This window comes from Candidatus Halobonum tyrrellensis G22 (assembly GCF_000495475.1).
In the GTDB taxonomy this organism is placed as follows: Archaea; Halobacteriota; Halobacteria; order Halobacteriales; family Haloferacaceae; genus Halobonum; species Halobonum tyrrellense.
The window spans coordinates 56,290-111,504 of the sequence record NZ_ASGZ01000028.1 but is presented as its reverse complement, the minus strand read 5'-3'; the positions used below and the strand labels follow the sequence as shown (position 1 = coordinate 111,504).

General features: G+C 71.1%; 59 protein-coding genes (2 of these 59 cut by a window edge). 21 read left to right on the top strand and 38 right to left on the bottom strand.

All coding sequences use genetic code 11. The features are described from left to right. Window positions 1-7: the 3' portion of a hypothetical protein gene (locus K933_RS18340; protein WP_161631412.1), read on the top strand. The gene continues 131 nt to the left of window position 1, outside the view; only the last 7 of its 138 coding nucleotides appear in the window; its start codon lies beyond the left edge, outside the window; its stop codon occupies window positions 5-7. 346 nt (window positions 8-353) lie between these two features. After that, a complete protein-coding gene (locus tag K933_RS08590; RefSeq protein ID WP_023394324.1) occupies window positions 354-584 on the top strand; it encodes a DUF7543 family protein in 231 nt (76 codons plus the stop codon). A 29-nt stretch (window positions 585-613) separates the two neighbouring features. Here K933_RS08590 and K933_RS08585 read toward each other — a convergent pair whose 3' ends face one another. Next, entirely contained in the window at window positions 614-1,507 is an 894-nt protein-coding gene (locus K933_RS08585) for an ABC transporter permease (RefSeq protein WP_023394323.1), read from the bottom strand. Beyond that, window positions 1,504-2,562, bottom strand: a complete 1,059-nt coding sequence (locus K933_RS08580; RefSeq protein WP_152529782.1) for an ABC transporter ATP-binding protein — start codon at window positions 2,560-2,562, stop codon at window positions 1,504-1,506. Before K933_RS08580 ends, K933_RS08585 begins: the two co-directional genes overlap by 4 nt. A 155-nt stretch (window positions 2,563-2,717) precedes the next feature. On the opposite strand from K933_RS08580, the gene K933_RS08575 reads away from it, so the two are divergent. Further along, window positions 2,718-3,488 carry a DUF4396 domain-containing protein gene (locus tag K933_RS08575; protein WP_023394321.1) on the top strand — a complete coding sequence of 257 codons (771 nt, stop codon included), beginning with the start codon at window positions 2,718-2,720 and terminating at the stop codon, window positions 3,486-3,488. 73 nt (window positions 3,489-3,561) lie between these two features. On the opposite strand, the gene K933_RS08570 is transcribed toward K933_RS08575, so the two are convergent. Together K933_RS08570 and K933_RS08565 are read right to left on the bottom strand one after the other, a co-directional pair. Then, window positions 3,562-4,368, bottom strand: coding sequence for a CBS domain-containing protein (locus tag K933_RS08570; RefSeq protein ID WP_023394320.1), 807 nt, complete (start codon window positions 4,366-4,368; stop codon window positions 3,562-3,564). A gap of 86 nt (window positions 4,369-4,454) precedes the next feature. Further along, entirely contained in the window at window positions 4,455-5,918 is a 1,464-nt protein-coding gene (locus K933_RS08565) for a DHH family phosphoesterase (protein ID WP_023394319.1), read from the bottom strand. A gap of 93 nt (window positions 5,919-6,011) precedes the next feature. Here K933_RS08565 and K933_RS08560 point away from each other — a divergent pair, with 93 nt between their 5' ends. Continuing rightward, window positions 6,012-6,206, top strand: coding sequence for a hypothetical protein (locus K933_RS08560; RefSeq protein ID WP_023394318.1), 195 nt, complete (start codon window positions 6,012-6,014; stop codon window positions 6,204-6,206). A 90-nt stretch (window positions 6,207-6,296) separates the two neighbouring features. Here K933_RS08560 and K933_RS08555 read toward each other — a convergent pair whose 3' ends face one another. The 14 genes from K933_RS08555 to K933_RS08490 all read right to left on the bottom strand — a co-directional run bounded on the left by K933_RS08555 (window position 6,297) and on the right by K933_RS08490 (window position 21,498). Then, a complete protein-coding gene (locus tag K933_RS08555; RefSeq protein WP_023394317.1) occupies window positions 6,297-7,805 on the bottom strand; it encodes an NADH-quinone oxidoreductase subunit N in 1,509 nt (502 codons plus the stop codon). Continuing rightward, window positions 7,805-9,331: a complex I subunit 4 family protein gene (locus tag K933_RS08550; RefSeq protein ID WP_023394316.1), complete on the bottom strand. Its 1,527-nt coding sequence runs from the start codon at window positions 9,329-9,331 to the stop codon at window positions 7,805-7,807. The genes K933_RS08555 and K933_RS08550 overlap by 1 nt, the downstream gene beginning before the upstream one ends. Next, complete coding sequence (nuoL, locus tag K933_RS08545) at window positions 9,328-11,394, bottom strand: NADH-quinone oxidoreductase subunit L (RefSeq protein WP_023394315.1); 2,067 nt, start codon at window positions 11,392-11,394, stop codon at window positions 9,328-9,330. Before nuoL ends, K933_RS08550 begins: the two co-directional genes overlap by 4 nt. Window positions 11,395-11,397: 3 nt before the next feature. Beyond that, window positions 11,398-11,700 carry an NADH-quinone oxidoreductase subunit NuoK gene (gene nuoK, locus K933_RS08540; RefSeq protein ID WP_023394314.1) on the bottom strand — a complete coding sequence of 101 codons (303 nt, stop codon included), beginning with the start codon at window positions 11,698-11,700 and terminating at the stop codon, window positions 11,398-11,400. Further along, window positions 11,700-12,326, bottom strand: a complete 627-nt coding sequence (locus K933_RS18695; RefSeq protein ID WP_049947714.1) for a hypothetical protein — start codon at window positions 12,324-12,326, stop codon at window positions 11,700-11,702. Before K933_RS18695 ends, nuoK begins: the two co-directional genes overlap by 1 nt. Before the next feature lie 48 nt (window positions 12,327-12,374). After that, window positions 12,375-12,650: an NADH-quinone oxidoreductase subunit J gene (locus K933_RS08530; RefSeq protein WP_023394312.1), complete on the bottom strand. Its 276-nt coding sequence runs from the start codon at window positions 12,648-12,650 to the stop codon at window positions 12,375-12,377. 223 nt (window positions 12,651-12,873) lie between these two features. Beyond that, window positions 12,874-13,335, bottom strand: coding sequence for a NuoI/complex I 23 kDa subunit family protein (locus K933_RS08525; RefSeq protein WP_023394311.1), 462 nt, complete (start codon window positions 13,333-13,335; stop codon window positions 12,874-12,876). A gap of 6 nt (window positions 13,336-13,341) precedes the next feature. Continuing rightward, a complete protein-coding gene (locus K933_RS08520) occupies window positions 13,342-14,358 on the bottom strand; it encodes a complex I subunit 1/NuoH family protein (protein WP_049947726.1) in 1,017 nt (338 codons plus the stop codon). A 41-nt stretch (window positions 14,359-14,399) separates the two neighbouring features. After that, the gene (locus K933_RS08515) at window positions 14,400-16,073 is read right to left on the bottom strand and encodes an NADH-quinone oxidoreductase subunit D (RefSeq protein WP_023394309.1); all 1,674 of its coding nucleotides are present in this window, start codon (window positions 16,071-16,073) and stop codon (window positions 14,400-14,402) included. Next, a complete protein-coding gene (locus tag K933_RS08510; RefSeq protein WP_023394308.1) occupies window positions 16,070-16,771 on the bottom strand; it encodes an NADH-quinone oxidoreductase subunit B in 702 nt (233 codons plus the stop codon). Before K933_RS08510 ends, K933_RS08515 begins: the two co-directional genes overlap by 4 nt. Beyond that, window positions 16,768-17,184 carry an NADH-quinone oxidoreductase subunit A gene (locus K933_RS08505; RefSeq protein ID WP_023394307.1) on the bottom strand — a complete coding sequence of 139 codons (417 nt, stop codon included), beginning with the start codon at window positions 17,182-17,184 and terminating at the stop codon, window positions 16,768-16,770. Before K933_RS08505 ends, K933_RS08510 begins: the two co-directional genes overlap by 4 nt. A gap of 145 nt (window positions 17,185-17,329) precedes the next feature. After that, window positions 17,330-17,944, bottom strand: coding sequence for a 5-(carboxyamino)imidazole ribonucleotide mutase (gene purE / locus K933_RS08500; RefSeq protein ID WP_023394306.1), 615 nt, complete (start codon window positions 17,942-17,944; stop codon window positions 17,330-17,332). Further along, entirely contained in the window at window positions 17,941-19,206 is a 1,266-nt protein-coding gene (locus tag K933_RS08495; protein WP_049947713.1) for a 5-(carboxyamino)imidazole ribonucleotide synthase, read from the bottom strand. The genes purE and K933_RS08495 overlap by 4 nt, the downstream gene beginning before the upstream one ends. A gap of 84 nt (window positions 19,207-19,290) precedes the next feature. Continuing rightward, the gene (locus tag K933_RS08490) at window positions 19,291-21,498 is read right to left on the bottom strand and encodes a flippase activity-associated protein Agl23 (RefSeq protein ID WP_023394304.1); all 2,208 of its coding nucleotides are present in this window, start codon (window positions 21,496-21,498) and stop codon (window positions 19,291-19,293) included. Window positions 21,499-21,663: 165 nt separating this feature from the next. Here K933_RS08490 and ribH point away from each other — a divergent pair, with 165 nt between their 5' ends. The 4 genes from ribH to K933_RS08470 all read left to right on the top strand — a co-directional run bounded on the left by ribH (window position 21,664) and on the right by K933_RS08470 (window position 26,158). Continuing rightward, on the top strand, window positions 21,664-22,086 hold the full coding sequence (ribH, locus tag K933_RS08485) for a 6,7-dimethyl-8-ribityllumazine synthase (protein ID WP_023394303.1): 423 nt from the start codon (window positions 21,664-21,666) through the stop codon (window positions 22,084-22,086). Then, complete coding sequence (locus K933_RS08480; protein WP_023394302.1) at window positions 22,083-23,273, top strand: pyridoxal phosphate-dependent aminotransferase; 1,191 nt, start codon at window positions 22,083-22,085, stop codon at window positions 23,271-23,273. The genes ribH and K933_RS08480 overlap by 4 nt, the downstream gene beginning before the upstream one ends. Before the next feature lie 124 nt (window positions 23,274-23,397). Next, complete coding sequence (locus tag K933_RS08475) at window positions 23,398-24,084, top strand: DedA family protein (RefSeq protein ID WP_023394301.1); 687 nt, start codon at window positions 23,398-23,400, stop codon at window positions 24,082-24,084. A gap of 121 nt (window positions 24,085-24,205) precedes the next feature. After that, window positions 24,206-26,158: a DEAD/DEAH box helicase gene (locus K933_RS08470; protein WP_023394300.1), complete on the top strand. Its 1,953-nt coding sequence runs from the start codon at window positions 24,206-24,208 to the stop codon at window positions 26,156-26,158. Between the two features lie 80 nt (window positions 26,159-26,238). Here K933_RS08470 and K933_RS08465 read toward each other — a convergent pair whose 3' ends face one another. Further along, window positions 26,239-27,582 (bottom strand): oxidoreductase, encoded by a 1,344-nt coding sequence (locus K933_RS08465; protein ID WP_023394299.1) that lies wholly within the window; start codon window positions 27,580-27,582, stop codon window positions 26,239-26,241. An 85-nt stretch (window positions 27,583-27,667) separates the two neighbouring features. On the opposite strand from K933_RS08465, the gene K933_RS08460 reads away from it, so the two are divergent. Further along, window positions 27,668-27,967 carry a hypothetical protein gene (locus K933_RS08460; protein ID WP_023394298.1) on the top strand — a complete coding sequence of 100 codons (300 nt, stop codon included), beginning with the start codon at window positions 27,668-27,670 and terminating at the stop codon, window positions 27,965-27,967. Window positions 27,968-27,993: 26 nt separating this feature from the next. On the opposite strand, the gene K933_RS18690 is transcribed toward K933_RS08460, so the two are convergent. The 10 genes from K933_RS18690 to K933_RS08410 all read right to left on the bottom strand — a co-directional run bounded on the left by K933_RS18690 (window position 27,994) and on the right by K933_RS08410 (window position 38,694). Continuing rightward, entirely contained in the window at window positions 27,994-28,302 is a 309-nt protein-coding gene (locus tag K933_RS18690; RefSeq protein ID WP_023394297.1) for a hypothetical protein, read from the bottom strand. A gap of 19 nt (window positions 28,303-28,321) precedes the next feature. Continuing rightward, window positions 28,322-30,472: a S9 family peptidase gene (locus tag K933_RS08450; RefSeq protein WP_023394296.1), complete on the bottom strand. Its 2,151-nt coding sequence runs from the start codon at window positions 30,470-30,472 to the stop codon at window positions 28,322-28,324. 156 nt (window positions 30,473-30,628) lie between these two features. Next, window positions 30,629-31,552: a DUF4349 domain-containing protein gene (locus K933_RS08445; RefSeq protein ID WP_049947712.1), complete on the bottom strand. Its 924-nt coding sequence runs from the start codon at window positions 31,550-31,552 to the stop codon at window positions 30,629-30,631. A gap of 89 nt (window positions 31,553-31,641) precedes the next feature. Then, window positions 31,642-31,992: a glyoxalase/bleomycin resistance/dioxygenase family protein gene (locus K933_RS08440; RefSeq protein ID WP_049947711.1), complete on the bottom strand. Its 351-nt coding sequence runs from the start codon at window positions 31,990-31,992 to the stop codon at window positions 31,642-31,644. 249 nt (window positions 31,993-32,241) lie between these two features. Continuing rightward, window positions 32,242-32,895, bottom strand: a complete 654-nt coding sequence (locus K933_RS08435; protein ID WP_023394293.1) for a bifunctional 4-hydroxy-2-oxoglutarate aldolase/2-dehydro-3-deoxy-phosphogluconate aldolase — start codon at window positions 32,893-32,895, stop codon at window positions 32,242-32,244. Window positions 32,896-32,980: 85 nt separating this feature from the next. After that, window positions 32,981-34,264: an FAD-dependent monooxygenase gene (locus K933_RS08430; protein ID WP_023394292.1), complete on the bottom strand. Its 1,284-nt coding sequence runs from the start codon at window positions 34,262-34,264 to the stop codon at window positions 32,981-32,983. Window positions 34,265-34,330: 66 nt separating this feature from the next. Next, window positions 34,331-35,863, bottom strand: a complete 1,533-nt coding sequence (locus K933_RS08425) for an FG-GAP repeat protein (RefSeq protein WP_023394291.1) — start codon at window positions 35,861-35,863, stop codon at window positions 34,331-34,333. Between the two features lie 201 nt (window positions 35,864-36,064). Further along, the gene (locus K933_RS08420) at window positions 36,065-36,841 is read right to left on the bottom strand and encodes an ABC transporter permease (RefSeq protein ID WP_023394290.1); all 777 of its coding nucleotides are present in this window, start codon (window positions 36,839-36,841) and stop codon (window positions 36,065-36,067) included. Beyond that, complete coding sequence (locus K933_RS08415) at window positions 36,838-37,920, bottom strand: ABC transporter ATP-binding protein (RefSeq protein ID WP_023394289.1); 1,083 nt, start codon at window positions 37,918-37,920, stop codon at window positions 36,838-36,840. Before K933_RS08415 ends, K933_RS08420 begins: the two co-directional genes overlap by 4 nt. 54 nt (window positions 37,921-37,974) lie before the next feature. Then, window positions 37,975-38,694 carry a helix-turn-helix domain-containing protein gene (locus K933_RS08410; RefSeq protein WP_023394288.1) on the bottom strand — a complete coding sequence of 240 codons (720 nt, stop codon included), beginning with the start codon at window positions 38,692-38,694 and terminating at the stop codon, window positions 37,975-37,977. Window positions 38,695-39,018: 324 nt separating this feature from the next. Here K933_RS08410 and K933_RS08405 point away from each other — a divergent pair, with 324 nt between their 5' ends. Then, entirely contained in the window at window positions 39,019-40,020 is a 1,002-nt protein-coding gene (locus K933_RS08405) for an aldo/keto reductase (RefSeq protein WP_023394287.1), read from the top strand. 276 nt (window positions 40,021-40,296) lie between these two features. Next, window positions 40,297-41,001 (top strand): class I SAM-dependent methyltransferase, encoded by a 705-nt coding sequence (locus K933_RS08400; protein ID WP_023394286.1) that lies wholly within the window; start codon window positions 40,297-40,299, stop codon window positions 40,999-41,001. A 24-nt stretch (window positions 41,002-41,025) separates the two neighbouring features. Here the strand turns inward: K933_RS08400 and K933_RS08395 are convergent, their stop codons facing one another. The 3 genes from K933_RS08395 to K933_RS08385 all read right to left on the bottom strand — a co-directional run bounded on the left by K933_RS08395 (window position 41,026) and on the right by K933_RS08385 (window position 43,570). Then, window positions 41,026-41,268, bottom strand: a complete 243-nt coding sequence (locus K933_RS08395) for a SelT/SelW/SelH family protein (RefSeq protein ID WP_023394285.1) — start codon at window positions 41,266-41,268, stop codon at window positions 41,026-41,028. Between the two features lie 116 nt (window positions 41,269-41,384). After that, a complete protein-coding gene (locus tag K933_RS08390; RefSeq protein WP_023394284.1) occupies window positions 41,385-42,083 on the bottom strand; it encodes a DUF7546 family protein in 699 nt (232 codons plus the stop codon). A gap of 17 nt (window positions 42,084-42,100) precedes the next feature. Beyond that, window positions 42,101-43,570, bottom strand: a complete 1,470-nt coding sequence (locus K933_RS08385; RefSeq protein WP_394295677.1) for a heme o synthase — start codon at window positions 43,568-43,570, stop codon at window positions 42,101-42,103. Between the two features lie 117 nt (window positions 43,571-43,687). On the opposite strand from K933_RS08385, the gene coxB reads away from it, so the two are divergent. Both coxB and K933_RS18685 read left to right on the top strand, forming a co-directional pair. Then, on the top strand, window positions 43,688-44,539 hold the full coding sequence (coxB, locus tag K933_RS08380) for a cytochrome c oxidase subunit II (RefSeq protein WP_023394282.1): 852 nt from the start codon (window positions 43,688-43,690) through the stop codon (window positions 44,537-44,539). A gap of 84 nt (window positions 44,540-44,623) precedes the next feature. Continuing rightward, window positions 44,624-44,770, top strand: a complete 147-nt coding sequence (locus K933_RS18685) for a hypothetical protein (RefSeq protein ID WP_023394281.1) — start codon at window positions 44,624-44,626, stop codon at window positions 44,768-44,770. 185 nt (window positions 44,771-44,955) lie between these two features. Here the strand turns inward: K933_RS18685 and K933_RS08375 are convergent, their stop codons facing one another. After that, complete coding sequence (locus tag K933_RS08375; protein WP_023394280.1) at window positions 44,956-45,237, bottom strand: amphi-Trp domain-containing protein; 282 nt, start codon at window positions 45,235-45,237, stop codon at window positions 44,956-44,958. 206 nt (window positions 45,238-45,443) lie between these two features. Between K933_RS08375 and K933_RS08370 the strand changes: the two genes are divergently transcribed. Then, window positions 45,444-45,734 (top strand): PadR family transcriptional regulator, encoded by a 291-nt coding sequence (locus K933_RS08370; protein WP_023394279.1) that lies wholly within the window; start codon window positions 45,444-45,446, stop codon window positions 45,732-45,734. 57 nt (window positions 45,735-45,791) lie between these two features. On the opposite strand, the gene K933_RS08365 is transcribed toward K933_RS08370, so the two are convergent. After that, window positions 45,792-46,973: an AI-2E family transporter gene (locus tag K933_RS08365; RefSeq protein ID WP_049947710.1), complete on the bottom strand. Its 1,182-nt coding sequence runs from the start codon at window positions 46,971-46,973 to the stop codon at window positions 45,792-45,794. A gap of 107 nt (window positions 46,974-47,080) precedes the next feature. Between K933_RS08365 and K933_RS08360 the strand changes: the two genes are divergently transcribed. Together K933_RS08360 and K933_RS08355 are read left to right on the top strand one after the other, a co-directional pair. Then, a complete protein-coding gene (locus K933_RS08360) occupies window positions 47,081-48,382 on the top strand; it encodes an MgtC/SapB family protein (RefSeq protein ID WP_080509236.1) in 1,302 nt (433 codons plus the stop codon). Window positions 48,383-48,487: 105 nt separating this feature from the next. After that, entirely contained in the window at window positions 48,488-49,837 is a 1,350-nt protein-coding gene (locus tag K933_RS08355; protein ID WP_023394276.1) for a class-III pyridoxal-phosphate-dependent aminotransferase, read from the top strand. Between the two features lie 51 nt (window positions 49,838-49,888). Here the strand turns inward: K933_RS08355 and K933_RS08350 are convergent, their stop codons facing one another. Together K933_RS08350 and K933_RS08345 are read right to left on the bottom strand one after the other, a co-directional pair. Further along, window positions 49,889-50,257: a hypothetical protein gene (locus K933_RS08350; protein ID WP_152529781.1), complete on the bottom strand. Its 369-nt coding sequence runs from the start codon at window positions 50,255-50,257 to the stop codon at window positions 49,889-49,891. A gap of 216 nt (window positions 50,258-50,473) precedes the next feature. Continuing rightward, window positions 50,474-50,794: a hypothetical protein gene (locus K933_RS08345; RefSeq protein ID WP_023394274.1), complete on the bottom strand. Its 321-nt coding sequence runs from the start codon at window positions 50,792-50,794 to the stop codon at window positions 50,474-50,476. 159 nt (window positions 50,795-50,953) lie between these two features. On the opposite strand from K933_RS08345, the gene K933_RS08340 reads away from it, so the two are divergent. The 3 genes from K933_RS08340 to K933_RS08335 all read left to right on the top strand — a co-directional run bounded on the left by K933_RS08340 (window position 50,954) and on the right by K933_RS08335 (window position 52,752). Then, on the top strand, window positions 50,954-51,877 hold the full coding sequence (locus tag K933_RS08340) for an A/G-specific adenine glycosylase (protein ID WP_023394273.1): 924 nt from the start codon (window positions 50,954-50,956) through the stop codon (window positions 51,875-51,877). 83 nt (window positions 51,878-51,960) lie between these two features. Further along, window positions 51,961-52,107, top strand: a complete 147-nt coding sequence (locus tag K933_RS18680; protein WP_023394272.1) for a DUF7563 family protein — start codon at window positions 51,961-51,963, stop codon at window positions 52,105-52,107. Between the two features lie 99 nt (window positions 52,108-52,206). After that, window positions 52,207-52,752 carry an SHOCT domain-containing protein gene (locus K933_RS08335; protein WP_023394271.1) on the top strand — a complete coding sequence of 182 codons (546 nt, stop codon included), beginning with the start codon at window positions 52,207-52,209 and terminating at the stop codon, window positions 52,750-52,752. Window positions 52,753-52,807: 55 nt separating this feature from the next. On the opposite strand, the gene K933_RS08330 is transcribed toward K933_RS08335, so the two are convergent. Next, window positions 52,808-53,524 (bottom strand): SDR family NAD(P)-dependent oxidoreductase, encoded by a 717-nt coding sequence (locus K933_RS08330; protein WP_023394270.1) that lies wholly within the window; start codon window positions 53,522-53,524, stop codon window positions 52,808-52,810. Between the two features lie 122 nt (window positions 53,525-53,646). Between K933_RS08330 and K933_RS18675 the strand changes: the two genes are divergently transcribed. Then, window positions 53,647-53,805, top strand: coding sequence for a hypothetical protein (locus tag K933_RS18675; RefSeq protein ID WP_023394269.1), 159 nt, complete (start codon window positions 53,647-53,649; stop codon window positions 53,803-53,805). A gap of 67 nt (window positions 53,806-53,872) precedes the next feature. Here the strand turns inward: K933_RS18675 and K933_RS08325 are convergent, their stop codons facing one another. Beyond that, the gene (locus K933_RS08325) at window positions 53,873-54,835 is read right to left on the bottom strand and encodes an alcohol dehydrogenase catalytic domain-containing protein (protein WP_023394268.1); all 963 of its coding nucleotides are present in this window, start codon (window positions 54,833-54,835) and stop codon (window positions 53,873-53,875) included. A 144-nt stretch (window positions 54,836-54,979) separates the two neighbouring features. Here K933_RS08325 and K933_RS08320 point away from each other — a divergent pair, with 144 nt between their 5' ends. After that, on the top strand, window positions 54,980-55,215 hold the 5' portion of the coding sequence (locus K933_RS08320) for a hypothetical protein (RefSeq protein WP_023394267.1). The gene runs 7 nt beyond the window's last position; the window shows 236 of its 243 coding nt (coding positions 1-236); its start codon is at window positions 54,980-54,982; its stop codon lies off the right edge, out of view.

Below are 55,215 nucleotides of genomic sequence, written 5' to 3'. Positions count from 1 at the left end.
GCAGTGAGAGCGAGGCCGAACGAGCGGAGCGAGTGAGGCCTCGGAGCACGGCGGCGAGGTCTGCGGGCCGAGCCGCCCACCGAAAGAGCGAATTCGAGAGCGAAGCGAGTGAGGCCTCGGAAGGACGGCGGTCACGAACCGCGGCGCGAGCCGTGCACCCACCGAGAGAACAAACCCGAGCCAACGGGCTACCGGTCCGGCCGCCAGCGCAGTCCTCGCGGAGGCGGGGCGGGACCGCCGCTCCGGCGCGGTCGGCCAGGGGAGCGCGGTGGGCCGGCCGACCGTCGGCTCGGTCCCCGGTCGCGGTCGGCGGAAACCGGCCGATTCACGGCGGTCGGGCACCGACGGGCGGTATGGGCTGGGAGCGCGCCGAGACGGACGCCGCGGGCGACGAGTGGGAGCGCGAGGACGGTCACGCGACGATACGGCTGCGCGAGCGGACCGACGGCGGGTTCGTCGTCCGCCTCGACAGGCTGACGCAGGCGCCGGAAGGATCGGCCTACCGGCGCGAGACCGCACCCGACCGCGAGGCCGCCGAAGCGCTCGCGGCCGAGTGGCGCGATGCGTTCGACGTCGCCGAGTAGGGACCCGGGTCGGGCCGGCGGTCGCGGACTCAGTAGTCGCCGAGGCTGCCCGCGCGGCGCGCCCGCCGGACGAACAGCCGGAAGACCAGAAAGCCGGCGACGAAGTAGCCCGTTCCCACCCCGACCAGGAGCGCGACGTCGGCGAGCGGGAACCGCCACAGCGGGACGCCCTCGCGCATCGCGCGGCCGAGCATGGCGTTCCCCTGGACGAGCGGCAGGTAGCGGAGCCGGGGGTACGACTCGACCGGCGCGGCCACGAGTCCGATCAGGCCGAACTGGAGCAGGTTGAACACGTTGCCCACGCGCTTGTAGACGATGGCGGCGCCGCCGAAGACGAAGCCGACGCCCATCACCGAAAGCACCGCGAACAGCGCGAGCGGGGCGACCGTGAGCAGGTCCACCGCGAGCGACTCCCCCGTCACGACCAGCATGAGCGGGAGGATCAGGATTCCCCACAGGAAGCTGTAGAGGACGTTCACGACGGCCTGAAACACCATCACGCGGCCGAACCCCAGCGGCGACATGTACAACTGTTCGAGCGTTCCCCACTGCGCCTCGCGGGTGACGCTCCCCGCGAGGCTCTGGTAGGCCGCGATCGCCATCGTGACGACGAAGTAGCCGACGATCAGCCCGCCGAGCGAGTCGTCGAACGCCGCGCCGCCGACCGACCGGCCGCCGAGGAAGATGAGCACGAAGAAGCCGAACGCGCCCGCGACGGCGCCGAGCGTGTCCACCGGGTAGCGCGCGAGCAGGACCGCTCGCTTGCGGAGCAGGGCGGCGAACAGCCGCACGCTGGCGCGGGCCTCCCCGGCGACCGTCTCCTCTCGGTCGTATCGACTCTCTCCCTCCCCGACCGCGGCGGGGGTCGCACTCGCCTCCGCCGTCCCGGTCGCGTCGCCGCCGTCGGTTCCGTCCGCGCTCACGGGTCGTCACCCCGCGTCAGGCGGACGAACGCCTCCTCCAAGTCGGGTTCGGCGGTGTCGACCGAGCGGATCGCACAGCCCGCGTCGACGAGCGTCCGGGTCAGGTCGGCGACCCGGTTGCCCGACGCGAGCGTCACCTCGAAGCGGGTCCGCCCCCCGTCGGTCGTCCACTCGGTCAGGTCGTACTCGGCGGCCAGGCGGTCGCGGAGTCCGTCGGGTGCCCCGTCGACGACGACGCGGTACGTCTGGGTGCGGAACACGTCGAGCAGCGTCTCGACCGAGTCGTCGGCGACGACACGCCCCGCCGAGAGGATCACCACCCGGTCGCAGAGGTCCTCGATGACGTCCATGTCGTGACTCGACAGGACGACCGTCAGCCCCTCCTCGCGGGCGAGCGTCCGGAGCTCCGAGCGGAGGTCGCGGGAGCTCTCCACGTCGAGTCCGAGCGTCGGCTCGTCGAGGAACGCCACGTCGACGTCCCGCGAGAGGGTACACGCCAGCGCCACCTTCTGTTTCATCCCGCGCGAGAGGTTGCGGACGGGCGTGTCGGCCCACTCCGCGAGACCGAACCGGTCGAGCAGCGCGTCGTGTCGCTCGCGGAGCGCGGCCGGCGAACGGCCCGCCAGCCCCGCGAAGAACGCCAGGTTCTCGCGGACCGTCAGCCGCCAGTAGACGTTGCGCGCCCCCTCCAGCATCGCGCCGACGCGGCGGTGCGCCCGCCGGGTGTCGGCGTGCGCGTCGACGCCCGCGAGTTCGACCGACCCCGACGAGGGGAGCACCAGCCCCAGAACGGACTTGATGCAGGTGGTCTTGCCCGCGCCGTTCGGCCCGAGCAGGCCGACCACCTCGCCGCGGTCGACCGTAAACGAGACGCCGTCGAGCGCGCGCACGTCGTCGCCGTACGTCTTCGCCAGGTCGCGGACGACGACCGCCGGGTCCGCGTCGGCCGCCGCGTCGCTCCGAACCGCGCCGGTCCCGGCCGCCGCGCCCGCGGAACCGACACCGTCGGCGTCCGATCCGCGCTCCCCCGCCGCCGCTCGCGTCGGGTCGCTCACGACCGTCACGAGCGGGGCGACCCCAATAACCTCCCCGACGCCCGCGAGACCGAACCGGTCGCGGGTCGCGGCGGGTTTCGATCCCGAAACCGAGCGAGCGGACCGGGGTTCGGGGCCACAACGGAGTAAAAGCCGGGAGCAGTACGGTTCGACGGATGACTGCTGTCGCTACCGACGTCTCGCTCGCCGCGTTACAGGCGGGGAACGGCGGGGTCGTACACGCGGTCGAAGCGGCGTTCACACCGGTCCGGTCGGTGCTCGAACCGGCGCTCGACAGTTGGTGGACGCTCGGACTGTGGCTCGGCCTCAACCTCGTCTCGCTCGGCGTCCTCCGGTGGGACGTCCGGTCGAAAAACGGGAACATCCCCTCGACGATGAAGCTGGTCTGGACGCTGTCGGTCGCCTACTCCGGGCCGCTCGGGTTGGCTATCTACTGGTACGCCGGGCGGACCCAGATGGACCACGACTCGCTGTGGAAGCGGGGGTTCCGCTCGACCTCCCACTGCTACTCGGGCTGTGGGCTGGGCGAGGTAGTCGGCATCACCGCCGCCACCATCATCCTCGGCTTCTCGACGCTGTGGGTCACGGTGACCACGTTCGCGCTCGCGTACGTCGCGGGGTTCGCGCTGACCGTCGCCCCACTGATGCAGGAGGGGACCGGGTTCGGGGAGGCGATGAACGATGCCCTGTGGAGCGAGACGCCGAGCATCACGGTCATGGAGGTAGTCGCCGTCGGCACCGACCTCCTGCTGGCGGGCAGGGCGGGGTGGACCACGCCGCTGTTCTGGACCGCCCTGCTGTTCTCGCTCACGCTGGGGTTCGTCGCCGCCTACCCCGTCAACGCCGCGCTGATCCACGTCGGCGTCAAGGAGGGGATGGGCAACCCCGCCGAGATGGACGGGAGTCCGACGGCGAGCGGCGGCTGAGGCGGCCCCGGAGCGTCGGCGGTCCCTCGACCGCCCGTCGCTCGTCGACCGCCCGTCGCTCGCGAGCCGTCCGTCACTCGTCGTGCTGGAACCGCTTGGTCGTCTCCACCAGCGGGTGGCGGGCGTAGTCGACCACCTCGATGTCGGCGATGGTCTCGAGCCCCTCCTTGCTCGCGGTGCGTTCCATCCCGAGGTCGACCCGGTCGTCGATCACGATGACGTACGCGTCCATCTCGTCGACGTCGAGGCGGTCGGCCGCCTTCACGCGGTGGTGGCCGTCCGCGAGCACGAGTCGCCCGCCGTTGTCGATCACCACGAGCGGCTCCGAGAGCCCGCGGTCGAGTTCGTACCGCCGCCCCTCCAGTTCGTCGGCGTACACCCGCGCCTGCGTCGGCATCAGGTCGACGAGCGCGACGGTCCGCCGCTCCTGGCTCACGTCGATCCCGTGGATCTCTTCGAGCGTGCGCATCAGCTTCCCCACCTTCTCGGGCGTCGCGCGCTCGATCTGGCTGCGGATCACGTCGGTGTTCGAGATGATCCCCACGAGGTTGCTCGCGTCGTCGACGACCGGGAGCTTCTGGATCCCCGACCGGAGGATGACGCGAGCGGCCTCGTTGACGTTCATGTCGGGGTGGGCGACGATGATGTCCTCACTCATCACGGTGAACAGCGGCGCGTCGGCGTCCTCCAACAGCAGGTCGCGCGCGCTCACGAAGCCGACGACCGTCCGGCCGTCGGTGACGGGGAAGCCGTTGTGGTCGCTCTCGGCGATGCGCTCGGCCACCCCGCCGACGGTGTCGTCCGGGGAGACGGTCGTCACGTCGCGGGTCATGTACTCCTTGACCGCCGCCTTCCCGAACGCGTCGCGCGCGTCGCTCATGGCCCGCGGGTTCGCTCCCCGACGGGAAAGCCGTTGTGTGCGCGCTCGCACGCCCGTTCGTCCGTTCGACGGCCCGCCGCGGTCGGTCACTCCTCCGCTCGCTCGGGGGGGAACGCGGCGGGCGACGAGTCGAACGCGGGCGGGCGCGGGGCGGTCTCGAGCGTCTCGAAGAAGCGGCCGGCGATGATGTCCCGGACCACGTCCGTCAGCGTCTCCTTCGACGCCTCGTCCACCTCCGAGAGGATGCCCAGCGGCACCTGCGCGCCCGCCATGTCGGCGTGCCCGCCGGCCGACCCGATCTGGTCGAGGGCGTCGCGCAGCGTCTCCCCGAGGTCGATGTCCGCCCCGCGGGTCCGCCCGGAGACGTAGACGGTGGCGTCGCGGTAGCCGTACACCAGGGTGGTGGTTACCCCCTCCATGTTGAGCAACTGCTCGGCCGCCTGCGCGAGCGCGTCCCGGTCGCGTATCTCGCCGACGCACGACGCCACGGTACTCCCCCGCTGTTCGCGCTCGCCGATCGCACGCGCGAGCGTGTCGAACACCTCCGGGCCGACGGTCGGCGACTCCACCCGGTCGAGCACGCTCGCGTCCGCCCGCGCGAGCAACAGCGCCGCGGCGTCGAAGTCGTCCTCGGACACCTCGCGAGTGAAATCGCGCGTGTCGATCCGGATGCCGTACAGCAGTGCGGTCGCCACCTGCCCGTCGAGTTCGACCCCGAACCCGTGGAGGTAGTCCGTCATGAGCGTCGACGTCGCGCCCACGTCCGACCGCAGGTCGACGAACCGCGCGTCGACCGGCGCCCGCGGGGGGTGGTGGTCGATCACCACCACCGGTTCGATATCGTCGGGCAGGCTGTCGTTGACGCTCGGCCGGGAGTGGTCGACCAGCGCGAACCCGCCGTACTCCTCGCGGGGGTCCTCGCCGGGTTCGAGGTTGCGCATCCGCAGGTCGAGCAGGTTGACCAGCGCGCGGTTCTCCTGGTGGGAGATGTCGCCGAAGTAGCACGCCTCGGCGTCGACGCCCGCGAAGTCGGCGATCCGGACGAGCGCGACCGCCGAGGCGATGGCGTCGGGGTCGGGGTTGTCGTGGGCGACGACCGCGAGCGTCCCCTCGACGCTCCGGAGCGCCCGCAGCAGTCGACCCATCCGCTCGGCGTGGTCGCCGACAGCCGCCCCGAGCACCCGGTCGGCCGCCACGCTCACCGGGTCGATCACCCGGTCGGCGAGCTCCTCCATCGCCCGAATGTCCGCCTCGTCGGCGTTCGTGCCGGCGTACGCCAAGACGAACGCGTCGGGGTAGCGCTCGCGCGCGCGGTCGGCGGCCGTCAGGTTCGTCGTCGCGTCGTCGCCGCCGACGACGACCATGTCGACGAACTCGGGGTAGTTCGAGGGGTCGGTCGGGTCGGCCTCGGTCGCGGTCACGGTGCTATCGCGGAGCGCCGTCACGCGGCCGCTGTCGTCGGTCACGACGAGCAGGTCGCCCGGCCGCCCGACCAGCGACTCGACGATGTCGTGGCCGATGGTCCCGCAACCGAGCACGAGCCGACGCATTACAGCGTTCGTGGGGGACCGCGCGGGAAGAACCTACCGTACTCCGGGCGGACGCGGGGGAAGAACTACGCGTCACCCGTCCGACCCGACACCGTGGCCACCGAACCCGACTCCGAGGCCGACCGCTGGCGGCCGATGGCCGTGGCCGTCGTGACGGGCCTCGTGGGCGTCGTCCAGGCGTATCGGTACGCGTCCGTCCCGGACGCCGGCGTGTACGCGGCGGTGGCGGCGGCCGGACTCCTCGTCGCGTGTCTCCTCTCGGCCGTCCAGTGGTACCGGGCGGGGTGAGGCGACCGACGGACACGAGGACGGTGGACGGGAACACGGAAGCGAGGAGCGGAGAGACGGACGAACGGAACGACGGCCAGCGACGCCGCCTTACGGGACGAGCGCCGCCGCGACCGACTGCGCCGTCTCGATGACCGGCGCGAACCCGGGCAACAACAGCAGGGTGCCGACCGCCGCGAACACCACCGCGACGTACAGCCCCGTGGGCGTCCCGCCGAGTTCGAACTCGCCGACGGGGTCGTCGACCCACAGCGCCTTGACGACCCGGCTGTAGTAGTACAGCGACAGCGTGCTGTTGACGACGCCGACCGCGGCGAGCCACCAGAAGCCGGCGTCGACGGCGCCCGCGAACAGGAACAGCTTCGAGAAGAAGCCGCCGAACGGCGGGACGCCCGCGAGCGAGAACATGAACACGGTCATGGCGACGGACGCCATCGGGGCGCGACTCCCCAGCCCCGCGTAGTCCTCGAAGGTGCGGCCGACGTCCCACTGTTCGGCGAGCGCGACGAACAGGAACGCGCCGGTGTTCATGAACCCGTAGACGAGCAGGTGCGCCATCGACGCGCCCAGCACCGCGCCGTTCTCGACGCTGCCGGGGGCGCCGCCGCTCCACGCGGCGAGTCCGATGAGCGCGTAGCCCGCGTGTCCGATCGAGGAGTACGCCAGCATCCGCTTGACCGTCTCCTGTGTCGCGGCGGCGAAGTTGCCGAGCGTCATCGTGACGACCGCGAGCACCTGAAACAGCAGCATCCAGTCGACGCCCGCCGCGTCCAGCGGGAACGCCGTGGTGAACACGCGGAACAGCACCGCGAACCCGGCGGCTTTCGACGCCGACGAGAGGAACGCGCTGATGGGGGCGGGCGCGCCCTCGTACGCCTCGGGCGCCCAGAAGTGGAACGGGACGGAGGCGGTCTTGAACGCGAACCCGCCCGCGACCATCAGCACGCCGATGGCGGCGACGCCGGTCAGCCCGCCGTCGAGCGCCGACAGCGCCGACGCCACGTCCGCGAGCAGGAGGCTCCCGGTCGCGGCGTACACCAGCGAGATGCCGAACGCGAACACCGCCGACGACAGCGCGCCGATGAGGAAGTACTTCAGGCTGGCCTCGACGCTCCCGCGGTTGTGCTTGAGGAACGCCACCAGCGCGTACGACGGCAGCGACGCGAGTTCGAGCGCGATGAACGCGGTGGCGAGCGAGTTCGCCGTCGCCATCACCGCCATCCCCGTCGCCGCGAACATGACGAGGCTGTAGAACTCGGCCTGGTAGGCGCGCTCCTTGAGGTAGTCGTAGCTCGCGATACACACCAGCGCCGTGACGACCGCGAAGACGGCCTGGAAGAACAGCGCCATGCCGTCGACGACCAGCGCGTCGCGGTACAGCGAGATGGCGCCGGTGCCGCCGTCGACCTGACCGGTGCCCGACGCGAGGAACCAGCCCGCGTAGCCGAGCGACACCAGCGTGCCGACGACGGCGGTGCCGGCGAGCAGGCCGGGCCGGGAGTCGTCGGGGTCGACGCTGTCGATGAGCAGCAGTACCAGACCCGTGACCGCGAGCGCCAGCGCGGGGGCGAGCGCCGCCCAGTCGGGGTAGACGACCATCAGGCACCACCTCCGATGGCGAGGATCGGGGTAACGGCCTCTTTGATCATGGTGAAGAAGATGTCGGGTGCGACACCGAGCGCGATGGTACACAGCAGCAGCACCATCAGCGGGAGCGTGTCGTGGAGTTCAGCCCGTGTCACCTCGTAGTCGGTCTCCAGCCGGAACGGACCGAACAGCGTGCGCTGCATTGCGAGCAGCAGGTAGCCCGCGACGATGACGATACCGAACATGGCGACGGCGGTGAACAGCGGCGCGACCGGGATCACCGACGAGGCGAACGCGCCCTGGAAGATGAAGTACTCCGCCGCGAAGCCGGCCATCAACGGCAGGCCCATGTAGCCGAACGCGCCCGCGACGAGGATGCCCACCGTCACGGGCATCCGGTCGGCCATGCCGGACATGTCGCCGACCATCCGCGTGTGGGTGACGTTGTAGATGACGCCGACCGCCATGAACATCAGCCCCGAGATGAGACCGTGTGCGACCATCTGGAACGTCGCGCCGCCGACGCCGAGTTGGGTGTACGCGACCAGTCCGAGGATGACGTACCCCATCGACGACACCGACGAGTAAGCGACGATCCGCTTGAGGTCCTGTTGGGCGAGCGCCAACAGCGCGCCGTAGATGACCGACACCACGGCGAAGATGGCGATGACCCCAGCGTACTGGGTCGCCACGTCGGGGAGCATCGTGAAGTTGAACCGCAACAGCGCGTACGTCCCCATCTTCAGCAGGACGCCCGCGAGCATCACCGACGCCGGCGTCGGCGCCTCGACGTGGGCGTCGGGCAGCCACGTGTGGAACGGGACGACCGGCACCTTCACCGCGAACCCGAGGAACATCGCGGCGAACGCGGCGGTCTTGAGCGCCGTCGGCGAGAGACCGAACGCGCCCGACAGCCCGCCCGAGCGCAACGCCACCGCGACGGCGGGCAGGCCGAACGTGTTCACGTCGAGGTTGAACACCAGCGCCATGAACCCGATGAACATGATCAGGCTCGCGATGTTCGTGTAGACGAAGAACTTGATCGCGGCGTACTTCCGCCGGGGACCGCCCCAGATGGCGATCAGGAAGTACATCGGGACCAACACCGCCTCCCAGAAGACGAACCAGAGGAAGAAGTCGAGCGCGGTGAACACGCCCAGCAGGTTCGCCTCCATGAACAGCATCAGCCCGAAGAACTGGCTCTGCCGGCTGTCGATCGGCGTCCACGCCGAGAGGATGGCGAGCGACGACAGCACCGTCGCGAGGACGATCAGCGGGAGGCTGATGCCGTCGACGCCGACGAACCACTGGATCTGGTAGCCGGCGGCGGTGAGCCACGGCACCTGCGTCTCGAACGCGAGCGACCCGCCCTCGAGCAGGGCGTTGCCCGTCGCGTCGAACTGCGACCACATGTACAGGCTCCCGACGACCGGGAGCAGGCTGAGGCCGAACGCCAGCCGCCCGGCGTACTCGTCGGGAGCGAGCATGACCACCAGCGCGGCGAGGAACGTGAATCCGATGAGTGCTTCGATTATCACAGTAACCAGCCTCCGTAGATGCCGAACGCCACGAGCAACACCGTCAGCCCGAGCGTCACGAGCGCCGCGTAGTTACTCACGAGACCCGTCTGGACGCGCCTGACGCGCGACCCCGAGAACAGGCTCACGCTGGAGACGCCGTTGACGACGCCGTCGACCCCGCTCTGGTCGAACTTGTCCGCCGCACGCGACAGCGGGAGGACGACCCGCTCGGCGATGGCGACCTGGTACTCGTCCTGGTAGTAGTTGTTGTACAGCAGGTCCTGTACGCCGCCGAGTTTCGCGGTGTACTCCTCGGGTTCGCCGCGGCCGTACAGCGCGTACGCGAGACCGACCCCCGCGAGCGCCAACAGCAGCGAGACGCCGCCGGGGATCAGCGGGTCGAGTTCCGCGGCGTGGATGCCGGTCACGTCACTCTCGAGCAGTTCGAGGTAGTGGTGGGCCGACAGCGCGCTCATGAACTCGACACCCTCCGGTCCTTCCAGCCACCGGTGGAGGTACTCGATGTCGAGGTCGAACAGGTCGGCGACGGGCGTCATGTTGACGAAGCCGGTGACCGCCGCGAGCACGCCCAACACCGCGAGCGGCCCCTTCACGTTCCAGCCGACCCCCTCCGGGTCGCGCGCCTGGCCGGTCCGGGCGTCGCCGTGGAAGGTGAGAAACACCATCCGGAAGGTGTAGAAGCCGGTGAAGAAGACGGCCAGGAGACCGAACGCGTACGCGACGAGGAATATCGTCCCGAGACCGCCGTCGGTCCCCAGGCCGTGGACGAGCGCCTCGTAGAGCACCTCGTCTTTCGACCAGAAGCCCGCGAAGGGGATGATGCCCGCAAGCGCGAGCGACCCCGAGAGGAACGTCCAGTAGGTGACTGGCATCCGGTCTTTCAGCCCGCCCATGTCCCACATGTTCTCGTTGTGGTGCATCGCGATGATCACCGACCCGGCGCCCAAGAACAGCAGCGCCTTGAAGAACGCGTGGGTGAGCAGGTGGAACGTCGCGGCCACGTAGCCGCCCGCGCCGAGTGCGAGCATCATGTAGCCGTACTGCGAGATGGTGGAGTACGCGAGCACCTGCTTGATCTCGCGTTTGACGACGCCCATCGTCGCCGCCACCAGCGCCGTGAACCCGCCGACGAGCGCGATGACCGCGAGCGCGGTCGGCGAGACGGCGTAGAAGCCGTACATCCGCGCGACCAGGTAGACGCCGGCCGCGACCATCGTCGCCGCGTGGATGAGCGCGGAGACGGGCGTCGGACCCTCCATCGCGTCGGGGAGCCACGTGTGCAGCGGGAACTGCGCCGACTTGCCGATGACCCCGCCGAGGACGAGCAGTCCGACGACGGTGAACCACGTCGTCGGGGCGAACCCGAACGTGTTGACCGCGACTTCGCCCGCGAGCACCTCCTCGGCGAGCACCGGGAACGACTCGGCGCCCGCGAACCGACCGGTGCCGAACGTCGCGAAGATGGCCACGACGCCGACGAGGAAGAAGTAGTCCCCGAACCGGGTGACGAGGAACGCCTTCTTCGCCGCCGACGGCGGGCCGGGCTCGCGGAACCAGAAGCCGATGAGGAGGAACGAGCACAGCCCCACCAGTTCGAAGAACATGAACGCCATCAGGATGTTGTGCGCGACGACGAATCCGAGCATCGACGCCGAGAACAGCCCGAGACCGGCGTAGTAGCGCGGCAGTCCGGTCTCGCCCTCGTCGTTCATGTAGCCGAGCGAGAAGACGTGGACGAGGAGCGCGACCAGCGAGACGATGATAAGCATCATCGACGACAGCGGGTCGAGCAGCAGCCCGAACGTGAGTTCGAGCGCCTCCTCGCCCGCGGCACCCGCTCCGGTCGTCCACGTGTAGATGGTTTGGTTGTAGACGTTACCAGCGCTGACGGTGAAGAACACCCACAGCGAGAGGATCAGTGAGCCGGCGGTCGCGACGATGCCCGCGAGGGCGCCGCCCTTCGGGAGCACGTCGTCGCCGTACAGCGCCGCCCCCAACGAGACGAGGAACGACACGAACGGTAGGAGCACGATCGCCGGCGCGTAGTCGAATGCAGCCATACGTTACCACCTCATAGTCGTCGCGTCGGTGACGTCGACGGCGCTGAAGTTACGGTACAGTACCAGGATGATGCCGATGCCGACCGCGACCTCCGCGGCCGCGAGCGCCATCACGAACAGCCCGAACGTCTGGCCCGTCACGTTCCCCCAGTAGTAGGAGAACGCGGCGAGGTTGATGTTCGCGGCGTTCAACATGAGTTCGACCGACATCAGGAACAGCAGGGCGTTCTGCCGCGTGAGCAGGCCGAACACGCCGATGCAGAACACCGCCGCCGCGAGGATCAGGTACCACTCGGCTGGAACCATCAGTCGTCACCCTCCCGGCGGTCGTCGCCCGCGGTTCCGTCCCGCCCGCTGTCGGTCGCCGGGCCGGCCTCGCGGGTCTCGCGGCCGCCGTCGGTGAGTCCGCCCTCACCGGTCAGGCCCCGAGAGACCCGCGTGCCCGGCTCCGACCGGCCGAGCATCACCGCCGCGGCGATGGCCGCGACGAGCACGATGTCGATCAGTTCGAACGCGACCAGGAACCCCTCCGCGTCGATGTGACCGTCGAGGTTGAACATCGCGTACCCCAGACTCGCGGTCACGCTCGTCGGCTCGACGACCTGCGCGATCAACTCGCCGTTCTGTTCGACGAGGCTCACGTTGGCGTTCGGGTCGTCCGAGACCGACACGGTCTCGCTCCCGTCCGTCCCGTTGACGACCGCGACCGTCGCCCCACCCTCTACCGCCATCGAGACGTTCGCGCTCGTGTCCGAGGTCACGGTGACGTTGTCCGCGACGTGGTACGCCTCGAAGCCCGCGGCGGTGCCGAACGAGGCGCCCACGAACACGGCGGCCATCACGACGAACAGCGCGACCGCGACCAGCCCCGGCGCGAGGTGCGAGCCGAGGTCCAGACTGGGCGTCGAAGTCTCCCGGTCGTCGTCAACCACGACAGCCACCCCCCGAGACGCGCGTGTTCGGGGGTGCACCGACGGTGCTCACGTGCGCATCGCCTCCGTGTCCGCGTCCGCACTTTCGGTTCGCACGAGCATGACGGCGAACGTGATGAGGACGATCACCCCGCCCACGTAGACGAGGATCTGCATGGCGGCGAGGAACTCCGCCTGCAGCATCACGTAATGCACCGCGACGCTCAACAGGGCGCCGCCGAGGAGGAGTGCGGAGTGCCACACGTCCTCCATGAGGACGACGCCCAGGCTGCAGCCCACCGTGACGAGGGCGAACAGCGCGAACGCGATAGTCTCTACAACCATTACCCGAACGTCCCGTCGGAGGGCGTTTGAAGGTTTCGAGACTCGCCCGCGCGTCGTCGCGAACGCGGCCCCGGCGCGCGTGCGGCCGGAACTCGGAACCGAATAGTCGTTCGTCCCCCGGGCGGGTCGTCGGACGACCGGCGAGGAACTGCCTCGTCGGACGACCGGAGACGGGAGCAAACGCGGTGGAGACCCGGCTGTGGGGCGAAACCCGGCGAGCCGACTACTGGTAGTCGACTTCGCCCTCGCCCTCGCCGACCCACGCGCCGCGGTCGGGTTCGCGCGCGTTGAGCGGGTCGATCTCCTTGTACCAGGGGACGTTCTTCAACTGCTCTTTGTTGTACACGAACTCGTCTTTCGTGTCGGCGGTGAACTCGAAGTTCTGCGTGAGCAGGATGGCGTCGACCGGACACACCTCCTCGCACAGCCGGCAGTAGATGCACTGGCCGATGTGGAGGTTGTACTGCTCGCCGTTCCGCTGTTCGTCCTGGACGATCTGGATCGTGTCGTTCGGACAGACGTTCTCACACTGGCGACACCAGATGCACCGCTCCTGTGAGAACTTGTGCACCCCGCGGAACCGGGGGCTCACCTCGGGCGCGACGTCGGGGTACTCCACCGTGAACGTCGTCCCGTCCAATGCGTGCTTCATCGTCGTCGCCATGCCTTTGAGTAGTCCGATCATTGTCAGTTACGCGAGCACCCCCACGATGACCGCCGTGAGGACGAGGTTTGCGAACGAGAGCACGAGCATGCCCTTCCAGCCGATCTCGATGAACTGGTCGACCCGGAGCCGGGGGATCGCCGACCGCGCCCACTGGGTGAACAGGTAGAACGCCCAGATCTTCGCGGTGAACCAGACGATGCCGAGCGCCGCCGGGCCGGGCCCCGCGGGACCGCCGAGGAACAGCGTCGCCGCGATCGCGCCGCCGAGGAAGATGTGGATGAACTCGCCGAGGTAGATCAGCACGAAGTACGCCGAACTGTACTCCGTCTGGTACCCCGCGACGAGTTCCGTCGGCGCCTCGGGGATGTCGAACGGGTTGCGGCCGACCTCCGCGAGGTTCGCCACCGTGAACAGCGCGAACGCGAACGGGTTGACGAACGCGAACCACTGCGGGATCGAGACCCCCCACAGCGTCACCAGCGGCTGCGCCTGTTCGGCGACGATGGTGCTCGTCCGGAGCGACCCGGTGAAGAGGATCACCGACACGCCGGTGACGACCAGCGGGATCTCGTAGGCGATGTTCGACGCCACCGCGCGCAGCCCGCCCATGAGCGAGTACTTGTTGTTCGAGGCGTACCCCATCATGATCAGCCCGAGCGACGCGATCGACGAGGCGGCGAACGCGAACGCGATCCCCACCTCGGGGTCGGCCACCTGGATACCGCTCCCCATCGGGATGACCGCGAAGCCGAGCAGCGCCGAAAACGGGATCAGGATCGGCCCCATGTCCCACGCGGGGCGGTCGACGCCCTCGGGGATGATCTGCTCTTTCGACAGCAGGCGGACCGCGTCGGCCGGGATGGTCAAGATCCCCGCGGGGCCCATCCGGTTGACCGAGATGCGGTCGGTGAACGCCGCCGTGATCTTCCGTTTGGCCCACGGTCCCGCGACGGCGGTGTTGAGCAGCAGGAAGTTGGCGACGAGGAACGTGCCGACGAGCGCGCTCAGTACGTCCACCCACAGCCCGCTCCACGGCAGCATCGCCGCGATGGCCTCGGGGAACGTCTGGACCTGGAGCGGCGTCACCGGTCCACCTCACCGAGGACGACGTCGAGGCTGCCGAGCGAGGCGATCATGTCGGGCACGTACTCGCCGGTGGACATCTCCGGGAGCGTCTGGAGGTTGGAGAAACACGGACTGCGGATCTTGAACCGCGCGGGCTTGTCGGTGCCGTCCGCGCGGATGTAGACGCCGAGTTCGCCCTTCGCGTTCTCCACGGCCCGGTACACTTCGGTGTCGTCGTCGGGCTTGAGCGTCCGGGGGACGTTCGACTGGATCGTGCGGTCGTCCTCCGGCCACTCCTCTAAGAGGTCGATACACTGGCCGACGATCTTCGCTGACTCCTCGACCTCGCGCATCCGGACCAGCAGGCGGCTGTAGTTGTCACAGCCGTCCTCGGTGACGACGTCCCAGTCGAGTTCGTCGTAGTAGCCGTACGGGTCGTCCCGGCGGAGGTCGTAGTCGACCCCCGACCCGCGCGCGACCGGCCCGGTCGCACCGTACTCCTTCGCCACTTCCGGCGGCAGGACGCCCGTATCGACCGTCCGCATCTGGAGGATCTCGTTGGCGGAGATCAGGTCGTGGTACTCTTCGAGCGCCTGGGGCAGGTCTTCGAGGAAGTCGCGCGTCTTCTCGAAGAACTCCTCGCGGGGTTCCGGGAGGTCCCAGACGACCCCGCCGAGCCGGAAGTAGTTGTACATCATCCGCTGGCCCGTGAGGTCCTCGAGGATGTTCTGTGCTTTCTCCCGGTCGCGCATCCCGTACATGAAGATGGCGGAGAAGTCGCCGTACACGTCGAGCGCGAACGTAGAGAGCGCGAGGAAGTGGCCCGTCATCCGGCTGAGCTCCGACCCCATCGTCCGGAGCACCTGCGCGTACTCGGGCACGTCGATGTCGGCGAGCGCCTCCGCCGCGCGCGCGTACGCCCACTCGTTGGGCATGTTGGCCGTGTAGTCCCAGCGGTCGGGGTACGGCATGATCTGGTGGCGGTAGGTGCCGTTCTGACACATCTGCTCTTCACACCGGTGGAGGTAGCCGATGTCCGGGTCGATGTTGGCGACCTGCTCGCCGTCGAGCACCGTCTCGACGTGGAGGACGCCGTGGGTCGCCGGGTGGTGCGGCCCGATGTTGAGCAGCATCGTGTCGCTGTCCTGCCCGCCCGCCTTGTAGTCCTCCTGTAGCGGGTTGGCGTGCTCGCGGAGCGTGACGACCTGGGGTCGGTTCTGGTCGTAGTCGCGCGACAGCGGGTGTCCCTGCCAGGTGTCGGGGAGGAGGATCCGTCGGAGGTCGGGGTGGTCGTCGTACTCGATGCCGACCAGGTCGTACGCCTCCCGTTCGTGCCAGTCGGCCGTGCGGAACACCGGTTCGGCGGATTCGGAGACGGGGTTCTCGCGGTCGGTGGGGACGACGACGCTCACCTCCTGGGTGGGGTCGTCGTACTTCTTGAGGTGGTAGATCGACTCGTACCGGTCTTCGTACTCCTGGGCGGTCACACACGAGAGGTGGTCGTACCCCGCCTCGCTCTTCAGCGTCGAGAGCGTCTCTTGGACCGCGTCCGGCCGGATCACGTACGCCGGCGCGTTGATGTGCTCCTCCCGACCGATCACGTTGTCGCCGAGCAACTCGCCGATCTCGTCCGCCGAGCGCTCCTCGACGGCGGTCTCCTCCTCGCGTTCGTCCGGGCGTTCGAGGCTCATGGCGAATCAGACCAGTTGTACCGCATGACGAGGTCGTCCTCGTCGATCTGGTCGGCGAGCTTCTGGACCACCTCGTCGCGGTCGAGGTCGGAGAACTGCTCCAGTTCGTACGGCTTCACCGTCACCGGCGACGACTCGCCGTTGGCGATCCGCTCTTGGAGTTTGGCGACGCCGTACACCAGCGCCTCCGGCCGCGGCGGGCAGCCGGGGACGTGGATGTCGACGGGGATGACCTCCTCGGCGCCCTTGACGACGTTGTACCCCTCCTGGAACGGCCCGCCGGAGATGGTGCACGACCCCATGCCGACGACGAACTTGGGTTCGGGCATCTGGTCGTACACGCGCTTCATCCGCGGGGCGAACTTCGAGACGATGGTGCCCGGCACGATGATCACGTCGGCCTGTCGCGGCGACGCGCGGGGGACGCCCGCGTGGAACCGGTCGAGGTCGTGTTTCACCGAGTAGGTGTGCATCATCTCGATGCTGCAACACGCGATGCCGAACTGCAGCATGAACATCGACGACCCCCGCACCCAGTTCATGAACTTGTCGAACTTGGTGAGGATGAACGGCGACGACCCGAACGCCTCACGGAGCTTCGAGTTGAAACGGTCGCCCTGCCCGGCCATCCGGGCGTCGCGCGTGTCGGTCAGTACCTTCGAGTCGTCCGTGATGAACGGCCTGTTGTCGCTACTCATGAGTTGTGTTCGGTCTTCCGCCGGGTCGCGGCCTCGCTCCGCGCCCACTTGACGGCGCCCTGCCGCCACGCCCACACGAGTCCGATCACCAGCACCCCGATGAAGACGAGCATCGGGAACAGCAGCGTCATCAGTCCCACGCCGGATTCGAGCGCTGGCTGGTAGATGACCGTCCACGGGAACAGCAGGACGGTCTCGATGTCGAAGACGACGAACAGCAACGCCACCATGTAGTACTGAATGTTGAACTGGATGCCGATCGCCGACTTCGTGGGGATCTCACCGGACTCGTAGGTGGAACTCTTCCCCTGTTCGGGCACGCTCGGTCGGATGAGCGAGGAGACCGCTATCATCCCCAGCGGGATGCCCACGCCCATCAGCGCCAAGGCGCCGACTGCTATCCATTGATTCATGCCGGGTCTCCGTATCGTCCGTGGGTTTGAGACCCCGCTACATAAGCGCTTCACTTACGCGTCCGCGCGTACGCACCGGGGTCCGCCGGCCGGCCCGCCGGGTGGACACCCGCTCGCTCGGGCGGGACCCTCCGCGGCCGCCGTCTCACTCGCGGGCGTCGCGGAAGCCGTCGACGCCGCGGTCGTGGAGCGCCAGGGAGGTGTCGGCCACGCCCGCCCGGAGGTCGTCGTGGTAGTCGACGAGTCGGTCGCGCAACTCGCCGTGTTCGCGCGCGAGCACCTGCACGGCGGAGAGCGCCGCGTTGAACGACTTGCCCGCGTCGACCGCGACGATGGGCGCGCCCGTCGGCATCCCGATCACCGAGTCGACCGACTTCTCCTGGACCGGGACGCCGATCACCGGCAGCGGGTAGGCGATGCTCGCGGTCATGTTGGGCAGGTCCGCGGACTTGCCGCCCGCGCCCGCGATCACCACGTCGAGTCCCCGCGCCTCGGCGGTCTCGCCGTACGCGTACATCAGGTCGGGCGTCCGGTGGGCGCTCACCACGTACGTCTCGTACGTGTACCGCGCGTCGGGGGGCGCGTGGAAGTCGGTCTGCTCGGCGAACCCGAGTTCCGCGAGCGCGTCGAACGCCCCCTGCATCGTGTCCAGGTCCGAGTCCGACCCCATGATCACGCCAACGTCGGGCGTCGTCTCCGCGTCGGCGTCGGCGGTTGCCTCGGATTCGAGGCGGTCGATCAACTCCGCGACGTCGGTCACCGGTCCGCCTCCCCGTCGGTCGCCGCGGTCGCGTCGGCACCGTCGGCCGTCTCCTCGACGCGCCCGAACGAGAGGTCGTCGCGCAGGTCTCGCGCCCGCGCGAGCAGGTCGTCGGTCGCCGCGGTCGCGTCGCCGTCACCCGCGTCCGCAGCCTCGTCCGCGGCGGTCGCGTCGGCCGACCCGCACAGCGTCAGGTGGCCCATCTTCCGGAGCGGGCGCACCTCCCGTTTGCCGTACCAGTGGAGGTGGGCGTCGCCCGCGGCGAGGGTCGACCCCACGCCCTCCAGGCGCGCGGGGCGCGACTCGTCGACGGTGCCGAGGACGTTCGCGCTCACGGTCGGCGCGCGCGCGTCGGTCGCGCCGAGCGGCCAGCCGAGGACCGCGCGGACGTGCTGTTCGAACTGGGAGGTGACCGCCCCCTCGATGGTCCAGTGGCCGGAGTTGTGCGGTCGGGGCGCGACCTCGTTGAGCAGGATCTCACCGTCCCGCTCGAACAGTTCGATGCCGAACACGCCGCGGCCGTCGAGTTCCGCGAGCGTGTCGAGTGCGACCTCCCGCGCCCGCGCCGCCACGGCGGGGTCGCTCCGAGCGGGGACGACCGTCTCGCGGAGGATCTCCGCCTCGTGGAGGTTCTCGCCGAGGGGGAACGCGTCCGTCTCGCCGTCGCCGCGGACGCCGATCACCGACACCTCGCGGTCGAAGTCGACGAACGCCTCGGCCATCGCGCCGCCCGCGCGAGCGCCCACCTCGTCTAGGGCGGCTGCGTAGTCGTCGCCGGGGTCGACCGGCAGGTTCCCGCGGCCGTCGTAGCCGCCGGTCCGAGCCTTCAACATCACGCCGCCGAACCGCTCGGCGGCGGCTTCGAGCTCCGCGGCGTCGTCGACGGCGACGAACTCGGGGACGGGCACGCCCGCGTCGGCGAGCGTCCGCTTCTGGACGAGTTTGTCCTGGATCGTCCGGAGCGTGTCGGGGTCGGGGTGGACCGGGACGTCGTACTCGGCGTGTACCTCCTCCAGTACGTCGGGGTCGGCGAGTTCGATCTCCAGGGTGAGGAGGTCCGCGCGCGCGGCCAACTCGCGGACCGCGTCGGGGTCGTCGAAGGCGCCCTCCACCTGGTCGGCCACCCGGGCGGCGGGGCAGTCGGGCGTCGGGTCGAGGACGACGACGTCGACGCCGAGGGGGGCGGCCGCCTCGGCCAGCATCCGGCCGAGTTGACCGCCGCCGACGACGCCGAGCGTCGGGGCGGGACACGTTGGCGTCACGACCGCGACTTCGCCAACTCGGTGCATAAGCCTTGCCTCACGCGGCGACGAATGGACACGTTCGTGCCCATTCGAGGGTCGTGCCTACCCGAGTGCGGGTCCCCGTCGCGGCGGTCGGTCCGGTACCTCAGCCCCGCCGGACTGCGACGGTCGGGGCTGAGTCGAGTCGGGTCGCGTCGGCGCGGCCGACCGCGCCGCCGATAGCGCGGGCCGGTCCGCGCCCGCGCCGGCGTCGACGCCGGCCGCGCGGGCCTCCCGGAGCGCCGAGCGGTCGACGAACACCACGACGTCCTCGCCCCACAGGCGGAACTTGTGCTGGTGCCGCTCGTAGCCGTCGAGGCGTTCGGCGAGTTCGTCGGCGTCCCACGGCTTGGCGACGACGACCGGCGGCATCTCCTCGGGAAGCCCGTCGAAGCGGGCGTCGGGCGGGGTGGAGTCGACCTCCGCGTCGTGCAGTTCGAAGTACCACGGCAGGGGGAGCCGCGTGTGCCACGCCGGCCCGCCCGGCGGCATCCGGTCGACGCTGCTCTCGCTCGAGACGTAGAACCGGACGTCGCCGCTCGCCTCCGTGCCGACGAACAGCACGTCCGTCCCCTCGTTGACCCGGCTGACGGCGCCCGCGTCCCCGAGCACTCCCTTGAGGTCGTTCTCGGGCTGCGCCCACTGGAGCACCTGCTTGTCCTCCTCGGCCGCGGAGTTCCAGTAGTCGGCGTTGGCCGCGGCGACGCCGCCGACGGCCGCGAACACCAGAAGCGCCGCGATGCCGGCGCTGACCGCGTCGTCGCGCGCGATCGACACCTCGAACGAGTCGACGACGTACGCCACCCCGACGGCCGCGGGTATCGCCAGCGGGAGGACGACGTGGACCGCCGCCCACGGCGCCTCGATGTCGGTCGCGACGGGGTAACCGAGCAGCGACGCCGCCCCCCAGTAGGTGGCGAACGCGACGAGCGAGCGGTGGCGCAGGTCGCCGTAGCCGTCCGCGAGGAAGCCGAGGACCGCGAGCACGACCGTGACGCCCGACCCGTACGCCAGCGTCTCCGCGAGGTCGTGGAGGTACGGGACGTAGGGGTGGTCGGAGTGGCTCCCCGCGGCCCACGTCCCGTAGAACCGCTCTGCGGCGTCTATCGTCCCCGCCTCCAGCACGCGAACCGGGTCGGCCGTCCCGGCGAGGGCGTTCCACAGGTCGGGCCGGGGCGCGTAGAAGAACGCCGCGACGGCGACGAACGTCGCCGCCAGCCCGACCGCCGTCAGCGGCACCCACACCGCCAGGTGGCCCGCGAGCGCCGCGCCGGGGTCCCACTCGCGGTCGGACGCGAGGTGCCGGCGGGTCCGGCCTCCCGCGGTCCACTCGTCGGCGGCGTGGACGACCGACACCGCCCCGCCGACGACCGCGTCGAGCGGCGACCCCGTCCGCGCGGCGGTCCGTACGAGCACGTGGTCGACCACGAGGAACGACCCCCCGGCGAAACACGCGAGGTAGACCAGCGCGTTCTCCTTCGCGGTGAACCCGAGCGCCAGCAGCGCCGCCGCCCCGAACAGCGGGAGCGTCCGCCGGCGGTCGAGCGCGTACACCGTCAGCGCGAACGCGCCGAAGCAGAACGACCCGACGAGCACGTCCGAGCGCATGAACCGCCCGTAGTAGACCAAGAGTGGGTCGGCCGCGAGTACGAGCGCGAGCGCGACCCGCTCGCGGCCGCGCAGTCGGTCGACGAAACACAGCGCCGCCAGCGGGAGCAGCCCCCCGACGACCGCGACCGGAAGCCGCGCCGCGAAGTCCGACGCGGTGAGCAGCCCGAACAGCGCGTTGTCGACGACCGGGATGAACGGCCCGTGGATGATCGGGCGGTAGAAGAACTCCCCCGTCTCCTGGAATCGGAGCACCCAGTAGCCGACCCGACCCTCGTCCCAGTGGAAGATCCGCTCGCCGAGACCGACCACGCGGACGGCGACCGCGAGGGCGGTGACGAGGAGGACGGCGAGCGTCGCCGGCGACCACGGGAGCCGGTCGGTGACCCGGCGGCGTCCGGGGAGTGAGCCGTCGGACGGACCGCCGTCTCGGGCGGGACCGTCACCGTCCGAGCCGGAATCGTCCCCCGATCCGGAGTCGTCTCCCGGGCCGGAGTCCTCCCCCGGGCCGGGGTCCTCCCCCGAGTCGCCGTCGTCCGCCGAGCCGCCGTCGTCCGCGGGGTCGGACGGAACCGCCGGGTCCGAGCGGTCGGCGGGCGACCGGGAGCCCCCGGGGTCGTCCCCCCCGTCGGCGGGGGACGCGGAGGGCGGTGGGTGGCTCATTGCCCCTCCCTCGCTCGCCACCGGTTACAACTTTTGTGATCACGGGCCACGCCCCCGCGCGCCGGTCGTCCTCGGGTCGCGGCGCCGGCGCGTCGCGGTCCCGGCGCCACCGCGACATCGGCCCCGAGCGGTACGCCTTTCACTGGCCGCGCCGACCGGCCGGGCATGAGTGAGACCGCACTGGGACTGGTGGTGGCGCGCTACTACGCGTCGATCGCCGAGCGGATGGAGGAGACCGCACGCGAGACCGCGGCCGAACGCGGCGCGACCGTCGTCGAGGCGCTCGACGTGCCGGGCGCGTACGACACGCCGCTGGCGGCCGACCGACTCGCCCGCCGGGACGACGTCGACGCCGTCGCGGTCGTCGGCACCATCGTCTCGGGCGACACCGACCACGACCAGGTGATCGCGCGGGCGGCCGCCTCGGGGCTGACCGACGTGAGCCTCGACCGCGACACACCCGTCACGTTCGGCGTCGCCGGTCCGGGCCAGAGCGGCGCCGAGGCGCGCGAGCGGGTCGACAAGGGCGCCGAGGCCGTCACCGCCGCCATCGACATGGCCGAGGAGCTGTCGGGGGTGGCGGCGTGACCGACTCCGACTCCGGCCCCGACCACGGCTACGAGTACGAGTTCACCGACCGGATCGGGAGCGTCGAGCCGTCGGCGACGCTCGCGATCAGCGACGCCGCCTCGCGGCTCGAAGCGCAAGGGGAGGACGTGGTCGACCTCTCGGTGGGCGAACCCGACTTCCCCACGCCCGAGAACGTGGTCGCGGCGGGCGTCGACGCGATGGAGGCGGGCCACACCGGCTACACCTCCTCGAACGGCGTCCCCGAACTCAAGGAGGCGGTCGCCGCGAAGCTCCGCGACGACGACGTCGACGCCGACGCCGAGGAGGTCATCGTCACGCCCGGCGCGAAGCAGGCGCTGTACGAGACGGTCCAGACGCTCGTCGACGACGGCGACGAGGTGGTCCTGCTCGACCCCGCGTGGGTGTCGTACGAGGCGATGGTGAAGCTCGCGGGCGGCACGCTCGAACGCGTCGACCTGACCGACCACGGGTTCCAGTTGGAACCCGCACTCGACGACCTGGCGGACGCGGTGAACGACGACACCGCGCTCGTGGTCGTCAACTCGCCCGCCAACCCCACCGGCGCGGTGTTCTCGGACGCCGCGCTCGAAGGCGTCCGCGACGTCGTCGTCGACCACGACGTGCCGGTCATCTCCGACGAGATATACGAGGAGATCACGTACGGCGTCGAGCCGACCAGCCTCGCGAGCCTCGACGGGATGGCCGACCGCACGGTCACCGTCAACGGCTTCTCGAAGGCGTACTCGATGACGGGCTGGCGGCTGGGCTACCTCCACGCCACCGGCGAGTTCGTCGAGCAGGCGGGGAAACTCCACAGCCACTCGGTGTCGTCGGCCGCCAACTTCGTCCAGCGGGCGGGGATCGAGGCGCTGTCGAACACCGAAGAGGCCGTCGACGAGATGGTCGAGGCGTTCGAGGCGCGCAAGGACCTCGTGGCGGACCTGCTCGCCGACGAGGGCGTCCGCGCCCCCGAACCCGACGGCGCCTTTTACATGATGATGCGCGTCGCCGACGACGACGCGACGTGGGCCGAGGAGGCCATCGAGGAGGCGCACGTCGCGACGGTCCCCGGTCACGCGTTCGGCGCGCCGGGGTACGCCCGGATCAGCTACGCCGCCAGCGAGGAACGCCTCCGCGAGGGGGTCGAGCGGCTGTCCGACGGCGGCTTCTTCGACTTCGACTGAGGCGGGAGTCGACGCGACTGCGGAGTCGACCCGCCCGGGATGCCGGCCGCCGGCGTCCGACCCGGTCGCCCGGCAGCCCCGCTCGGCCGCCGGGGTTTACCCCTCGACCCGAGTAGCCGCACCCGTGGCAACGCTGTTACTCGGGGAGGGAGTCGTGGGGCCGCTCCTCGTCGGAGGCAACCTGCTCGGGAGCGGCCTGGTCGCGACCGCCCAGACCCTGCTAGTTCAGTACGGCTACCTCGCGGTGTGCTGTTTCACCTTCCTCGAATCGTCGCTGCTGTTTCCGCTCCTCCCCAGCGAGGTGGTGCTCCCGTTCGCGGCGGTGCTGCTCGTCGGCGACCCCATTTCGCTCGCGCTGTTCGTCGTCGCCACCACGGCGGGCGTCGTCGTCGGCAGCGTCGTGGCCTACTACGTCTTCGGCCGCGGCGGCGAGGAGGTGGTCGAGCGCTGCGGCCCGCTGGTGCGCGTCTCCGACCGCGAGAGACGGTGGGCGAAGGCGACGTTCCGCCGCTACGGCGAGTGGTCGGTGTTCTGGGGACGGCTGTTGCCGTTCCTCCGGTCGGTCGTCTCGATCCCGGCGGGGTTCGCCGGCATGGGCCTCGCGCGGTTCACCGCTTACTCGGCGGGCGGCGGCCTCCTGTTCAACCTCGCGGTGGGTGCGCTCGCGTTCGGCGGCGACGGCGAGCGGTCGGTGTACGACGTGGCGTTCGAGGTGACGCGGGACCTGGTCGCCGAGCGTCCCCTCCTGTCGGCCGTCGCCGCCGTGGCGGCCCTCGCGGCCGCCGCGGCGGCGTACGAGCGGGTCGACTGACCGTCGGCCGGCCGGTCGACCCGACGGCCGGCGCGTGGACACGGCGACGGGGCGGCGGCGCCGTCGGGCGGTCCGACCCCGCGGGAGGGTTTTTACGTCGTGACGGCGCAGACGGAGTAGAATGCGCGTCAGCGACCTCCCCCTCGACACCGCCCACGTCGAGCACTTCGAGGCGGCGGGGATCGAGGAACTGTACCCGCCGCAGGCGGATTCGGTCGAGGCGGGGGTCTGTGCGGGGGAGAACGTCGTCGCCGCCATCCCGACCGCCTCGGGCAAGACGTTCGTCGCGGAGCTCGCGCTGCTTACGGCCGGCGGACCCGGGCTGTACATCTGCCCGCTCCGCGCGCTCGCCCGCGAGAAGTACGAGGAGTTCGACGCGCTCCCCGGCGTCGACGTGGGCATCTCGACGGGCGACTACGACTCCGCGGCCGCGGATCTGGCCGGCCACGACGTGGTGGTGGCGACGAGCGAGAAGGTGGACTCGGCGATCCGCAACGGCGCGGCGTGGGTCGACGACCTGGCGTGCGTCGTCGTCGACGAGGTCCACCTGCTCGGCGCGACCGGCCGCGGACCGACCCTGGAGGTGACGCTGTCGACGCTCCGCCGGCGCACCCGCGGCGCGCAGGTGGTGGCGCTGTCGGCGACGGTCGCCAACCCCGACGAGATAGCCGGCTGGCTCGACGCCGAACTCGTCGAATCGACGTGGCGGCCGGTCGACCTCCGGACCGGGGTGTGCGCCGGGGGGCACGTCGCGTTCGACGACGGCACGGGCTTCTCCGTCGAGGTGCTGGACGCCGCCGACCCCGACGTCGACGCGCGGACGGAGGCGACGGCGGCGCTGGTCGCCGACGCCGTCGCGGGCGGCGGGCAGGCGCTCGCGTTCGTCCGCTCGCGCCGCGAGGCGGAGGCGCTGGCCGACCGACTCACCGACGAGGGGCTGGCGGAGGCCGCGGATATGGGCATGCCCGCGGCCGAGACCGCGGAGGCCGTCCGCGAGGCGGGCGGCACCGAGACGGGCGAACGGCTCGCGGAGTGTGCGGCGTGGGGCGTCGCGTTCCACCACGCCGGCCTGCGGTCGGCCCACCGCGCGGTCGTCGAACGGGCGTTCCGCGAGCGCCGGCTGGCGGTCATCTGCGCGACGCCGACGCTCGCGGCGGGCGTGAACGTCCCCGCCCGGCGGGTGGTGGTCCGCGACCAACAGCGCTACGACGGCGAGGGGATGGAGTGGCTCCCCGTCCTCGAAGTCCACCAGATGTGCGGGCGGGCCGGCCGCCCGGGGCTTGACCCGTACGGCGAGGCGGTACTCGTCGGCGACGACGACGAGCGCGCGGAGTTGGAGGAGCGGTACGTCGACGCCGACCCCGAGGCGGTGGAGTCGAAACTCCGCGACCGCGCCGCCCTCCGCACCCACACGCTCGCGCTGGTGGCCACGGGGTTCGCCTCGTCGCAGGCCGAGGTGCTCGACGTCCTCGGCGACACGTTCTACGCCTACCGGACGCGCGACCCGGACCTCGGGGGAGTGGTCGGCGACGTGGTGGGGGAACTGATCGAGATGGGGATGCTCGCGCCCGCCGGCGGCGGACGCGCGAATGGCGGCATCGAGGCGACGCCGCTGGGCGCGCAGGTGTCCCGGCAGTACGTCACGCCCGAGACGGGCGCGCGCCTCGTCGCCGGACTCCGGCGGATGGCGGCGATGGACGAACGCGACGTCACGCCGCTCACCGCCTTCGAGGTGGTGTGTGACACCCCCGACATCCAGAACGGCTACCTCCGCGGCGAGGAGCGGGCGGCGATGTACCAGTTCGCGCGCACTCACGCGGACGAACTCACCACGTCGATGGGCGACACCGACGAGTTCGAGTCGTGGCTGGAGGCGGTCAAGACCGCGCGCGTGCTCGCCGACTGGGTGGAGGGCGAGAGCCTCGACGACCTGGTCGAGGCGTACCGGATCGGCCCGGGCGACCTCGAATCGAGCGTCGAGCGCGCGGAGTGGCTCTCGGGGGCGGCGGCGGCGCTCGCGGAGACGCTCGACCTCGAACTCCCGGTGTTCGAGTCGGTGCGCGCGCGGCTCTGAGACGCCGGACGCGAGCGCTGTTCCGAGACGCCGAGGGGACCCGACGGACGGCGTCGACCGCCGCCCGCGCCGTCCGGCGGTCAGTCCCCGCCCGCGTCGGCGTCTGCGGCGTCCGGGCGCTCGTACGCCCCCTGCTCGCGGAGGGCGCCGGTCCGCCGGAGCACCGACGGAGTGCGACAGACGCCGGGTTCGCCCGCGGCCTGCGGGACGACGCAGTTGTTGCAGTTCTCGCAGGCGACGCGCGCGCCGGCCGCCCCCCGCCCGAGCAGGCGCGCCGGGAGCCGCGGCTCCGCGTAGAAGGGGCGGGCCATCCCGACGGCGTCACAGGCGCGGCCCGCGGGACCGTCCGAGAGCAGGCGGTCGACGGTCGAACGCTCCCTGACCCCTCCCTCACACAGCACGGGCACGTCGACGCGCCGGCGGACGCGTCCGCAGAGGTCGGCGTTCCACGCCGACTCGAAGTCGTACGCGAGCGACTCGACCCAGTTGGCCGCCGCGACGACGGCGGCGCGCGCCCGCGACCCGAACGCCGCGGCGTACCCCTCGCGGAACCGGTCGTCGCGCCACGACCGCCCGGGGAACTCGCCGCGGACGATGCTCAGGTCCCAGAAGACGGAGCCGTTCACCGGGACGAGCGCGTCGTACCCCGCCGATTCGAGCCGCTGGCACGTCCGGACGCAGTCCGCCGCCGAAAGCCGCCGGCGGACCACGGGCGGCGCCTCCGTCTCGGCGGGCACCTTCGTCAGCAGGGGGACGTCGCCCGCGCGCTCGCGAACCTCCGCCGCCAGGAGTTCGAGGAAGCGGACGCCGTCGCCGAACTCGTCGTCACGACGGTTGTAGAACGGCGAGAGGAACTGGTGGACGATACCCATGTTCGCGCCGGCGACGTGGACCGCGTCGTAGCCCGCGTCGACCGCGTACGCGGCCGAGCGGCCGAAGTCCGCCGCGAGGTCGTACACCTCGTCGGTCGAGAGCACGCGCGCGTCGTACGAGAGGAACCCCGCCCGGTCGAGCGCGCGGAGGAGCCGCGGCGGCCGGGAGACGGCCAACTGCTGGAGGCCGGGGTGAGCCTCGCGGTAGCCCGCGTGCCACGTCTCCATCGAGCGCAGGCCGCCGTGCTCCAACTGGATCGCTATCTTCCCGCCGTGGGCGTGGACCGCGTCGGTCAGCCGCGAGAGCTCCGCGACGAAGTCGGGGTCGGACACCCGCGTCATCCCCGGCGCGGCACAGCCCCCCTCCGGGCGGACGACGGTCGCCCCCTGACAGACCAGCCCCGCGCCCGCCGCCGCCGCGGGTTCGAGATCCTCGATCAGCGTGTCGACCGCGTCGGGACCGTTCCCCGCACACTCCAAAAGCGGCGCGCGGTACAGCCGGTTCGGGAGGGTCACGCCGCCGATATCGAGCGGGTCTTCGAGCGCGGGCATCGGCCCGCGCTTGGACGCTCGCGGGCATGAAGGCTCGCCCTCCGAGAGAAAGCTTACCCTCGGTCGCCGATGAGCGGCGACCGTCGTGAGAGGGAGCACCACCGCGGTCACGCTCGGCGTCGGCGTCGTCGCCGCCGTACCGCTGCTCGACGTGGTCGCCGGGAACGGGTTCGAGGACCCGTCGTACGCGCTGGGGTACGCCGGCACCGTCGTTCTATTCGTCGGGTGGGTGGCGATGTTCGCCGGCAGCCTGCTGGTCGCGTACCGCGACGACCCGCCGGCGCTCGCCCGGCCGGCGGTCGTATTCGGGACCGTCCTCGTCGTCGGTGCGGTGCTGCTGGTCGTATCGCGGTTCGACTGCGTGTTTAGCGCCTGTCCCGTCTGACCGCTCTCGGACGCCGACCGCGCCGCTCACTCCCGCGCGCCGACCTGCTCGTGGGTGTGGTGGTAGAACCGCACCAGCGGGCCGTCGGCGCCCGCGACCGGTTCGAAACAGACCCGGCGGTAGCGCTCGTTGTCGATGAGGTTCACCAGTAGCCCGCGGTCGTGGACCGACACCGAGTCGTACGCCGTCTCGCAGACCGGACAGACCGCCGGCGCGTCGGCGAGCGGATCCGAGTCGGATTCGGAGCCGGCGTCGGTCGGCGCCGAGGCGGACGCGGAGACGGGGTCGGCATCGGCGTCGGTCGAGTCGGGACCAAGGTCGGGGTCGCGGTCCATCGTCGGCGGTGGGGGCCGCCTACTCGTCGGTGTTTCGCCCGTGGGGGTCGTACTCCCCTTCGGCGTCGCCGTCGACCGCGGGGTCGTGCCGCTCGTACCACGCGACGATCTCGTCCAACCGGTGGATCGCGCGGTCGGGCGCGCCGACGTTGTGGTGTTCGTCCTCGTAGAGGACGAAGCGCGCGTCGACTCCCTGTTTCTTGGCGGCGACGTACAGCTGTTCGGACTGGGAGGGCGGACAGCGCCAGTCGTCGGTGCCGGCCGTGACCAACAGCGGCGTCTCTATCTCGCCCGCGTCGGTGATGGCCGACGAGGCGTCGATCGCCTCGCGGTTCTCCCACGGGACGCCGTACTCGTTGTCCATCCAGACGTGCGAGTCGTCGGTGCCGTACGCCGACCGGAGGTCGTAGATGCCGTGTTCGGGCGCGGCGGCGGTGAACAGGTCCGGCTCCTGGGTGACGAGGAACCCCTGCGAGATGCCGCCGTACGAGAAGCCGTAGCCGAACACGCGGTCGTCGTCGACCCAGCCGCGGTCGACGAGCGACTCGACGCCGGCGGCGATGTCGTCCACCTCGTGGGTGCCCCACTGGCCGCGGAGCGCCTCCGCGAACGCGCGACCGTAGCTGGAGCCGCCGCGGTAGTTGGGGCGGAGCACGACGTAGCCGCGGGAGGTGAGAACGGCGTGCTCGAAGCTGAACACGGGTTCGTCGTAACTGATCGGGCCGCCGTGGATGGCGACGACCAGCGGGTGGTCGCCGTCCGCCGGGTCGACGCTCGGGTCGTGGTAGACGACCCCCGAGATGTCGTGGCCGTCGCTCTCCCACTCCACCCGGCGGACGTCGGGCATCGGGTAGTCGTCGGTCAGGTCGGCGTTCGTCTCCGACAGCCGCGTCAGCGAGTCGGGCTCCGCGTCGGCGTCGAGGTCGGCGGTGTCGACGGCGTACACGTCGCGCCCCTCGCTCGGGTGCGAGAGGACGAACGCCGCGCGGTCGTCACCGGGGTCGAACCCGGAGAGCGCGCGGTCGTCGCCCTGCGCCTCGAAGACGCGCTCGACCGTCGCGTCGGTCGGGTCGACGCCGTCGGTCCCGCCGAGCGAGACCCGCGCGAGTCGGCTCCGCGCCTCGTCGGCGATCACCGCGTACAGCGTCTCGTCGTCGGCCCACTCGGGCGACGCGCCGCGCGCGAGCGTCCGGTCGAGATCCGCGGTCAGCGGCTCGTAGGCGCCGTCCTCGTAGACGTACACCGCCGTCGGGACGTACCAGTTGTCGGGGTCGGCCGCCGCGAACGCCAGCCGCTCGCCGTCCGGCGACCACGCGGGCGCGCTCGCCGAGAGACCGCCGTCGGTCAGTTTTCGGAGGCCGCCGCCGTCGGGGTCGACCGTGAACACGTCCTGTGCGGTGGTGTCGTCGGCGTCGTCGCCGTGGTAGGCGACGAACGCGATCCGGTCCGACGCGCCCCACGCGGGCTGGAGCCCCGAGAGGCCGGAGAACGCGCCGCCGGCGTACGCGCCGTCCAGTCGCTCGGCCTCGCCGGTGTCGACGTCGACGACGTGGAGGTACGTCGTCACCGTGTCGGTGTAGCCGACGCCGTCGAGTTTGTGCTGGAGGCGTTCGGTCTCGACCGGCCCTCCCTCCTCGCGGTCGTCGAGGTACGCCCGCTCGGCGTCGGTCGGGTCGCGCGCGGCCACCGCGAGTCGGTCGCCCGACGGCGACCAGTCGAACGACGAGGCGCCCTCCGCGAAGTCGGTGACCTCCCGGGCGTCACCGCCGAGCGAGAGGTCGAACAGCCACACCTGCGGGGTCGGCTCGTCGTCGGTGCCGGCGTCGGCTCCCTCGTCGTCCGCCTCGTCCTCGTCGTCGTCGGTCCCCTCGTCGTCCGCGTCGCGGCCGACCCGACGCTCGCTGTCCTCCTCGCGGGCGGCGAGGAACGCCAGCCGGTCGCCCTCGGGTCCCCACTGCGGGTTGGACGCGCCCGCGACGCGGGTGAGCCGGTGGGGGTCGCGCGACCCGTCGGTCGGGACGACGAACAGCGAGCCGACCCGCTCGTCCTCGTCGGGGTCGAACTCGGTGACGGTGAACGCCACGCGGTCGCCCGACGGCGACAGCGCGGTCTCGCCCACCTCCGAGAGGTCGTAGTACGCATCCGTCGGCAGTTCGCTCGTGCGGTTCACGCGAACGAGTGCCGCGGGCGGCCCATATCCCTTCCCCTGCCGGACGCGACGGCCGGATCCGGACGCCGACGACTCGGCGGTACAGGGAGCAGGCGACGCAGGCGGGCAGACGACACAGGCGGTGCGGGACCCGACGGGTCCGCCGGGTCCGCTCGGCTACACCAGGTCCGCGCGCCGCCGGTACAGCAGCGCGAGCAGCGTCAGCGGCACGCCGACGGCGATGGCGTACGGGAGCGCGTACGCCGTGAGTACGACCGCGCTCCGCGCGAGGACGACCACGCCGTCTATCGACGAGAGGAACGCCTCGACCAGCGGCGTGTCGTACCACGCGCTCGTCTCGGGCGGTTCGTAGTCGGGCGACGGCTCGAACAACTCGACCGTGATGGTGGAGTAGGTGACCCGCCGCTGGAGGCTCTGGAGGCGCGCCTCCACCCGTTCGATCTCGGTCTGGACGTCCGATAGCTCCCGCTGGACCGCGAGCACCTCCTCGGTGTCGTTCGCCCGCTGGTACAGTTCGCGCAGGCGGTCGCGTTCGGCCTCCAGGCTGTCGAGCCGCGCCTGCAGATCGACCACCTGCTCGGTCACGTCCTGCGTCCCCTCGGTCCGGCTGACCACCTCCCCTTGCGCCGTCACGGCCTCCATCGCGCCCGAGTAGTTACCGGCCGGCACCCGGAGGACGACCCGTCCCTCGGTCCACGTCCGGTTGCCCTCGCCGTTGACGTTCTCGGTCGACTCGGAGACGTAGCCGCCGGTCGACGCGGCCAGTTCGGTCAGGTTGGCCCGCGCCGCCTCGTAGTCGTCGACCCGGAGCCGGACGGTCGCCGTCCGGATCAGCTGTCTGTCCTGCCGTTGGACCTGCGCTCCCGTCGCGTCGCCCGCGGTACCCTCCTCGCCGCCGGCGCCGGTCGCGTCAGCCGCGGCGGTGTCTTCGGGCGCGGCGGTCGCCGTGGCCGCGAGGTCCTCCGACCCGCCCCGCTGGGCCACCCCGCCGCCCGCGCCGTCGCCGCCGCCCGAACAGCCCGCGAGTACGAGCAGGAGGACGCAACACACCGCGAGGAGCGTCGTTCGTGTACGAGCCATGCCCGCCCGTACACGGCAGCCGTACCTAACGGCTCGTAAATGTCAAAGAGCCGTTTTACCGACCGTGACTGCGCCGCGCCCACGGTGGCTCAGCCGTCGGGCGTCTCGTGGAGGAACGTCTGGAACTCCGCGGTCCGGCCGTCGGGGTCGTCGGCGAAGAACTGGTAGATGTCGTACTCCTCGTTGACGTGCGGCCGCTCGCGCGCCGCGTCGCCCACCCGGTCGTGGGCCGCGTCGACGCCCGCGCGGTCGTCGGAGACGAACGTGAGGATGCCGCAGTCCTCCGTCTCCTCGCCGTCGCAGAAGCCGAACCGGAACCCCTCGAACGAGAGGATCGTACAGCCCGGCTGTTCGAGCCACACGTCCGCGCCGACCACCTCGGTGTACCACTCGACGACCCGTTCGCGCGCCCGGGTGCGGAAGAAGACGAGTCCCGACACGACCGGGCGTTCGGCGCCGGGGCGTATAAACTCCACCTGGCGGGGCGAGCGCGGGTCCCCGGTCGGCACGACCCGACGGTGCCGAGTCACCTCGCCGCTCACGCGGCCCCGTGTGGAGGTGTACGTCCCGCGAGCGCCCGCCCCGGTCCGCGGCCGCTCCCGAGGACGGCAGACGGCCGCGTTCGCCGCCGAGCGTCCCGTCACCGAGCGTCTCGTCGCTGGCCGCGGCCGGCGACGACAGCCCTCGCTCTACTCGCGGGCGGCCTCGACGGCGTCGCGGAACGCTTCGGCGTTCTCCGTTATCCGCTCGAACTCGCCCGCGTCGACCGCGTCGCGGTCGACCAGCGCCGACCCCGCGCCAACTGCGGTCGCGCCGGCCTCGATGTAGTCGCCGCAGTTGTCGGGCGAGACGCCGCCCGTCGGCACCACGGGTATCTGTTCGAGCGGTCCCTTCAGCGCGGAGACGTGCCCCGGGCCGACCGTCGCCGCGGGGAACAGTTTCACCACGTCCGCGCCCGCCTCGAACGCCTCGATAGCCTCCGTGGGCGTCATGATCCCCGGCGCGACCAGCGCGCCGTATCGGTTGCACGTCTCGACCACGTCGCGGTGGAACGACGGCGAGACGACGAACTCCGCGCCGGCGGCGATGGCCGCCTGCGCCGTCTCCGCGTCGAGGACGGTGCCCGCGCCCACCGACACCGCGTCGTCGAGTTCCTCCGAGAGCGTCCGGATCATCTCGGCCGACCCGGGCGTGTCGGCGGTCACCTCTAACACGTCGACGCCGCCGTCGACCAGCGCCTCGGCGGTTCGGACGACCGTCTCGGACTCGGCGCCGCGCATGACCGCGATGACGCCGCAGTCGCGCACCCGCTCGAACGTCGCCTGCGTTCCTGGCGTACTCATACGCGAGTCCAGATTCGGACGCCTCATAAACGCGCGGGTCGCGCCAGCCGGGTCGGTGGCGCGACAGACGGACACGACTGACGGGTCAGTGGCGCGGGTGGACGAACCGCTCGGTCGCCACGCCCGGCGCGGGACCCAGCGCGAACCGGTCGACGGCGCGCCCGACGAACGGGAGCCGAAACACGAGCGGTCCGCCGACGCGCGCGGCGGCGGTGAGCGCCCGCGCGGGGAGTCGGTCACCGTCGCGCACCAGCCCCGCGAGCGCCCGCTCGGCCCGCCGCTGGAGCGCGAGGGTCCGCTCCACCTCCGGCCGGCGGCGCGACTCGAACGCGACGAGCGCCGACGCGGGCAGCGCGAACTCCCTGCTACTCGCGTCCGCGTCGCCGCGGCGACCCAGCGCGTCACAGAGCACGTCGTGGGCGACGGCGGCGTCGCCGACCGCGAGCGCGTTCCCCTGCGCGCCGATGGGGGAGGCGACGTGGGCGGCGTCGCCGAGGAGGAGCATCCCCGGCCGGGTCCACTGGGGCGCCAGCCCCGGCGCGACGTCGAGCAGCGAGCAGTCGTCGAAGTCGGTCGGCTGGTCGTCGAGCGCGGGGCGGAGCCGCGGGTCCACGCGCGCGAGCCGCTCGCGGAACGCCTCGATACCCGCGGCTCGAACGTCGGGGTAGGTGCCCGCCTCGAGCAGCCAGCCGACCTGCACCTCGCCGCGGCCCAGCCCGAAGTACAGCAGGACGCCCTCATCGCCGACGTGGCCCTGCGCGCGGGCGTCGACCGCACCGCTCGGGAGCTTGAACCAGACGAGTTCGAGCGGCGAGTCGAACAGCCCGGCGTCGATGCCCGCCGCCGAGCGGACCGTCGAGTAGCGGCCGTCCGCGCCGACCACCGCCCGCGAGCGGAGCGTCACGTCCTCGTCGACGCGGCGGTCGTGGGCGTCGACGCCGACGACCGCGCCGTCGGCGGTCCGGAGCCCCTCCACCGTGGTCGCGGGGTGAAAGGAGAACTCGTCGTACGCGCTCGCGCGCTCGACCAGCAGTTCGAGCAGCGGCGGCTGTTCCATCAACAGCGCGTACGGGTGGGGCGTATCGAGCGTCCCGAAGTCGAACGCCTCGACGCGGTCGCCGTACAGCACCACCTCGCCGGTCGTCGTCGTCTCGTGGTCGAGGTCGAGCACGTCGCCGAGCAGGTCCATCCGGTCGAACAGGTCGACGACGCCGGGGCTCCAGCCGAACCCGCGGAACTCGCGGTCGAACGACCCCTCGTGCTCGACGAGCGCCACGTCGACGCCGCTGCGCGCGAGCAGGTAGCTCAGGACCGCGCCGCCCGGCCCGCATCCCACGACGGCGACGTCGACGAGTTCCTCTCTGGTCATGGGGACCCTGCGGGCGGCGGCGACAAGAAACTGTGCGCGGAGGCGGGCGGGGCGTACGAGCCGAGATCAGAGGTCGACGACGTACACCTCGCCCGTCTCGTCCCCCCGGTCGTACTCGGCGACCCCGACCGCGAGTCGCGAGCCGTCGAACGCGACCGACCCCACGTGGTCGACCGCCCGCTCGTGGGTCCAGGTCCCGTCGCGGAGTTCGTACAGGAGCGTCGCCTCCGACCCACCGACGACGAGTCGGTCGCCCCGGAGTTCGAGTGACCAGCCGGTCCCCCCGACCTCCGCGAGCGGCCGTCTCGTCGTCGGCTCCCACCCCGACGCCGACCGCTCGTAGACGTACACCACGCCGTCGTCGTCGGCGGGCTTCGTCGGGTCCGCGACGACGATGCGGTCGCCGTCGACCGCGACCGAGATGGCGAACAGCGACAGGTGGTCGAGTCCCGCGTCGGGTGTGAACCGCGCGACCGCCTCCCACTCGCCGGCGGCCGAGCGCTCGAGCACGTACGCCTCCCGGTCGGTGTACGACCCCACGACGACCGTCCCCCCCGAGAGGTCGGCCGCGACCGCGGCGTACTCGTCCGAGCCCGCGGCGAACCCCTCGGTCCGCTCCCACCCCCCGCCGCGCCGCTCGAACACGTAGACGGTTCCCCCGCTGTCCGTCGCGATGCCCGTCGCCCCGTCGACGACGACCGCGCCGCCGCCGAGGTTCGGCCCCAGGTCGAACCGGTGTCGGCGGGCCCACCCGTCGCCGGACTCGCGCTCGTAGACGAACACCGCGCCGTACGCGGACACCGGAGCCGTCGGGTAGCCCGGCGCCGAGACGAACGCGGTGTCGCCGTCGACGGCGACGCCGCCGCCGAACCGGGGACCGATGGTGGGGTCGTCGAACTCCGACGGCACCGGCGGGCCAGCGAGCCGCCAGGTCCGCGTCCAGCCGTCGTCGCCGCGGGTGAACACGTGGGCCGCGCCGCGTTCGTCGTCGGTGCCCGCCGCCCCGACGAGCAGCGTCGACCCGTCGAGCGCGACCGCGCTCCCGAACTCGTCGCCGGCGTCGAGCCCGTCCGCCACGACCCGGGTCGCCCCGTCGCCCGCCGCACACGGTAGTTCCGCCTCCAGCCGGTGGGTGCCCGGCCCGAACGTCCCCGTCGCCGCGTCGACGAGGTCCTGTTCGTCCGCACTCGCGAACGAGAACCCGCCGTCGGAGAGCGTGTAGACGACCAACGAGAGCGTCAGTTCCGCTCCCTCGGCGACCCGGAACCCGACGGACGCACTGGCGCCGTCGAGTCGGATCGGGTCGGCGGTGACGGCCGCGCGGGTCGCGGGGTCGAGCGAGTTGATCCACCCGTCGCGTCTCGTCGCCCCCGTCGCGTCGCCGTGGAGGTACCGGATCAGCCGGTTCTGCCGGCCGTAGAAGCCGCCGCCGTCCTCACCCAACGCCTCGATCGGATCGCCCGCGACGAAGTCGACCTGGTAGGCGCAGTCGCCGTCGGCGCGGGCCGCCCCGACGCCGGTTCCGACCCCGAGGAGGCCCGCCGCCGCGGCGCCCGCCCGGAGCGTTCGTCGTCGTGTCAGCCGGTCGTATCGGGTCATTGGTTAGTGTCACCGAGTAACGTATCCGTGGTCGTGTGCTAATATCGAGGTGATCGTTCGACACCGGCGAGGGGGATATGGAAGGCGTACGCCCGTTCGGTCGCCCCGCCGTGTTCCGGCGTAACGGGGGGTTACCGGACGAGTCGGGTCTACTCCGCTCGAATGTGCGAGCGCCGGGCGTTCTCGGGTGACGGCCGAGACTCAGGCGCTCCGCGGCACCGCGTACGCGCCGACGAGGAAGAAGCCGACCGAGAGCGCCGCGAGCACCGCGAGGTTGCCGTAGGTGCCGAGCGGCGGCGCGTAGCCGCCGGCGGGCGCGTACACCAGCGTCCGGACGCCGCGCGCGAAGTAGGTCAGCGGCGAGGCGAACTCGACGATACTGAACCAGTCGGGGAGCAGGTCGCCCGAGACGAACGTGTCCGAGAGAAACAGCAGCGGGAGCGCGATGGAGTTCGACGCCGCGATCACGCCGTCCTGTGAGTCGGCGACGCTCCCGAGTATCGCGCCGAACCCGCAGAACAGCACCACCGCGAGCAGGACGAACGGCACCAAGAGGAGGAGTCCGGGCGTCACCGCGATCTCGGCGCCCGTCGAGAGGACGACCAGCCCGAGGATGAGCAGCGACGCCGCGCCGATGACGCCGACGTTGACGAGGGTGTGCGCGAACAGCCACTCCCCGCGGGTCAGCGGCGTCGTCGCCAGCTTCTCGAACCGGTGGCCGTCGCGGTGGCGCGCTATCTCGCTGCCGACGCGCGACAGCGGCGTGAACAGGACGACCGTCGCCAGGTAGCCCGGCACGTAGTAGGCGTCCGCCCGCGAGAACAGGCCGCCGCCGCCGGGTTGTGTGCGGACGAGGACGCCGAAGATGACGACGAGGATGACCGGGAAGAAGAACGTGAAGAAGACGGCGGTCCGCCGTCGGAGGAACGACCGCGCGGCCGCGACCGCCTCGCTCTCGATCCGGCGGAGGCGGCTCACCGACCCGCCCCCGCGCCCGCCTCGGACGTCGGGTCCGTCCCGGCGTCCGCCTCCGACGCCGCGTCCGCGCCGGACCCGGCGTCCGCCTCCGACGCCGCGTCCGCGCCGGACCCGGCGTCCGCCTCCGCTCCCACGACGCTCGCGCCGGGGGTGTACGTCCCCTCGAACGTCTCGCCCGTCAGCCGGAGGTAGACGTCTTCGAGCGTCGGCTCCGTCCACGTCAGCGACTCGTAGGCGGCGTCGGTGCCGTCGAGGGCGGCGACCGCCCGGCCGATGTCTGCGGGCGTCACCCCCTCGACCACGGCCTCGTCGGCCCCCTCCTCGACGGAGAAGCCCGCCTCGCGGAGCGTCGCGGCCGCCGTCCGCGCCGCCGCCGTCGCCCCCTCGCCGCCGAAGCCCACGACGAGGCGAGCGGCGCCGCCGTACTCGGCGACGAGTTCCGGCGGCGTACCGACCGCGACGAGTGCGCCGTCGCGGAGCAGGCCGACCCGGTCGGAGAGCCGCTGGACCTCGTCCATCGAGTGGCACGTCAGGAAGACGGTGGTGCCGCTGGCGGCCAGGTCGTCGAGGAGTCCCCACAGCGCGCGCCGGCCCGCGGGGTCGATACCGGTGGTCGGTTCGTCGAGGAACAGCACGTCGGGGTCGTTCACCAGCGTGAGTCCGACGCAGGCGCGGCGCTTCTGGCCGCCCGACAGCTCCTCGTACCACGTGTCGGCGTCGTCGGCCAGTCCCACGTCCGCGAGCACGTCGTCGGTGGGGCGGGCGTCGTCGTAGAGGCCGCCGTAGTAGTCGACCAGTTCACGGGCGGTCAGCCGCGCGGGCGGGGAGAACTCCTGGGGGAGCAGGCCGACGAGCGCCTCGTCCGCCGCCGCCGGCGGGCGGCCGAACGCCCGCACCTCCCCCTCGACGTCGGTCGTCCCCGTGAGCGCGCGCACGAGCGTGGTCTTGCCCGCGCCGTTGGGTCCGATCAGTCCGAACACCTCGCCGGCGTCCAGCGAGAGCGAGACGCCGTCGAGCGCGACCGTATCACCGTACGCTTTCCGCACGTCCGTGGCGCGTACAACCGGCTCGTCGCTCATACGAACGGCTCGGCTCCTGCCGGCCGTAAGGCTACCGAAGCCGGGACGGGGGAGTCAGAGCGACCGCTCGATGAACCGGCTGAGGACGGTGTCCTCGGCGGTTCGGAGGCGGTACTGGACGGTCGAGCGCGGGACGCCCAACTCCTCGGCGAGTTCGGTGACGGTCACCTCGCGGGGGCGCTCGTAGTACCCCGCCTCGTACGCCGCCTCCAGCACCTCCCAGTGGTCGTGCGAGAGCCGCGCGCCCGCGCTCGACTCCACGTCCCAGTTGCCCGCCGTCCGGAGGTGCGAGACTTCGAGTTCGAGCCCCGGCCGGAGTTCCGCCTCGATGGCGTCGTACAGCGCGCCGACCGGACCGTCCTCGGGGTAGAGCACCTTCCAGCGGTACTCCGCGCCGGTCCGGCGCGCCTCGAAGAGGACGCCGTCGCCGAGGTGGTCGACCACGATGTACGGCACCGACCGGCAGTCGGACACCTCCCGCCGGCGGGTGTACACCGTCAGCGCGTTCGACTGTCGGTCGAGCACCTGGTACCACCGGCTCGTCTCGCAGTCGGGCGCGTCGAGACACTCGTTACACCGCGACTCGTCGAGGAACACCTCCTCGACCGCCTCCAACCCCTCCGCGGGTCCCTTCAGGTGGTCGACGCGCCACATCGTCTCCTCGGTGCAGACGCAGACGGAGGTGCGCGCCGACAGCGACGGGTACGCCCGGAACACGTCCATCAGGTCGTCGACGCCCTCGTCGAACCGAACCACGAACTCGAACTCGCGCACGGTAGTGGGTTCGCCCGGCCGGGCATCACCGTTACGGATCGGTTGTCATATGCTAGTCGGTCACGTTTCCCAGTTCTGTCGGCATCACGTATCAAGCCCGGATTACTCCGTGAATACCACAGTCATTTGCCCATGACCAATCACGAACTGTCGGATTCTCGCCCGTCGGGGATCCTCGCCCGTCGTCGAGTCCCGGAGCGGTGAGCGCGTAGAGCGCCCGAACGCGGGTCGACCCGGTCGGGTCGCCGCCCGGAGAACGCCGCGTGGTTCGCCGACTGTCACGGTTTTTTGGTGCGGGCGGTCGAGCGGCCGGGTATGGCAGAGATGGACTACCGGCGGCTGGGGTCGACCGGAACGAAGGTGTCGAGCCTCTGTTTCGGCACGTGGCGTTTCGGGATGAAGTCGGGCGGCGTCGTCGAGACCGGGCGAGACGACGCCCACGAGTTGCTCGACGCGTTCGCCGACGCGGGCGGCAACTTCATCGACACCGCGAACGTGTACGGCGACCCGAACGGCACCGCCGAGGAGTACATCGGCGACTGGCTCGCGGGCCGGGACCGCGCGGACTACGTGCTCGCCTCGAAGGTGTACTTCGGGTTCGACCCCGACAACCCGAACGGGTCGGGGCTGTCGCGCACCCACATCCGCCGTCAGATCGAGGGGACGCTCGACCGACTCGGCACCGACCACCTCGACGTCTACTACATCCACCGGTTCGACGAGGAGACGCCCGTCGAGGAGACGCTGCGAACGCTCGACGGGTTGGTCGAGGACGGCCGCGTGAGCTACCTCGGCGCGTCGTCGATGGCGGCGTGGCAGCTCACGCGGATGCTGTGGGAGAGCGACGTCGAGGACCTCGAACGGTTCGAGGTGACCCAGCCGATGTTCCACGCGGCGTACCGCGAGACCGAGGACTACCTCGACGTGTGTGCCGACCAGGACCTGGCGGTCTGTCCGTACTCGCCGCTGGCGGGCGGGTTCCTCACCGGGAAGTACGAGCGCGGCGACGACGGCCAAGCCGTGGGTCCGGAGGGGTCGCGTGCGGACCTCGTGGAGTACTTCCAGGACGCGTACGTCAACGAGCGGAGCTGGGACGTGCTCGACGCCATCAGGGAGACCGCCGAGGAACTCGACGCGACGCCCGCACAGGTCGCGCTCCGGTGGCTGATCGAGCGGCCCGACTACACCTGCGTACCCATCGTCGGCGCGCGGACGGTCGAGCAGTTGGAGGACAACCTCGGCGCGGTGGAGATCGAACTCTCGGACGACCAGCGCGAGCGGATCACCGAAGCGCGAGAGGAAAGCGAGGAAGGCGAGGACGAGTGAGCGAGCGACCGTAGGGAGCGAGCGAACGAGTCCTCGGCAAACGGCGGCGAGGTTGCCGAGCCGCCCATAGAAGTAGAGCAAAGCGAGGACGAGTGAGCGACTGAACGGAGCGAACGAGTCCGTGGCGAAACCGCGGCGATGGTGCAGACGAACCGCCCACGGAACGAGCGGCACGCGAGCGGCCAGAGAGCGGGGCGACCGCCCGACCGCCCCGTCCGCGGGTCGCGGTGTCACACCACCCGAACGCACTTACTCGACCGCCGGGACCAGCCGGCAGTGACCGACGCCGACGAGTTCGACGCGGACTCGGACCGCGCACGGCGACGCCGGGTGCGCGACGGCTACGACGCGCTCGCCGACGCGTACGGGAAGTCGCGCGACCCGCCGGAGGCGCCGCTAGTCGAGTCGTTCCTCGCCGACCTGTCCGCCGGAAGCCGGCTGCTCGACGCGGGCTGCGGGCAGGGGACGCCGGTGCTCGACCGGCTTCCTGCCGGCGTCGCGGGCGTCGGCGTCGACTTCTCGGTCGAGCAGTTGCGGCGCGCCCGCGGCGTGACCGACGCGGCGCTCGTCCGCGGCGACCTGACGGCGCTGCCGGTCGCGGACGCGAGCGTCGACGCGGTGACCGCGCTCCACTCGCTGATCCACGTGCCCGACGCCCAACAGCCCGCGGTGTTCGCGGAGGTGGCGCGGGTCACCCGGCCGGGCGCGCGCCTGCTGGTCACCGCCGGCACCGGGCCGTGGACGGGCGCGAACGACGACTGGCTGGGGAGCGGCGTCCGCATGGAGTGGTCGTTTCCGGGCGTCGAGACGACCCGCGAGCGACTCGGCGAGGCGGGGTTTCGCGTGACCGACGAGGCGTACGTCCCCGACGAACTCGCCGACGACGGTGACGGCGAAGGTAGTGAAGATAGCGAAGCCGACGAGGACGGCGAGGACGGCGGCGGCTGGCTGTTTCTGACTGCCGAAAAACGCGAGCGCTGACGGCCGGCCGCGACGGCGGTCGGGTTACGCCGTCGCGCCGACGTACGACTCGACGGAGTCGACGATGGCGTCGACGTCGAACTCGTCCGACTCCTTGTCGAAGAGGACGTCGCCGTCGGCGCGGACCTCGAACACGCCGTCGTCGCCGGTGACGAGCGCGACCCGGTCGACCTCCCGACCGTACCGTTCAAGGATCGCGCCCTGGACGTCCTGTGCACGGTCCAACATCCCGCAGGGAACGCAGTACTCGATCTCGACTGTTGTCATGGTTCGTGAGGAACGTGCGGCCGAGCGGGCATAAACCACCGGTCGCCAGAGGGGGCCGCCGGTATCGCGACCGGCGGGCGGCGGCCGGCGGGACCGCTCGGCGACCCGGAGCAGGGTCAGTTCGCCGACTCGCGGAGCCGCGAGAGCGCATCGAACCCGGGGCGCCACCACAGCAGTCCGACGGTGAGGAGGAAGACGGCCGTCGAGGGACCGTAGCCGATCCCCGCGGCGGCCGCCGCGAGCGTCGACCCGCCGCCGAGCAGCGAGGCGGCCGCCCCCGCGACGATGGGGAACGAACACGAGACACACGAGAACAGCCCGAGTACGCCCGCGACGCCCGCGCCCGACGCCGCCACGAGCGCGCCGTACAGCAGGTACGCCAGCGCGGCGTAGCCGAGCACCTTCGCGGGCATGAGTACGAACGCGAGGGCGCTCCCGCCGTACGTCACCGCGGGTCCCCACCCGGGCGGGAGGAGCGCGACGCCCAGCCCCGACGGCGTCGTGGGCGCCGCCGCGCCGACGAGACCGCCGAAGTACGCCAGGAGTACGGCGTAGCCGACCGCCGCCGCCGCGGCGCGACGGCGAGTCGCGGCGTCGACCGACGGCGGGTCGTACCGCGCGAACACGAACAGCGCGACGTCGACCCAGACGAGTCCGTACAGCGTGAACAGCGGCGAGGTCATCGTCGCGTTCGTGAGCCCGAAGTAGGCGACCACCGCCGCGAGTTCGAGGTTGAACGCGAGCGTGGCGACCAGCAGGTCGCGCCGCGAGAGGGTGAGGTCGCGGCCGGCGACGGTGAGGGAGGCGGTGCTCATTGGTCGTACGCGTGGGCTCAGACGACGAGCGCGTCCACCACCACGGCGAGGAGGACCGCGCCGAGGTAGGCGTTCGAGGCGTGGAACGCGCGGAAGGCGGCGGGTTCGTCCCGTTCGTAGTGGAGGCGGACGATGGTCCAGAGGAACACCGCGCCGACGCCGGCGCCCGCGAGCGCGTACAGCCAGTCCAGTGCGCCCAGCCCGACCATCGCGGCGCCGACGGCGAGCGTCGCGCCGAAGTACCAGACGATGTGCCGGCGAGTGACGGTCTCGCCGCGGACGACGGGCATCATCGGGAAGCCGCCGCGCTCGTAGTCGTCCTTGTACGCGAGCGCGAGGTTGTAGAAGTGCGCGGGCGTCCACAGGAAGATGAGCGTCGCGAGCGCGACGCCGCCCAGCCCGACCGTCCCGGTGACGGCGGCCCAGCCGATGAGCGCCGGGAGCGCGCCCGCCGCGCCGCCGACGACCGTGTTCTGGACCGTGTTCGGTTTGAGCACGAGCGTGTACACGACCGAGTAGAACAGGATGGCGACCAGCCCCAGCACCGCCGACAGCAGGTTGACCCACGCGAACAGCGCGAGCGAGGCGACCGTGAGCGAGAGCCCGAACGCGACGGCGTTGCGCACCGACACCAGATCGACCGCGAGCGGGCGGTCGCTGGTCCGCTGCATCCGCCGGTCGACGTCGCGTTCGAGGACGTGGTTGAACGTGCCCGACGCGCCGATGGCGAGTGCGCCACCGGCAAGCGTCGCGGCGACGACTTCGGGCGTGAGCTCCGACCCCGCTCCGGCGGCGTTCGCGCCCGCGAGCGCCATCGCGGCGCTGGCGACGAGACAGAGGAGCCACATCAGCCGCGGCTTCGTCAGCCGGAAGTACGCCGTCGCGGTCAGGCGGGCGCGCGCGAGCGGCGCGTCGCGCCACGCCGGAACCGACGGCGACGCCCCCGCGTCGACCGCCGTCGGCTCCGGAGCCGACTCCGTCTCCGAGAGGGGAGCCGCGGACGGCGACTCGTCGGGGTCGCCGGTCTCCGCCTCGAGTTCCCAGCCGAGCGCGGCCACCAGGCCGGCGAACAGACACAGCCCGCCGACCAGGTGGAGCGCCGAGGCGGTGAGGGCCACACCCGCGACGGTGACGGTCGCGCCGGCGCCGGCGACGGCGACGTACGCGCCCAGGACCGACTGGACGGGGTAGAGCAGGACGGCGAGCGCGAGCGCGGTCCAGACGCGCGTCGGGGGCCGCTGCCGGACCGCCGCGACGGCGGTGGCGACGACCAGCAGACCCACGACGAGCGCGACCGTCCGGTGGCCGAGCGCGACCCAGCCCGCGGGCGACGACGGGAGCGCGAACCCGCCCCCGCAGGCCGGCCAGGCCGCGCAGGCGGCCGCGGCGTCCGTGACCGCCGTGGTCGCGCCGACCACGAGTAGGAGGTACACCCCCATCGCGGTGGCCGCCAGCAGCGCGGGGAACCGGTTCGAGTGCACTGTCACCCACTACCCGACGGGCGCATATCAACCCGACGCTTCCCACCCGGAAAACCGCACGGCGGTCGACCGATCGGGGGCACAACAGTAGGTATTTACGTCGGCTGTGCCAACCGCGGATACATGACGGCAAAGCGCCTCGGAACCTTCTTCGCGGCGGTGGTGGGGCTGACGGCGTTCGTCGGTACGGCGGCCGCACAGCCCTCCACGACCGCGGGGCTGATCAACGGGCTGAACGGGAAGCTCCTCTACATCGCGGTCCCGATCACGATCCTCGTCGAGGTCATCCTCATCTACACCGTCCTGAAGTTCAAAGACTCCGACGAGGCGAAGCCGACCCGCGAGAACCGCCGGCTGGAGATCACGTGGACGATCGCGACCGCCATCATCCTCGTGTTCGTCGGCGTCGCCTCCTACGGCGCGCTGGCGAACCCGAACGTGACGTACACCAGCGCGATGGCACAGCCCGACCCCGGTCAGGGCGACGTCGAGGTGACGGCGACCGCCTACCAGTGGAACTGGCGGATGAACTACACCAACGAGGGCGTCACCGGGCTGACGGCGAGCGACCTCAACCTCTCGACCGTCGACGAACTCCCCACCTCGGAGACCGAGGACGTGAGTGGGCCAACACTCGTGTTACCGCGCGGCCAAGACGTCTACATCACCACCACCTCCGAGGACGTGATCCACGCGTTCCACGTGCCCGAGTTGGGACTGAAGCAGGACTCGATGCCCAACCAGAACAACACGATCAAGACGCGACCGCTCGAGGTGGGCGTCTACCAGGGGTACTGCGCGGAGTACTGCGGGAGCGGCCACTCGCAGATGTACTTCAACGTGGTCGTGGTCGAACAGGACACCTACGACCGGCTGATGAGCGAGGCGGCGGCCGCCTCCTCGGAGTCGGCGTCCACTAACGCCACGAGCGCGAACGCCACGTCGACCCCCAGCGGGTCCGTGGTCGGCGCCTGACTGCCGGCGACCCGCGTTCACGTTCCGAGTTCCCCTTTCCCCCGCCGTCCGAGATTCAAGTTCTCCCCGAACGTAGCGACCGGCGTGCGCGACGAGACAGAGGTCCGCGAGCAGTACGAGTTCCTGGCCGACCAACTCGACTCCGAGGAGATGCGTCACGAGGGAGTGAGGGAACTGTTCACCCACTACAAGCGCGCGCTCGGGTGGGTGCTGGAGGAGGAACACATGTGAGCGAGGGGCAACACGCGGCCGCGACCGTGCCGGTATCTTTAAGTCGTTCTCACCGATAGATACTGGTGACGCTTCGTCTGGAGGGCCGAAGCGTCAGCGGGGACCAATTCAAGGGCGGCACGCGCCGCGGTTTTCGCGGCGCGCCCCTTTGTCTCACGATTCGCGAGCGACGCGACGGTCGTTTCTCACTCGACCCGTACCTCGTCGGAGCCGCCGGCTCCGTCCGTAGCCTCGTCCCACTCGAGTTCGAACTCCACGCCGAGTTCGGGTGCGCCGTCGCCGGTTTCCCGTTCCGCCGTGACCTCGAACTCGGCCGCCGGGGGCACCGCGAGCGTCGGGGAGTCCCCGCCCCCGGCGAGGGTGAGTTCGCCGTCGTCGTCGAGACTGTTGGCCACGTCGCCCACCAGCGCCGCGACGTCGGCGCGCGAGCGGTTCGACTCCGTCGAGAACGGGATTTCCTCCGGCATACGTCCCCGTACGCGTCCGCGGAGCGTACGTTCGACTGACCCGCCAGTGTCGTCCGACCAACAGTACCGTTCGGCGGTACCTCCCAAACGGGTTATATCTCGCCCGTCGGGCGAACGCAGGCCGTGCCCCCCGAATCCACGGTCGTTCGCGCCGAGGACGACATCTTTATTTCGATCCGACAATAACTACACCTCGGACATTACCGATGTACGACCTAACCGGGTTCCAACGCGACCTCCTCTACGTCATCGGTGGGCAAGAGGAGCCACACGGACTCGCCATCAAGGACGAACTGGAGAACTACTACGAGAAGGAGATCCACCACGGTCGGCTGTACCCCAACCTCGACACGTTGGTCGACAAGGGGCTGGTGGAGAAGGGCCAGCGCGACCGGCGGACCAACTACTACACCCTGACCCGCCGCGGTCGCCGCGAGATCGACGCGCGCCGCGAGTGGGAGGACGGCTACGTCGACGTGGAAACCGACGCCGACTGACGGGCCGCGTCGGCGCCGAATCGGAGGAACCGGGTCCGGACGGCCACCCCCGCCGGTTCACTCCTCGCTCGCCTCCCCGTCCGGGTCCGGGTTCCGACCCGGGTCGGGGAGGAACGGTCCCTCGTGGGTGAAGTGGGAGGGGTCGACCGCGTACGGTCGGATCGGCGTCCCCTCGACGAGTTCGGGGAGGACGACCCGCACGAAGTGGACGACGAGGACCAGGAGCATCGGCATGAGGAAGATGCCGTACCAGCCGAACAGCAGCGGTCCCAGCGTGTACGCCAACATCACCGCGCCGACGTGGAGCGACCGACCGGAGACGTACGGCCGGAGCACCAGGTCGGGGATGGTGTCGACGACGAGAAACGAGACGACGACGAACAGCGCGACGAACCACAGCGTCGCGCCCGTACCCATCACCACGGTCCTGACGGCCATGAACGCCGCGACGGGGACGTAGACGAGTTTCATGCCGACGATCGGTATCAGGCTCGCCACGCCCGCGAGTAGGCCGACCAGCGCGGCGGCGGGAATGGCCGAGTCGGGCGGCGCGACGACGTTGAGCAGCGAGTAGCTGATCACCCCGATGGTACCGGTGACGATGGCGTTGAGGATGTTGCCGAAGAAGATGTTGCGGTAGTCGTTGTCGACGGCGAGACCGTACGCCTCGAGCACGCCGTCGTGGTCGGCGAACCGGGCGGTGAGATACCGGCTCAGCCGCGCGCCGTCGCGGAGCAGGTAGAACGCGAGCGCGAGCATCACGAACAGGTGGAGCAGCGCCGTGCCGAAGAACGCCACCGCGCCGAACGCGCCCGACAGCGAGTTCGAGACGCCGTCGAGCACCTCCGAGGTGAGATACCGGCTCCAGTCGACCGCGAGCAGTCGCTCGGGGTTCGAGAGGGTGGCGACCAGTTCCGGCGTGACGCCCGGGAGCCGCGTCGGGTCGAACACGCCGTTGTCGGTCAGCGCCGTGACCTGCGCGGCGACGATGAGCAGCGCGTACGCCACCAACACCAACGCCGGGAGCGCGAGCGCGAAGATGGCGACGGCGGCGGCGACGCTCGGCTGGGGGATCCGCCGCCGGATCCGCCGGTAGACGGGCCGGGTGGCGTAGTAGATGAAGAAGCCGAAGACGAACGTCCCGACGAACGAGTAGAGGACGTAGACGACGGCGACGGCGAGTGCGAGCCCGAGCGCCCACCACGCCGCACGCGAGCGGTTCACGCGAGGGAGGGACATACCGTCTACGGACCGGGCACCGACAAAAACCTACCGTGGGCGCTCGCCCGCCGACAGGACCGTGACCCGCAAGCCCGATAGTTAAATAGCCCTATTGAGTACGCAATATCTCGACCGTGGTCCCGCTCCAGCCGGCCCAGAGCACCCTCGTCGACGCCCCCCTCTCGGAGCCGGTGGTCCGGCTGGTGCTCGCGGCGCTTTTGGGGCTGTTCATGGGGCTCGAACGCGAGTGGTCGCGGAAGTCGGCGGGCATCCGGACGTTCTCGCTGACGAGCCTGGTCGCCGCGGTGTTCACCCACCTCGCCGAACGGGAGTTCCTCGGGGAGGCGTTACTCGCCGTCGGGGCCGTACTCGTCGTCGTCCAGGGGGCGCTACTCGCCGTCCGGGGGCTGCGCGACGAGGCGGAGGAGCCGTCGCTGTCGCTCACCACGTCCGTCTCGCTGCTCGCGGCGTACGGGGTGGGGGCGCTCGTCGCCGCGGGGTTCGTCCTCGAAGGGGTGACCGTCGCGTTCGTCTCGGCGGCGCTTCTGGTGTTGAAGCGGGAACTCCACTCGTTCGCGGGGAACCTCTCGCGGGCGGAGATACGGTCGACGACGGAGTTCGCCATCCTCGCGTTCGTCGTCTACCCGGTCCTCCCGGCGGGCGAGCGGACGGTGTACGGCGTGCCGTTCGAGCCGCGGGTGGCGTGGCTGATGGTCGTGACCGTCGCCGGCATCGGCATCGTCAACTACGCGCTGGTCCGCGGCTACGGCGGCCGCGGCATCGCGGTGACGGGGTTCTTCGGCGGGCTGGCCTCCTCGACGGCGGTGGTCGGGACGATGCTCGACCACGTCTCCCGGCGCGAGGACGCGGTGTCGTACGCGGTGGCCGCCATCCTGCTGGCGGACGCCGCGATGGCGGTGCGCAACCTCGCCATCGCGCTCGCCTTTACGCTCGGGTCGTCGGCCCCCCTCCTCGGGGTGGTGGTGCCGCTGGGAACCATCGTACTCGCCGGGTTCGCGGTGGCGGCGGTGAGCGCCGACTGGCGCGAACACGTCGACGTGGAGTTGGAGTCGCCGTTCTCGCTGCGGAACGCGCTGGCGTTCGGGTCGGTGTTCCTGCTCATCCTCACGGGGAGCACGCTCGCGCAAGCCTCGTTCGGCACCGCGGGACTGTACGTCTCGGGTGCGCTCTCGGGGCTGGTGTCGTCGGCGGGCGCGACCACCTCGGCGGTCCTGCTCTACCGGGGCGGCACCATCGACGAGACGGCGGCCGTGGTCGTCGTGCTCCTGGCGACGGCGTCGAGCGTGATAGTCAAGGCGGTACTGGCCGCGGCGGGACCGAGCGCGTTCGCCCGCCGGGTCGCCGGGTGGAGCGTACTCGTGCTCGCCGTCTCGGGCGTACTCACCGGGCTGGCGACGATGCTGTGACGGCGGCGGGAGACGACGCGACCGGACCGCGAGAACGTGAGCCGGCCGACAGGTCGTGTGGAGTCTCACCACGGAGTTTATTTGGGGGGGTTCCCTCCGATTGATATGAACCGGGACACCGCCGAGCCCGACGTGTCGCTCATGCCGGGCGAACGCGCGCGAGAGTGGGCGCAACACCACCGCGACGTCGCCGCCACCTCCACGTACGTCTACGACTTCGTCTGGGACATCACCGAGGACGCGGAGGGGCCGTTCGTGACCGACGTCGACGGCAACGTCCTGCTCGACTTCACCTCCCACGTCGCGGCGGCGCCGCTGGGGTACAACAACCCGAAGGTGATGGACCGGCTGGCGGAGTTCGACATGGTCGACCCGCTCAAGATCGCCGGTCAGGACTTCTACGTCTCCGACGGGTCGCCGCCCGGCGAGTCGACGTTCCCCGGGCCGACCGAACTGATGTACCGGCTGACCGACCTCACCGACCACTACGGACTCGACACCGTCTTCCTCTGTAACTCCGGCGCGGAGGCGGTGGAGAACGCGATCAAGATCTGCTACGACGACACCGGCGGCGGGAAGTACGGGGTGACGTTCGACGGCGGGTTCCACGGGCGGACGCTCGGGGCGCTCTCGCTCAACCGCTCGAAGTCGGTGTACCGGAGCGAGTTCCCCGAGATTTCGGGGATCGACGACGTGCCGTTCTGCGACGACGCGGGCTGTGACCCCGCGTCGTGTTCGTGCGGCTTCTTCGTCGACGGCGGCGAGACGTCGGTGCTCAGACGGAAGCTCGACTCCGAACACGGCCACGTCGACCCCGAGGAACTGTCGTACATCATCATCGAACCCGTCCAGGGCGAGGGCGGCTACCGCTTCCCCTCGGATGCGTTCATGGAGGAGGTGGCGTCGGTGTGTGCCGACTACGACATCAACCTGATCGCCGACGAGATACAGGCGGGACTCGGTCGGACCGGCGAGATGTGGGCGTCCGATCACTACGCGATCGAACCCGACGTGATCACCGTCGCGAAGGGGGCGCGCGTCGGCGCGACCATCGCGAACGAGGGGACGTTCCCCGACGAGAAGGCGCGGCTCTCGTCGACGTGGGGAGCGGGCGACGTCGTCTCGTCGATGCTCGGCGTGTTCACCCTCGAAGCCATCGAGGAGTACGACCTCATGGCGAACGCGGTGGCGCGCGGCCGGCAGTTCAAGGAGACGCTCCGGGACGCCGACCCCGCGAACGTCGAGGAGATTCGCGGGAAGGGTCTGCTGCTCGGCGTCGAGTTCGACTCGAAACGGCGCCGCGACGACGTCCAACACGCCGCGCTCCGCTCGGGGCTGCTCACGCTCGCGTGCGGGTACAAGGTGCTCCGCCTGCTCCCGCCGCTCGACGCGACCGAACGCGAGATAGATATCGGCGCGACCATGCTCCTCGACGCCATCGAAGAGGCCGCCTGAGCGGTCGCCGGTCGGTCTCCCGGGCGCTCGCGCGTTCGGCTCCCTCGTCACTCACTCCGAGCGGGGAGCGGTCAGACGGCGCGTCAAGAGGAGGACGAGTCCGACGAGACAGGCCGCCGCCGCGGCGAACGTGACCGCCGGCACCGACGTGAAGAGCCGGAGTCGGACCGCACCGTACACCGCGCCGAGCGACGCGTACGCGGCGAGCAGTAGCGCCGCCGGTCGGGACCACCCCGTCCGGAGCGAGTGGGCGCCGACCACGACGGCGAGACAGCCCCCGCCGACGAGGGTAGCGAGGACGACCAGGCCGTAGCCGGCCGCCGGGCCACCCCCTCCGGAGGGCGGGTCGACCGCGAACGCGGCGACGAGCGTCACCCCGACGGCGACAGCTGTTAGTCCCGGAATCCGCCGACCGTTCATACCGGGAGCCGTCTCTCGCTTCCCCGTTAGGTGTTCGTGTGGTCGTAGGCTCGTCCGGTGCGGTGCGGCGCAGGTCGCTACGCAGACCACCGCGAGCGAGCCAGCCGCTAGGCTGGCGAGCGAGCGGCTCTTTTGATCGTGAACGGGTTTTGGCGGGGGTCGACGAGCGAGCGCGGCGAAGCCGCGCGAGCGAGGAGGCCCCCGCCAAAAGTGGTTCTACATCTGATACCGCCGGTCGTCGTCCCGCTGGGGGTACTGGTCCTGCCCGGTCATCTCGTCGTACGTCATCCCCGAGAGGTACTCGTCGTACGTCACGTCGAACCCCTCCCGGAGGTGAAAGTCCAGGTCCCCGGTGTCGACCGTCTGCCGGAACAGCGCGTGGATTCCCCGGCGGAACAGTTCGCCGCGGTCGCCGTCGAACGCCGCGAGCAGGAGCGCGAGTTCGTTCCGCGTCTCGCGGTCGAGTTCGACGTCGACCTCGTCGTCCATCTCGCCGTACGCCGACGTCATCGCCGCTTCGAGGTCGTCGAGTCCCACGGCGGGGGAAACGCCGGCCGAGGGATACCGATTACGCTCCGAGCGGTCGAGCGGGCGCGACCGTCGGGCACGCGACACCGCCGCGGGGTGGGCCACACCGGAGGCCGCTCCGACTCGCGAAGCGTCAGCGCTTTTCCGCCGGACGCGAAGGGGTAGCCGATGAGCGACCAGTCCGACCACCTCCCCGCCGACGCGGACCTCGGACGGGTACGCGAGGCGCTCGTGGAGTGGTACGAGGCGGGCCACCGCGAGTTCCCGTGGCGGCGGACCGACGACGCCTACCGGATCCTCGTCTCGGAGGTGATGAGCCAGCAGACCCAGTTGTCGCGCGTCGAGGAGGCGTACGCGGACTTCCTCGACCGGTGGCCGACGGTCGCGGATCTGGCGGCCGCCGACCGGGGCGAGGTGGTCGCGTTCTGGTCGGACCACTCGCTGGGGTACAACAACCGCGCGACGTACCTCCACGAGGCGGCCGGGCAGGTGGTCGACGAGTACGGCGGGGAGTTCCCCGACTCGCCCGCCGAACTGGAGGAGTTGATGGGCGTCGGCCCGTACACCGCGAACGCGGTGGCGTCGTTCGCGTTCGACAACGGGAACGCGGTCGTCGACACCAACGTGAAACGCGTACTCTACCGCGCGATTGCGGAGATCCGTAATACGGAGGATCCACCGTACGAAGAGATCGCGAACGCGCTCATGCCATCCGGAGAGTCCCGAATCTGGAACAATGCGATTATGGAGTTGGGAGGAGTCGCTTGTCAGAAAACCCCTCGGTGTGACGAGGAGGGGTGTCCGTGGCGCGAGTGGTGTCACGCGTACCAGACCGGTGACTTCACCGCGCCCGACGTGCCCACGCAGCCGAGTTTCGAGGGGTCGCGCCGGCAGTTCCGCGGCCGGGTGGTCCGAGCGCTCGGCGAGTACGACGAACTGCCGCTGTCGAAACTCGGCCCGCGGGTCCGCGTCGACTACGGCGGCGATACCGGCGAGGCGTGGCTCCGCGAGTTGGTGGCCGACCTGGCGGACGACGGCCTGGTCGACGCCGAGGAACGCGACGGCGAGACGCACGTCCGGTTGACGCGGTGAGCACACCGGGTCGACATGGTGGTCGCCTCACACTCCGTCGACGGACCGGAAGCGGTTTACGTCGCTCGTCCTCCCCCGGGAACATGCCCACCTGCCGGAACTGCGAGTCGTTCGTAACCGAGCGCTACGTGAAAGTGTTCGAACCGGAGGGGATCACCCGCCCGCGGGCGTGCCCCCACTGCGAGGACATGGTCCGCCGCGGCAAGGACGTCCGCCCGAAGAAGAACTGACGCCGAACGGAGACGGGTCCGCACGAACCGCTGTCGCCGGCGGCGCGTCCACCGGTCGCACCCGAACAGTTTTACCGGGAGACACGACAGTTCGTCCCGATGGTCGGTCCCTCCACCCCCTCTACCGCCCGGAGCGTCCACCGCCTCGTCGAACACTACACGCCGCAGGGAACCGTGGGTCGCCTCCTCTTGGGCGTCGTCGCCCTCGGCGTCTCGCCGGTGTTGATCCTCGGCGCCGCCGCCGGGATGAGCGGGCCCCTCTCGCTGTTTCCGTTCCTCGTGGGCCTGCTGGCGCTCGTCGGCGGGGTCGTCACCGCCGTCGTCGGCGTGCTGACGCTGTGGCCCGTCTACCTCTCGCTCATCGGCAACGTCGACTCGGCCGCCGACTACATGAACGGGACGGGAAGGAGCGCGAGCGCGAACGGGAGTCGGGTCGCGGCCGCGTCCGCCGGGTCCGAGCCGGCGTCGGACGAAGCGGACCTCGACGCCGAGGAACTCCTGAAGCGCCGGTACGCCGCGGGCGACCTCTCGCGGGAGGAGTTCGAACGCCGCCTCGACACGCTGCTCGACCGCGACGGACGACGCGCCGCCGGTGGACGCGGGGAGGGGCGGCGCGAGCGGGAACGCGAACCCGAACGCGAGTGAGACGGCGGCGGCGGGCCGGACGGCGGGTCGGACCGCGACCCGGGACTCGGCGGGGTCACGCCTCGCCGTAGACGGGAACGGCGGCCCCGCTGGTCGGCGCGGCGGCGTCCGAACAGAGGAACTGCATCACGCGCGCCACCTCGGCGGGGTCGACCCAGTCGTCGCTCGGGTCCATCATCTCCCGGTTTGCCGGCGTGTCGAGCACCGACGGCATGACGCAGTTGGCGCGGACGCGCCCCCGGTTCTCCGCGGCGACCGACTCCGTGAGGATGCGCACCCCGGCCTTCGTCGCGCGGTAGAGCGCGTCGCCCTCGCCGCCCTCCAGCCCCGACCGCGCCGACACCGAGACGACGGCGCCCCCGGCGTCGCTCTCGCGGAGGTGGGCCAGCGCGTGTTTCGTCGCGAGGAAGGCGGTCCGGAGGTTGACGCCGAACAGGAGGTCGAACTGGTCGGCGTCCGTCTCGTCGACGGGGTCGCCCCCGCGCCACGTCCCCGCGACGTTGATCAGGTAGTCCAGCCCGCCGTGCTCGGAGACGACCGCATCGACCGTCTCGCTCACCGCCGTCTCGTCGGTGAAGTCCGCCCGGTAGAACGAGACGGCGTCGTGGGCGTCGGGGTCCAACAGCGAGTCGTCGCCGTCGGCGTCGACCACGTCGCAGGCTGCGACGGTCGCGCCCGCCGCCGCGAACTCCGCGACGGTCGCGCTCCCGAGCGCGCCGCAGGCACCGGTCACCAGCGCCACCTCGCCGGTCGCGTCGAACTGAGCGTCCATGCGTACCCGTGGGTATCGGTACCGAGCGCCACAAACCTACCGCCGGAGTTGCGACCGACGAGCGACGACGCGCTCGTTCGTGTAGCCGGCGTGATGAGAACCCCCCGGACTGCGGCGTCGTGATGGAGGCGACGAGCCACAAGACCACCTACAGCGGCGACGGCATCCGCGTGGACACCGACGGCGGTCTGCTTGGCGCGTTCGACCACGAGGGACGGTGCGTCGAGTCGGTCGTCCGTCCCGACTGCGGGCTGGTACGCTTTTACGCCGCGACCGAGTGACCCGCCCGCGGGTCCGGGCGGGGCGCCGGAGCGTTCCAGCCGCCGCGTGCCGGCCCGTCCCACCGCCTCAGGGTTCGAGCACCAACTTCCCGAGGAAGCTCTCCGAGAGCACGTCCCGCTGGGCGGTCGGCGCGTCGACCAACTCGTAGCTGCGCGCCACCTCGATCTCGAACGCGCCGTCGGCCCACAGCCGCGCGACCGACTCCAGCGGGTCGGCGAGCCGCGGCGTGTTGAACATCGACATCAGCGTGAGTTGGAAGTCCTTCGCGCGGGCGCCCGGCGAGTTCTCGATGCCGATGGCGGACTCCCGTTCGCCGATGCCGACGACGCGCGCGCCGGTCGCGGCCACCTCGGCGTCGAAGCCGAGGTAGTCGTCGAGGCGGTGGTCGAGCACCACGTCGACGCCGCCGCCCGCGGCGTCGCGGACCGCCGACGCGAGGTCCGACCGGCCGTAGTCGAGCACCGCGTCCGCACCCAGGTCGGCCACCCGGTCGTGGTACTCGGGGGCGGCGGTCGTCACCACGCGCGCGCCCGCCGCGGCGGCTATCTGGACGGCGGCGTGGCCGACGCCGCCCGACCCGCCGTGGACCAACACCGACTCCGCCGGCCGGAGGGCCGCGTGGTCGACCAGCGCGCGCCAGGCGGTCACCGCGGCGACGCCCGCCCCGCCGGCGGCCACGAGGTCGATACCGTCGTCGAGGACCGCGACCCGGTCGGCGGGCGCGACGACGTACTCGGCGTAGCCGCCGGGACCGTCCTGACCGAGACCGGTGGCGAACACGTGGTCGTCCTCCGCGATGCCGTCGACTTTGCTCCCGGTGCCGGCCACCACGCCCGCGGCGTCGACGCCCGGCACCATCGGCAGGTCGTACGGCTCGTACGACCCCTCGCGGTAGTAGGTGTCGACCGGGTTGACGCCCGCCGCCGCCACCTCGATCACCACTTCGTCCGGGTCGGCCTTGGGTCGGCCGAACTCCGCTACGTCCAACACGTCCGGACCGCCGTGCTCGCTGAAGCGTACCGCTCTCATTCGACGGAGGGTCGCAGGGAGGAGGCATAAACCCCGGAGGGACCGGTATCGAGCGCGTAATCCAGATCGACCCGACCGCTGGACGGTCGGTCGGTCGCGTCGGCGGGGGCGAAGGTTGATACGCGTTCTCGTGAACGGTGGGGTATGCGGAAGCTCCGAACCCCGACCCGCGGGTGGGCGAAGGTGACGCTCGGCGTCTCGCTACTCTTTGCCGTCGGCGCGTTCGGCTACTTCGCGCTCGCGGGCGCGCCGGTCAACGGGGCGATACTCGGCGCGATCATCGTCGTCGCCGGGGTGTGGGAGTACCGTCGGAAACTCCGAGACGAGATCGTCGCCGAGAAGTTCGAGGCGGAGGCCGAGCAGAACCGCCGCCGCGGCCG

Bases quoted from the DNA above. Each gene is read 5' to 3' on its own strand.
- K933_RS18690 (WP_023394297.1), bottom strand. From the start codon at position 28,302: ATGGACCGCGACCCCGACCTTGGTCCCGACTCGACCGACGCCGATGCC.
- nuoL (WP_023394315.1), bottom strand. From the start codon at position 11,394: ATGGCTGCATTCGACTACGCGCCGGCGATCGTGCTCCTACCGTTCGTG.
- K933_RS08465 (WP_023394299.1), bottom strand. From the start codon at position 27,582: ATGCCCGCGCTCGAAGACCCGCTCGATATCGGCGGCGTGACCCTCCCG.
- K933_RS08325 (WP_023394268.1), bottom strand. From the start codon at position 54,835: ATGAGAGCGGTACGCTTCAGCGAGCACGGCGGTCCGGACGTGTTGGAC.
- K933_RS08445 (WP_049947712.1), bottom strand. From the start codon at position 31,552: ATGGCTCGTACACGAACGACGCTCCTCGCGGTGTGTTGCGTCCTCCTG.
- K933_RS08470 (WP_023394300.1), top strand. From the start codon at position 24,206: ATGCGCGTCAGCGACCTCCCCCTCGACACCGCCCACGTCGAGCACTTC.
- K933_RS08590 (WP_023394324.1), top strand. From the start codon at position 354: ATGGGCTGGGAGCGCGCCGAGACGGACGCCGCGGGCGACGAGTGGGAG.
- K933_RS08510 (WP_023394308.1), bottom strand. From the start codon at position 16,771: ATGAGTAGCGACAACAGGCCGTTCATCACGGACGACTCGAAGGTACTG.
- K933_RS08530 (WP_023394312.1), bottom strand. From the start codon at position 12,650: ATGGTTGTAGAGACTATCGCGTTCGCGCTGTTCGCCCTCGTCACGGTG.
- K933_RS08565 (WP_023394319.1), bottom strand. From the start codon at position 5,918: ATGCGTCGGCTCGTGCTCGGTTGCGGGACCATCGGCCACGACATCGTC.
- K933_RS08570 (WP_023394320.1), bottom strand. From the start codon at position 4,368: ATGAGCGACGCGCGCGACGCGTTCGGGAAGGCGGCGGTCAAGGAGTAC.
- coxB (WP_023394282.1), top strand. From the start codon at position 43,688: ATGACGGCAAAGCGCCTCGGAACCTTCTTCGCGGCGGTGGTGGGGCTG.
- ribH (WP_023394303.1), top strand. From the start codon at position 21,664: ATGAGTGAGACCGCACTGGGACTGGTGGTGGCGCGCTACTACGCGTCG.
- K933_RS08330 (WP_023394270.1), bottom strand. From the start codon at position 53,524: ATGGACGCTCAGTTCGACGCGACCGGCGAGGTGGCGCTGGTGACCGGT.
- K933_RS08375 (WP_023394280.1), bottom strand. From the start codon at position 45,237: ATGCCGGAGGAAATCCCGTTCTCGACGGAGTCGAACCGCTCGCGCGCC.
- K933_RS08430 (WP_023394292.1), bottom strand. From the start codon at position 34,264: ATGACCAGAGAGGAACTCGTCGACGTCGCCGTCGTGGGATGCGGGCCG.
- nuoK (WP_023394314.1), bottom strand. From the start codon at position 11,700: ATGGTTCCAGCCGAGTGGTACCTGATCCTCGCGGCGGCGGTGTTCTGC.
- K933_RS08335 (WP_023394271.1), top strand. From the start codon at position 52,207: ATGGTCGGTCCCTCCACCCCCTCTACCGCCCGGAGCGTCCACCGCCTC.
- K933_RS08390 (WP_023394284.1), bottom strand. From the start codon at position 42,083: ATGAGCACCGCCTCCCTCACCGTCGCCGGCCGCGACCTCACCCTCTCG.
- K933_RS08520 (WP_049947726.1), bottom strand. From the start codon at position 14,358: ATGCTGCCGTGGAGCGGGCTGTGGGTGGACGTACTGAGCGCGCTCGTC.
- K933_RS08355 (WP_023394276.1), top strand. From the start codon at position 48,488: ATGAACCGGGACACCGCCGAGCCCGACGTGTCGCTCATGCCGGGCGAA.
- K933_RS08555 (WP_023394317.1), bottom strand. From the start codon at position 7,805: ATGGTCGTCTACCCCGACTGGGCGGCGCTCGCCCCCGCGCTGGCGCTC.
- K933_RS08365 (WP_049947710.1), bottom strand. From the start codon at position 46,973: ATGTCCCTCCCTCGCGTGAACCGCTCGCGTGCGGCGTGGTGGGCGCTC.
- K933_RS18680 (WP_023394272.1), top strand. From the start codon at position 51,961: ATGCCCACCTGCCGGAACTGCGAGTCGTTCGTAACCGAGCGCTACGTG.
- K933_RS08350 (WP_152529781.1), bottom strand. From the start codon at position 50,257: ATGAACGGTCGGCGGATTCCGGGACTAACAGCTGTCGCCGTCGGGGTG.
- K933_RS08490 (WP_023394304.1), bottom strand. From the start codon at position 21,498: ATGAGCCACCCACCGCCCTCCGCGTCCCCCGCCGACGGGGGGGACGAC.
- K933_RS08505 (WP_023394307.1), bottom strand. From the start codon at position 17,184: ATGAATCAATGGATAGCAGTCGGCGCCTTGGCGCTGATGGGCGTGGGC.
- K933_RS08370 (WP_023394279.1), top strand. From the start codon at position 45,444: ATGTACGACCTAACCGGGTTCCAACGCGACCTCCTCTACGTCATCGGT.
- K933_RS18675 (WP_023394269.1), top strand. From the start codon at position 53,647: ATGGAGGCGACGAGCCACAAGACCACCTACAGCGGCGACGGCATCCGC.
- K933_RS08435 (WP_023394293.1), bottom strand. From the start codon at position 32,895: ATGAGTACGCCAGGAACGCAGGCGACGTTCGAGCGGGTGCGCGACTGC.
- K933_RS08515 (WP_023394309.1), bottom strand. From the start codon at position 16,073: ATGAGCCTCGAACGCCCGGACGAACGCGAGGAGGAGACCGCCGTCGAG.
- K933_RS08415 (WP_023394289.1), bottom strand. From the start codon at position 37,920: ATGAGCGACGAGCCGGTTGTACGCGCCACGGACGTGCGGAAAGCGTAC.
- K933_RS08575 (WP_023394321.1), top strand. From the start codon at position 2,718: ATGACTGCTGTCGCTACCGACGTCTCGCTCGCCGCGTTACAGGCGGGG.
- K933_RS08425 (WP_023394291.1), bottom strand. From the start codon at position 35,863: ATGACCCGATACGACCGGCTGACACGACGACGAACGCTCCGGGCGGGC.
- K933_RS08525 (WP_023394311.1), bottom strand. From the start codon at position 13,335: ATGATCGGACTACTCAAAGGCATGGCGACGACGATGAAGCACGCATTG.
- K933_RS08405 (WP_023394287.1), top strand. From the start codon at position 39,019: ATGGACTACCGGCGGCTGGGGTCGACCGGAACGAAGGTGTCGAGCCTC.
- K933_RS08340 (WP_023394273.1), top strand. From the start codon at position 50,954: ATGAGCGACCAGTCCGACCACCTCCCCGCCGACGCGGACCTCGGACGG.
- K933_RS08395 (WP_023394285.1), bottom strand. From the start codon at position 41,268: ATGACAACAGTCGAGATCGAGTACTGCGTTCCCTGCGGGATGTTGGAC.